This window comes from Streptomyces sp. TAA040 (assembly GCF_000424845.1).
In genome coordinates, this window is record NZ_AUKR01000020.1 from 55975 (window position 1) to 106716 (window position 50742).

At 74.5% G+C, this 50742-nt stretch carries 33 protein-coding genes and 1 pseudogene; 20 read left to right on the plus strand and 14 right to left on the minus strand.

The features are described from left to right. The first annotated feature begins 274 nt into the window (after positions 1 to 274). From H300_RS0116960 to H300_RS0116970, 3 genes are all read left to right on the plus strand, one after another. Positions 275 to 1498: a TerD domain-containing protein gene (locus H300_RS0116960; protein WP_028428385.1), complete on the plus strand. Its 1224-nt coding sequence runs from the start codon at positions 275 to 277 to the stop codon at positions 1496 to 1498. A 78-nt stretch (positions 1499 to 1576) separates the two neighbouring features. Continuing rightward, entirely contained in the window at positions 1577 to 2386 is an 810-nt protein-coding gene (locus H300_RS27390; protein ID WP_037980768.1) for an aspartate/glutamate racemase family protein, read from the plus strand. Positions 2387 to 2579: 193 nt separating this feature from the next. Then, positions 2580 to 3086: an NUDIX hydrolase gene (locus tag H300_RS0116970; protein ID WP_028428386.1), complete on the plus strand. Its 507-nt coding sequence runs from the start codon at positions 2580 to 2582 to the stop codon at positions 3084 to 3086. A 68-nt stretch (positions 3087 to 3154) separates the two neighbouring features. On the opposite strand, the gene H300_RS0116975 is transcribed toward H300_RS0116970, so the two are convergent. Genes H300_RS0116975 through dhaK form a run of 3 tightly spaced genes read right to left on the minus strand, consistent with a single transcriptional unit; the run spans position 3155 to position 5176 of the window. Continuing rightward, a complete protein-coding gene (locus tag H300_RS0116975) occupies positions 3155 to 3571 on the minus strand; it encodes a PTS sugar transporter subunit IIA domain-containing protein (protein WP_028428387.1) in 417 nt (138 codons plus the stop codon). Continuing rightward, positions 3564 to 4163: a dihydroxyacetone kinase subunit DhaL gene (gene dhaL, locus H300_RS0116980; RefSeq protein ID WP_028428388.1), complete on the minus strand. Its 600-nt coding sequence runs from the start codon at positions 4161 to 4163 to the stop codon at positions 3564 to 3566. Before dhaL ends, H300_RS0116975 begins: the two co-directional genes overlap by 8 nt. Before the next feature lie 20 nt (positions 4164 to 4183). After that, positions 4184 to 5176 (minus strand): dihydroxyacetone kinase subunit DhaK, encoded by a 993-nt coding sequence (gene dhaK, locus H300_RS0116985; protein WP_028428389.1) that lies wholly within the window; start codon positions 5174 to 5176, stop codon positions 4184 to 4186. Between the two features lie 209 nt (positions 5177 to 5385). On the opposite strand from dhaK, the gene H300_RS27395 reads away from it, so the two are divergent. Further along, a complete protein-coding gene (locus H300_RS27395) occupies positions 5386 to 7098 on the plus strand; it encodes a serine/threonine-protein kinase (RefSeq protein WP_051270124.1) in 1713 nt (570 codons plus the stop codon). A 46-nt stretch (positions 7099 to 7144) separates the two neighbouring features. After that, positions 7145 to 7852 (plus strand): alpha/beta fold hydrolase, encoded by a 708-nt coding sequence (locus H300_RS0116995; RefSeq protein WP_028428390.1) that lies wholly within the window; start codon positions 7145 to 7147, stop codon positions 7850 to 7852. Between the two features lie 88 nt (positions 7853 to 7940). On the opposite strand, the gene H300_RS0117000 is transcribed toward H300_RS0116995, so the two are convergent. Both H300_RS0117000 and H300_RS0117005 read right to left on the minus strand, forming a co-directional pair. Continuing rightward, positions 7941 to 9371 carry a WGR domain-containing protein gene (locus H300_RS0117000; protein ID WP_028428391.1) on the minus strand — a complete coding sequence of 477 codons (1431 nt, stop codon included), beginning with the start codon at positions 9369 to 9371 and terminating at the stop codon, positions 7941 to 7943. Between the two features lie 155 nt (positions 9372 to 9526). After that, positions 9527 to 10102: a DUF1360 domain-containing protein gene (locus tag H300_RS0117005; RefSeq protein ID WP_486583918.1), complete on the minus strand. Its 576-nt coding sequence runs from the start codon at positions 10100 to 10102 to the stop codon at positions 9527 to 9529. Positions 10103 to 10395: 293 nt separating this feature from the next. On the opposite strand from H300_RS0117005, the gene H300_RS0117010 reads away from it, so the two are divergent. Further along, the gene (locus tag H300_RS0117010) at positions 10396 to 10896 is read left to right on the plus strand and encodes a hypothetical protein (protein WP_028428393.1); all 501 of its coding nucleotides are present in this window, start codon (positions 10396 to 10398) and stop codon (positions 10894 to 10896) included. A gap of 556 nt (positions 10897 to 11452) precedes the next feature. Here the strand turns inward: H300_RS0117010 and H300_RS0117015 are convergent. Continuing rightward, positions 11453 to 12553, minus strand: a complete 1101-nt coding sequence (locus H300_RS0117015; RefSeq protein WP_028428394.1) for an aminoglycoside phosphotransferase family protein — start codon at positions 12551 to 12553, stop codon at positions 11453 to 11455. 258 nt (positions 12554 to 12811) lie between these two features. On the opposite strand from H300_RS0117015, the gene H300_RS0117020 reads away from it, so the two are divergent. Beyond that, positions 12812 to 14302, plus strand: coding sequence for a DNA-binding protein NsdB (locus tag H300_RS0117020; RefSeq protein WP_028428395.1), 1491 nt, complete (start codon positions 12812 to 12814; stop codon positions 14300 to 14302). Between the two features lie 23 nt (positions 14303 to 14325). On the opposite strand, the gene H300_RS0117025 is transcribed toward H300_RS0117020, so the two are convergent. Then, on the minus strand, positions 14326 to 15780 hold the full coding sequence (locus tag H300_RS0117025; protein WP_028428396.1) for a SpoIIE family protein phosphatase: 1455 nt from the start codon (positions 15778 to 15780) through the stop codon (positions 14326 to 14328). A 256-nt stretch (positions 15781 to 16036) separates the two neighbouring features. Here H300_RS0117025 and H300_RS0117030 point away from each other — a divergent pair, with 256 nt between their 5' ends. The 8 genes from H300_RS0117030 to H300_RS0117065 all read left to right on the plus strand — a co-directional run bounded on the left by H300_RS0117030 (position 16037) and on the right by H300_RS0117065 (position 34442). Continuing rightward, positions 16037 to 17500 (plus strand): hypothetical protein, encoded by a 1464-nt coding sequence (locus H300_RS0117030; RefSeq protein WP_028428397.1) that lies wholly within the window; start codon positions 16037 to 16039, stop codon positions 17498 to 17500. Between the two features lie 116 nt (positions 17501 to 17616). Continuing rightward, the gene (locus H300_RS0117035) at positions 17617 to 18750 is read left to right on the plus strand and encodes a glycosyltransferase family 4 protein (RefSeq protein WP_028428398.1); all 1134 of its coding nucleotides are present in this window, start codon (positions 17617 to 17619) and stop codon (positions 18748 to 18750) included. A 112-nt stretch (positions 18751 to 18862) separates the two neighbouring features. Next, on the plus strand, positions 18863 to 22567 hold the full coding sequence (locus H300_RS0117040) for a hydantoinase B/oxoprolinase family protein (protein WP_028428399.1): 3705 nt from the start codon (positions 18863 to 18865) through the stop codon (positions 22565 to 22567). Between the two features lie 184 nt (positions 22568 to 22751). After that, positions 22752 to 25139, plus strand: a complete 2388-nt coding sequence (locus H300_RS27400) for a SpoIIE family protein phosphatase (protein WP_051270125.1) — start codon at positions 22752 to 22754, stop codon at positions 25137 to 25139. After that, positions 25132 to 27237 (plus strand): SpoIIE family protein phosphatase, encoded by a 2106-nt coding sequence (locus H300_RS0117050; RefSeq protein ID WP_051270131.1) that lies wholly within the window; start codon positions 25132 to 25134, stop codon positions 27235 to 27237. Before H300_RS27400 ends, H300_RS0117050 begins: the two co-directional genes overlap by 8 nt. Before the next feature lie 100 nt (positions 27238 to 27337). Continuing rightward, positions 27338 to 28873 carry a hypothetical protein gene (locus H300_RS0117055; protein WP_028428401.1) on the plus strand — a complete coding sequence of 512 codons (1536 nt, stop codon included), beginning with the start codon at positions 27338 to 27340 and terminating at the stop codon, positions 28871 to 28873. Further along, complete coding sequence (locus tag H300_RS0117060; protein ID WP_106966860.1) at positions 28870 to 29778, plus strand: hypothetical protein; 909 nt, start codon at positions 28870 to 28872, stop codon at positions 29776 to 29778. Before H300_RS0117055 ends, H300_RS0117060 begins: the two co-directional genes overlap by 4 nt. Before the next feature lie 104 nt (positions 29779 to 29882). Next, the gene (locus tag H300_RS0117065) at positions 29883 to 34442 is read left to right on the plus strand and encodes a hypothetical protein (protein WP_028428403.1); all 4560 of its coding nucleotides are present in this window, start codon (positions 29883 to 29885) and stop codon (positions 34440 to 34442) included. Between the two features lie 47 nt (positions 34443 to 34489). Here H300_RS0117065 and H300_RS27405 read toward each other — a convergent pair. After that, positions 34490 to 34765 (minus strand): annotated as a pseudogene (locus H300_RS27405) (hypothetical protein); the annotation flags it as partial. Positions 34766 to 35082: 317 nt separating this feature from the next. Between H300_RS27405 and H300_RS0117075 the strand changes: the two are divergent. The 4 genes from H300_RS0117075 to H300_RS0117090 are packed head-to-tail and all read left to right on the plus strand — an operon-like array spanning position 35083 to position 39126. Then, positions 35083 to 37695 carry a nitrate- and nitrite sensing domain-containing protein gene (locus H300_RS0117075; RefSeq protein ID WP_037980771.1) on the plus strand — a complete coding sequence of 871 codons (2613 nt, stop codon included), beginning with the start codon at positions 35083 to 35085 and terminating at the stop codon, positions 37693 to 37695. Next, positions 37692 to 38123: a roadblock/LC7 domain-containing protein gene (locus tag H300_RS0117080; RefSeq protein ID WP_028428405.1), complete on the plus strand. Its 432-nt coding sequence runs from the start codon at positions 37692 to 37694 to the stop codon at positions 38121 to 38123. The genes H300_RS0117075 and H300_RS0117080 overlap by 4 nt, the downstream gene beginning before the upstream one ends. A gap of 9 nt (positions 38124 to 38132) precedes the next feature. Then, a complete protein-coding gene (locus tag H300_RS0117085) occupies positions 38133 to 38537 on the plus strand; it encodes a DUF742 domain-containing protein (RefSeq protein WP_028428406.1) in 405 nt (134 codons plus the stop codon). After that, positions 38518 to 39126 carry an ATP/GTP-binding protein gene (locus H300_RS0117090; protein WP_028428407.1) on the plus strand — a complete coding sequence of 203 codons (609 nt, stop codon included), beginning with the start codon at positions 38518 to 38520 and terminating at the stop codon, positions 39124 to 39126. The genes H300_RS0117085 and H300_RS0117090 overlap by 20 nt, the downstream gene beginning before the upstream one ends. Positions 39127 to 39146: 20 nt before the next feature. Here H300_RS0117090 and glpK read toward each other — a convergent pair whose 3' ends face one another. From glpK to H300_RS0117110, 4 genes are all read right to left on the minus strand, one after another. Next, entirely contained in the window at positions 39147 to 40679 is a 1533-nt protein-coding gene (gene glpK, locus H300_RS0117095; RefSeq protein ID WP_028428408.1) for a glycerol kinase GlpK, read from the minus strand. Positions 40680 to 40778: 99 nt separating this feature from the next. Beyond that, positions 40779 to 41510, minus strand: coding sequence for an MIP/aquaporin family protein (locus H300_RS0117100; protein ID WP_028428409.1), 732 nt, complete (start codon positions 41508 to 41510; stop codon positions 40779 to 40781). A gap of 562 nt (positions 41511 to 42072) precedes the next feature. After that, positions 42073 to 42918, minus strand: coding sequence for a M15 family metallopeptidase (locus H300_RS0117105; RefSeq protein WP_078516080.1), 846 nt, complete (start codon positions 42916 to 42918; stop codon positions 42073 to 42075). Between the two features lie 99 nt (positions 42919 to 43017). Next, positions 43018 to 45408 carry a glycoside hydrolase family 31 protein gene (locus H300_RS0117110; protein WP_028428411.1) on the minus strand — a complete coding sequence of 797 codons (2391 nt, stop codon included), beginning with the start codon at positions 45406 to 45408 and terminating at the stop codon, positions 43018 to 43020. A gap of 230 nt (positions 45409 to 45638) precedes the next feature. On the opposite strand from H300_RS0117110, the gene H300_RS0117115 reads away from it, so the two are divergent. Further along, a complete protein-coding gene (locus H300_RS0117115; RefSeq protein ID WP_028428412.1) occupies positions 45639 to 47657 on the plus strand; it encodes an acetoacetate--CoA ligase in 2019 nt (672 codons plus the stop codon). A 104-nt stretch (positions 47658 to 47761) separates the two neighbouring features. Here the strand turns inward: H300_RS0117115 and ptsP are convergent, their stop codons facing one another. Together ptsP and H300_RS0117125 are read right to left on the minus strand one after the other, a co-directional pair. Continuing rightward, a complete protein-coding gene (ptsP, locus tag H300_RS0117120; RefSeq protein ID WP_028428413.1) occupies positions 47762 to 49432 on the minus strand; it encodes a phosphoenolpyruvate--protein phosphotransferase in 1671 nt (556 codons plus the stop codon). A gap of 254 nt (positions 49433 to 49686) precedes the next feature. Continuing rightward, complete coding sequence (locus H300_RS0117125; RefSeq protein WP_028428414.1) at positions 49687 to 50136, minus strand: PTS glucose transporter subunit IIA; 450 nt, start codon at positions 50134 to 50136, stop codon at positions 49687 to 49689. Positions 50137 to 50742 lie beyond the last annotated feature (606 nt).

Consider the following 50742-nt stretch of genomic DNA (forward strand, 5'->3'; position numbering starts at 1 on the left):
GTATGGGGGTCATTTTGCGGGTTCCGGACGAGTACGTGTCCCCAATACGAGCGAATCTGTCAAAAACGGTCGCACCAGACGCCTTCCGTAGGGTAAAAACTGCGTCCGTCCTCGCCGCAGACCGGGGCTGCGGCCCGATCCGCGGTCGGGGCGTGACCGGCGGCGGGGAGGCGGGCCAGCGGCGTCCGCGGGGGCGGTGGCATAGGTTGGAGGGCAGCCGAGCAGGAAGTGCGGCACGATCCACGAGCCGTCCCGAGGGGGAGCACCGATGACGATGCGCAAGGGAACCAACGTGCCGCTGGCGGCGGCCGGGGTCAGGGTCGAGACGGTCTGGCGCTCCGGCCCGGGGGTCCCCGACGTGGACGCCTCCGCGCTGCTGCTCACCGCAGGAAAGGTCCGTTCGGACGCGGACTTCGTCTTCTACAACCAGCCCGCCCACGCCTCCGGCGCGGTCCGCCACGAGGGCAAGCGTCCGGAAACCGGCGCCGTCACCGACACGCTCTCGGTGGATCTGGGCGGGGTGGAGCCGGGCGTCGAGACGGTCGTCATCGCCGCCTCCGCGGACGGGGGCAGCTTCGGCCGGGTCCCCGGGTTGCACGTGCGGGTCCTCGACGCGGCGAACGGAACCGAACTCGCCCGCTTCGACAGCGAGGACGCCGGTACGGAGACCGCCTTCGTGCTCGGCGAGCTCTACCGCCGCCAGGGCGCCTGGAAGTTCCGTGCTGTCGGTCAGGGGTACGACACCGGTCTCGCCGGGCTGGCGGGCGACTTCGGCATCTCCGTGGACGAACCCGCCCCCGCCGCGCCACCCGCCGCCCCCGCTCCCCGGACCCCGGTGGCTCCGCAGGCTCCGGCACCGGTACGTCCCAGGAAGGTGACGCTCACCAAGGAGGCACCCTCCGTCTCGCTGCGGAAGCAGGGCGGCGGCTCCGGTACGATGCGGGTCAACCTCAACTGGGAGGTGCACAAGCAGTTCAAGGGCTGGGGCCAGAAACTGGGCCGGGCGATGGCGATGCACCACGACCTCGACCTCGACCTGTGCGCACTCTACGAAATGGCCGACGGCCGCAAGGGCGTCGTGCAGGCGCTCGGCAACGCCTTCGGCTCCCTGCACCAGCCGCCCTACGTGCTGCTGGACGGCGACGACCGCACCGGCGCCGTCGACACCGGCGAGAACCTCACCGTGAACCTCGATCACGCCGCGGACCTCCGACGGGTGCTGATCTTCGTCACCATCTACGAGGGCGCCCGCAGTTTCGCCAACCTGAACGCCACCGTCACGCTCACCCCCCAGCACGGTGCCCCGATCGACTTCTCGCTGGACGAGTGCACCGTCCCCTCCACGGTCTGCGCGCTCGCCCTGATCACCAATCGCGGCGGGGACCTGGTCGTCGACCGGGAGGCGCGCTACCTCGTCCCGGAGCGGGGCGTCAGCCCGCAGCGCACGGTGGACGCCGCGTACAGCTGGGGCATGCAGTGGGCCCCCGGCCGCAAGTGACCTTGCCGTCCAGCCCCGGGGGCCGGACGGCGCCGCCGCTGCGACCGGCGCCCGCCCCTCGCCGCGTACTCTTGCCGCGTGAAGATTGCGCTGATCGACTCGGGAATCGGGCTGCTCGCCGCGGCCGCCGCGGTGCGCCGGCTGCGACCGGACGCTGAGCTGGTCCTCTCCTCCGACCCGGACGGCATGCCCTGGGGCCCCCGGACTGCCGGCTCTATCACCGAGCGCGCGCTCGCCTGCGCCCGCGCCGCGGTTCAGCACCGGCCGGACGCGCTGATCATCGCCTGCAACACCGCCTCGGTGCACGCACTGGAGGTGCTGCGCCGGGAGTGGGAGCCGGCGCTGCCGGTGGTCGGTACCGTCCCGGCGGTGAAACCCGCTGCCGCTTCCGGGGGGCCGATGACCGTCTGGGCCACCCCGGCCACTACCGGAAGCCCGTACCAGCGGCGCCTGATCCAGGAGTTCGCCGCCGGTGTCGAGGTGGCTCCGGTGCCCTGCCACGGGCTGGCCGACGCCATCGAACGGGGCGACGCGCCCGCGGTGGCGGCGGCGGTCGCCGCAGCGGCCGCTCTCACTCCGGCCGGGGTCCGCGCCGTCGTCCTCGGGTGCACCCACTACGAACTGGTCGCCGAGGACATCCGTTCTGCCCTGCGCGCGCCGGACCAGCCGCCACCGGCGCTGTACGGCTCCGCCGGGGCCGTCGCGGCCCAGGTGCTGCGCCGGCTCGGGGAGTCGGCCGCCCCCGGAGCCGCCCCCGCCGGTGCCGGCGGCCTGACGGTGCTGCACGCGGGCCGAGAGGTGCTGCTGCCGCCGGCCGCTCGTGCCTGTCGTGAGGGCGCGCTGCTCGCCGCGGAAGGCTCCGTGCTCGCGCAGCAGCCCACCGGCTGATCCGCCGCGCCCACCGGCCGACCGCGGCTCCACGGCGGGCCACCGCGGCCGCGTCCGGCTCCCGCGGGTGCGCGGGACCGGCGCAGCGGTTTCCGGAGCCTCGGCCGGGAAGCGGGGTTTCGCTTGCCGTCGGCAGGGCCGCCGGTCGGCCCACCGTCGGCCCCACCGCTTCCGGGGTCGTTAGGCTCGCGCCATGGCGACACCAGACTTCATCCGCGAACTCCGTGCCGACATCGGTCACCGGCTCCTCTTCCTGCCGGGCGTGACCGCCCTGGTCTTCGACGACGAGGGACGGCTGCTGCTCGGCCGCCGCAGCGACACCGGACGCTGGGCGGCCATCGGAGGGATTCCGGAGCCCGGCGAGCAGCCGGCGGAGACCGCGGTGCGCGAGGTCCTGGAGGAGACCGCGGTCGAGTGCGTTCCCGAGCGGGTGGTACTCGTCGAGACCAGGGAGCCCATCGTCTACGGCAACGGGGACCACTGCCAGTTCATGGACGTCGCTCTGCGGTGCCGCGCGGTCGGCGGCGAGGCACGGGTCAACGACGAGGAGTCGCTCGAAGTGGCCTGGTTCGCCCTCGACTCGCTGCCCGAGCTGGACCGCTCCACGCTGAGCCGCATCGAGCTGGCCACCGCGGCGGGACCCACGGTGTTCCTGCCCGGAAAGGCCGTGCCCGGAGCGGTCGAGCCCGGCACCGGCTGAGCGCGGCCGCCGGTGCCGCGGCTCACCCGCCCCGCCGGTCCCGACGGGGTCCGGTGCCGGGACGGCCGTCAGCCCTTGCGGTACTCGTAGGCCTCCTCGGCGGCCGCCACCACCGCGTCCGCGGCGGCTCCGGCGGCGGACGTCACCACGGAGGCGACCGCTCCCTCCACGAAGGGCGCGTCGGCCAGCCGGGTACCGGCGGGCAGTTCGTCCCCCTCGGCGAGGAGCGCCCGCACGGTGAGCACCGCACTGCCCAGGTCCGCCAGCACGACGACCCCGGCACCCCGGTCCACCCGCTGCGCGGCCGCGGCGATCAGCTCGGCGCTCGTGCCGAGGCCGCCGTCCCCGGTGCCGCCGGCCGCAGCCACCGGCGGCTCCGCGCCGCCGCCCGCCAGCCCCAGCGTGAGCCGCGCGACCGACTCCGCCACCTCGCGGCTGTGCGAGACCAGCACCACGCCGACCTGCCAGGCCGCCGCGTCACTCATCGGCGGACACCTCCGCGAGCGCCGCCATCAGCAGCGCCGAGGACGCCGCGCCCGGATCCCGGTGCCCGACGCTGCGCTCACCGAGATAGCTGGCCCGCCCCTTGCGCGCCTGCATCGGCGCCGTGGCCTCGGCTCCCCGCAGCGCGGCGTCCGCCGCGGCACGCGGCCCGTCGGCCAGCGCCTCGACCGCCGGCTCCAGCGCGTCCAGCATCGTCTTGTCGCCCGCGGCGGAGCCACCCAACTGGGCCACCGCTGCCACCCCCTCGGCCAGCGCGGCCCGCAACTGCTCCGGGGTCGCACGCGGCGCGTTCCCCAGCGCCTTGCCGGTACGGCGCAGCAGCGTTCCGTACAGCGGCCCCGAGGCGCCGCCGACGGTGGAGACCAGGGTCCGGCCCGCGAGCATCAGCACCGCGCCCGGCGTCTCCGGGGTCTCCTGCCCCAGGGCGCTGCGCACCGAGGTGAAGCCGCGTTGCAGATTGCTCCCGTGGTCCGCGTCCCCGATCGGCGAGTCCAGCTCGGTCAGCCGGGCGGCCTCCTCGCCGACGGAGTCGGCCACGGCCTCCAGCCACCTGCGGAAGAAGTCGGCGTCCATGTCCACTCCCGTCGCTCCTCTCAGCTTCCCCAGCGCAATCCTGCGGTGCGTACCGGCGCGTCCCACAGTCGCAGCAGCTCGTCGTCCACCTCGCACAGGGTGACCGAGCAACCGGCCATGTCCAGCGCAGTGACGTGGTTTCCGACGAGAGTACGGGCCACCGCCACACCGCGCCCGCTCAGCGCCCGCTGGACCTCGGCGTTGAAGCCGTACAGCTCCAACAGCGGCGTGGCGCCCATGCCGTTCACCAGCGCCAGCACCGGACGGCTCGGGCGGAGGTCGTCCAGCAGCGCCTCGACCGTGGCGTCGGCGATCTCCCCGGCCGTCATCATGCCCCGGCGCTCCCTGCCGGGTTCACCGTGGATGCCGATGCCCAGCTCCAGCTCCCCGGCGGGCAGATCGAAGGTGGGGGACCCCTTGGCAGGCGTGGTGCACGCACTGAGCGCCACTCCGAAGCTGCGGCAGGAGTCGGCGACCCGCCGCGCCACCGCGGCCACCTCCTCCAGTGTGGCGCCCGCCTCGGCGGCCGCGCCCGCCAGCTTCTCCACGAACAGCGTGCCGCCGGTGCCGCGCCTGCCCGCGGTGAACAGGCTGTCCCTGACGGCCACGTCGTCCTGCACCAGCACCTTGGCCACCGACACGCCCTCGTCCTCGGCGAGCTCCGCGGCCATGTCGAAGTTCAGCACGTCGCCGGTGTAGTTCTTCACCACGAACAGCACGCCACGGCCGCTGTCCACGGCCGCCGCGGCCCGCACCATCTGGTCCGGCACCGGAGAGGTGAAGACCTCGCCCGGACAGGCCGCGTCGAGCATCCCCGGGCCGACGAAACCCGCGTGCAGCGGCTCGTGGCCGGAGCCGCCACCCGAGACCAGGCCCACCTTGTCCGCCACCGGGGCGTCCCGGCGGACCACGACCCGCCGTTCCACGTCCACCGCGAGTTCCGGATGGGCCGCGGCCATTCCGCGGAGCGCGTCGGCCACCACGCTCTCCGGCACGTTGATCAGCTGCTTCATGGTCGGCTCCTCTTCCTCGCGTTCACCGCCCGTCTGCTGCCACTGTCGCAGCTCACGGGCCCGGGCGGAACGTCCGCGCGGCCGTTCCGGGCCGCTTCGGGGCGGCCCGGACGCGGAGACCGTCCGCGCACCGCATCCCGCGGGCGGTGCCGAGCCCGCCATACTGGGGGCAGCAGGGGAGAACGGAGCCATGACGGGGGCGGCGCTCGATGGGGGACACCGAACTGATTCACGGCAGGTACCGGCTGCAGGAGGTGATCGGCCGCGGGGGCATGGGAGTGGTCTGGCGGGCCACCGACGAGTCGCTGGGACGCCCCGTCGCGGTGAAGTGCCTCAAACCACCAGGCCCCCAGGCCGACCACGCCAGACTGCTGCGGGTGCGGTTCCGCCGGGAGGCCCGGGTGGCGGCGGGGCTCCAGCACCGGGGCATCACCGTGGTCCACGACTTCGGCGAGCACGAGGGCCTGCTCTACCTCGTGATGGAACTCCTGGACGGCCGGGACCTCAGCCGCCTGCTGAACGACGGGGAGCGCCGTCCGCTGCCGGTGCCCGAGGTGCTCGACATCGCCCACCAGATCGCCCGTGCCCTCGACTACACCCACGACCGCGGCATCGTGCACCGGGACCTCAAACCGGCCAACGTGGTGCGCCTTGCGGACGGGACGGTGAAGCTGTGCGACTTCGGCATCGCCAGCCCCGGCCACGAGGGCGGACTCAGCACCGAGCTCACCGGGACCGGCGTGCCCATGGGCACGCCGCACTACATGTCGCCCGAGCAGATCGCCGGCACCGGGGTGGACCGTCGCAGCGACCTGTACTCGCTGGGCTGCGTGCTGTACGAGATCGCCACCGGATCGCCGCCGTTCGACCTGGAGGACGCCTGGTCGGTCCTCGTCGGCCACCGGGACACGGTCCCACGGCCGCTGCGCGAGCTGCGTCCCGAACTCCCCGAGGCCCTCGACCGGGTGGTGCTGGAACTCCTCGCCAAGTCGCCGGACGACCGCCCCCAGCACGCGGCCGAACTCGCGGGACGGCTGGCGTCGGTCCCGTCCGGGGGCGCTCCCCGTCCGGTCCGCCCCGGGCCGCTGCCCGGATGGGCCGGCGGGGTCCGCCCCGGCGCCCCGGCGAGGGCCTCGGGCAGTCGGACGGCGCCGCCTCCCGCCCCGCTCAACCGCCGGTGGACCCACGCCCCCGCGGGGCGCGCCCGGCGCGTGCGCCCGCCCGGCCGGCCTGCGGCCGCCCCCACCGCACCGGAGGTTCTCGGCGCTCTCGCCGACCGGCACCGCGAGGGCGCCGAGCTGTCCCGCCGGGGGTGGTGGGCGGAGGCGCTCGCCGTCCACCTCCAGGTCGCCGCCGGCCGGGCCCGGGTGCTCGGCGCCGAGCACCCGGAGACCCTGGCCGCCCGCTACGAGACGGGCGTCGCCCTGGGACGGCTCGGCCGGTGGGCGGAGGCCCTGGAGACCTACCGCGAACTCGCCGCGGTGCGCGGCGGCGTCCTCGGCGCACACGCGCCCGAGACACTGCTTGCCCGCCACGGTGTGGGTGTCAACCTCGGGCGCCTCGGAAACTGGGCCGAGGCGCTGGCGGAGGCCCGGGAGGTCTGCGCCGCCCGGGAGCACGTGCTCGGGCCCGAGCACCCCGACACCCTGGTCAGCCGGCGGGAGACCGCAGTCGCCCTGGGGCGCCTCGGACACTGGGCCGAGGCGCACGCCGTCCACCGAGAGGTCGCCGCGGCCCGCGGGCGGGTGCTCGGCGCCGAGCACCCGGACACCGCCACCAGCCGCAACGACGCCGCCTACTGCCGCGTGCGGCGGGAGCGCGGGGACGGCCCCGCCCGGGGCAGTGCCGCTCCCGAGCGGACGGCCGGGACGGCGGAGCGGCCGGATCGCCGACCGGGGCTGGCCGTCGCCCGGGAGGAGTGAACCCCGCCCCGGGCCGGGCGGGCGGCCCTGGACTACGGTGGGGGGAATGACGGGTGAGCTACGGAGTGTGAACGCCGGGGGTATCCGGCAGGCGTACCGGGAGTGGGGGGACGGCGCCCGGCCGCCGGTGGTCCTGCTGCACTGCCTCGGAGCGGACGGGGAGGACTGGCGGGGACCGCTGGTCGCGCAACTGGCGGGGGAGCACCGGGTGGTGGCTCCGGACCTCCGCGGCCACGGCGGTAGCGACCGCCCGGGCGGCTACCAGGTCGCGCGGTACCGGGAGGACCTGCTGACCCTGCTGGACGCGCTGGGCATCGAGCGGACGGTACTCGTCGGCCACTCGCTCGGCGCGCTCGTCGCCTGCGCCTTCGCCCAGGACCACCGGCGCCGCGTGGACCGGCTGGTCCTGGAGGAGCCGGCGCCGATGCGCCCGCTGGACCCGCCGCTGCCCGCGCCGGAACCCCCGGTCGTGCCCGCCGACCACGACTGGCAGGCGCAGGTCCAGTTCACCGAGGAGCGCAACCGCCCCGATCCGCGCTGGTGGGACGGGCTGACGGGTATCACCGCGCCCACGCTCCTGGTGACGGGCGGCTCCAGCGGCGGACTGCCGCAGCGGGAGCCGGCGGACATCGCCGCGCGTATCCCGGACTGCCGGCTGGTCGCCATCGAGGGGGCCGGTCACCGCGTCCACGAGGAGCGGCCCCGGGAGTTCAGCACGGCGGTGCTGGACTTCCTGGCCAAGACCGCGGCCTGAATCCCGCCGCGCCCGGGTGGCGTGGGGCCGTTCGCCGGGCAGTTCGCCGGGTGCGCCGGAGCGCGGCACCGCACCGGGAGGGCCTGCGTCACAGCAGCCGCTGGATGTCTCCCCTCACCCGGTAGAAGCCGCCCGCCGAGGGGTGGAGGGTCTGCACCACGTAACGGGCGCCCGCCTCCCGCAGGGCGCGCGGGAACTGTACATTCCAGTCCGGCTCGTAGCCCTCCGAGACGACCTGGACGCGCAGCCGGTCGCCGCGCCGGACGCACTCCAGCACCACACCGTCGGCCGGGGCCGCGGTCACCGTCGCGACCGAGCGGGTCGGGGCGTAGGTCGGAACGGCGGCCGCGAGCTTCACGTCCTTCGCGTCCGGCACCGATCCCCGCTCCGCGGCAGAGATCGCCGACTCGCTCGCGTCGACGCAGACCAGGGAGCCGTCGGTGGTCACGAGGTAGAGCTTCTCGTCCAGGTACTGCATCGACAGGGCCGAGCCCCCACCGGTGCCCAGCTTCCACAACCGGGTGCCGAACTCGTCGAAGCAGTAGACGGAGGAGGACGAGTCCCCGGCGAAGACGTAGCGGCCGCCCGAGGACGTCGCGCAGGAGTAGACCACGTCGTCGCAGCGGTAGTCGGCCTCGATGGCGCCGGTGGACTTGGCGAACCGCTGCACCAGCCGGTGCGTCGTCCCCGCGTACACCGACTCGGCCTCCTGCCAGCCGAACAGCACCGAGCCGGAGGTCCGGGTGTGCCACAGTTCGCCGCTGCCGTCGGAGAGGTAGGCGCTCACCCCCGCGGCGTGGCCGTGGTAGACGGCGTCCTGGTCGGCGCGCACCATCCAGGCGTGCCGGCCGGTGCTCTGCCGTGACCACTGGTGCTCGTCCTCGTGGTCGATGACCGTCAACCGCCCCGCCCGGTCGGCGACGTGCAGCACGCCCTCGTCGATGTCGAGCCAGAAGATGTCCACGTCGTCGGCGATGTCGTAGGCCGCGAAGGGCAGTTTCGAGGAGAGGTCGTACACCGTGCCGTCGTCGCAACCGGCGTAGATCCAGAAGTCGTCCGCGACCAGGCACTTGACGCCGTCGGGCAGCGAGTAGTGCGCCAGCACCTCGCCGCCGTGGCTCACGGTGTAGACGTCACCGGCCTGATTGCCCACCCAGCAGCGCTCGGAGTCGATGTGGATGCCGAATGCCGCCTGGCCCGTCCGCAGCCGCCACAGCACGGGAGCCGTGCGGCGGGCCGTGGAGGGCGCGGAGGACGCCTGCCTGCGGGTCACCGGCCGGGGCGGACGTCCGCCCCGCACCGCGGGTGCGTACCCCCTGCGGGTCTTCTCCGCTATCTTCCGGTGCGCGGCCTGCTGGGCCTTCTCAGCGGTCGGGAAGCTGCTCGTGTGGGCCTGGCCCTCGGCCCCGATCCGCCCGTAGCGCACCGACACGGTGGCTCCGTGCACCGTCACCTCGTAGAACTTGTGCGCCCCACCGCCGTCCTGCGACAGCTCCAGATAGGTGCTCGTGCCGGCCATGGCACACCCCTCCCCACGACGTTCCCCCGCTGCGCGGCGTGCCGCGGGGATCATGGCGACGACACTACGAGCGAGGTCTGACAGTGAGGAGGCACCCAGCACGCGCGGGCCCGGACCGGGTCCCGGCCCGCGGACTGCACCGGCAGCTGACCGCGTCAGCCGGACTCGACCTTCTCGACGAGGGCGCTGTAGGCGAGCTGGAGGGCGTCCGCTCCCGCCAGAGCGGTGAGGGCCCCGGTGACGGTCCCGGTGGCGCGCGGCCACAGCAGCCGGGAGGCGGTCAGGCCCGACACCACCCAGACACCCACACAGAACGGGCAGGTGAGCAGCTCGCCCACCGTGTGGCTGCTGCTGTCCTCGGGTACCTCCTCGCTCAGCTCCGAGGCGCCCTCGGGGCCCTCGAACCGGGTGAAGGGCGCCCGCAGCGGACTGGTCACCGCGCTCTTGCTCAGCAGCCTGCTGAGACGGAAGGTGGCCACCGCGGTCAGCAGGACGTCCGACGACTCGGGGCGCTCGGGAAGCGGCTCCTTGCGCCCCACGCGGACCGCCGTCCCCAGCGCCGCCGCATAGGCCCCGAACCCGGCCATGGCGGTCAGGTAGCCGCCCAGCGGCCGGTCCGCGCCGTCGGCGTAGGAGCGGTGCGCCTGCCGCCACACCCTGGTGAGGCGTGCGGCGCCGAGGCCCGGGCCGTGCGGCCTCCTGCGGTTGCCACCACCGGATGTCGTCGCCACGTCGATCCCTCCTCTCTCTCGCTCTCCCGAACGGCGGACGGTGTCCGTCGTTCGGTTCCGCGCTCCTGCCGGTGAGGCCCCGCCCGGGCCGCCGCCGGGACCTGCGGACCTGGCCGCTCACGGGGTGCCCCCGGGCGTCCCCTTCCACACCCGAGGCGCAGGACGGGCCCTCTCGGGCGGCCGATCACCGACTCCACGCACGAGCGGAGCGTACGGGCGGGCGCAGGCAGCGCTCGCGCTTCCCCGGGACCTGGCGGACCGGCCCGCCCGACGGTCCGCGTACCATGGCAGGCATGTCCTTCCTCCGCCGCCGCAGCGCCGCCACGCCCGCCGGGCCGGACTTCGACGTCCTCGCGATGGACCCGGGCGACTGGCCGGGCAACCTGGGCGCGGGGCTGCTTCCCGCTCCCGACGGCAGTTGCCAGGGGGTGTTCCTTCGGTACGACCTCTTCGGCGGCCGGGGACCGGCGATGATCATCGGGAACCTCCCGGAGGGATCGGTCGCCCGCGAGGTGGACGGCGACGAGATCCCGTTCGAGGTGGCCCAGTTGCTGGAGGCGCTGGAGAACGACGAGCCGGTCACCATCACCGGGACCGAGGACAACCCGGTCATGCACGACGGCAACCTGCTCATCGTCCGCCGGGTGACCTGCTCCGAGAGCCGGATCTCCTGCGTGCAGTTCGACCGCAGCGACGGCGTGCTGGTGACGATCGCCAGCTGGGACCGTCCGATCACCGACGACCTGTACCAGTTGCTGAAGCCCCTCCCCCCGGAACTCTTCCAGCAGCGCTGACCCTTCCGCGCCCGCGCACCAGGTGCGCGCCGCTGCCGTCGGAGCGGCACGCTGGTCCGATGTTCGGGGGTTTCGAGGAACAACGTGTCCGGGTCGGTCCGGCGACGGTCTTCCTCCGGTCCGGTGGTGAGGGCCCGCCCGTGCTCCTGCTGTACGGCCATCCGCGCACTTCCGCGACCTGGCACCGCTGCTCGCCGCCCGAGGTGTCACGGTCGTCTGCGCCGACCTGCGCGGTTACCGGCGCTCCCGCGGTCCGGCAACGGCCGCGGACCACTCCGCGCTCGCGAAGCGCGCGGCCGCCGGCGACCTGGTGGCCGCCATGCGGGAGAGGGGGCACGACCGGTCACGGCGATCCGCTGCCCATCTGGAGCGGCTGGGCGGCGGATCTGCGCGGCCACGGGATCGATTCGGGCCACCACGTGGCAGAGGAGGCCCCGGAGCGGCTCGCCGCGGCCCTGGGCGGTTTCTTCGCCGGTTGCCCCGCCCACTCCCCGTCGGCAGCGCGCAGGCCCTCCGAGTGGGGCCGCACCCGGAGGGCGCGGGCGGTCACCGTCCATCACCGGGTCCCGACGGCCGCCCTCACCGCCCGCCGCGCCAGACCACAGTCGTCGTGCAGCCGGCGCAGCAGCAGGCGCTGCTCCTCGCCGGCGGCAGCGTGTGCCTGCGGCCCGGTGTGCTCGGCGACGGGATCGTGCATGCTGCGCTGGACCGCCGTCTCGCCACGGCGGATCTCCCGGGTGAGAACCAGCATCAGGTTGACCAGGAAGGCGTCGCGCGCGCCGGTGCCGGCCAGTTGTGCGAGCTGGCTCAACTGCCGGCGGGCCATGGGGGAGTCGCCGAGCAGCGTCCACAGGGTCGCAAGGTCGTAACCCGGGAGGTACCAGCCAGCGTGCTCCCAGTCCACCATGACCGGGCCGGTGGGTGAGAGCAGCACGTTGGCCAGGAGGGCGTCCCCGTGGCAGAACTGCCAGCCGGAAGGCCCGGCGGACCGGACGGCACTGTGCAGGAGTTTCTGGAGGTCGTCGATGTCCCGGTCGGTCAACATGCCCAGCTCGTGGTACTGGGCGAGCCGGGTGCCGTAGTCGAGTGGGCGGTCGAACATGTGGGCGGGAGGGTGCCAGGTGTTCAGCCGGGACACGGCGCCCAGCACGGCTCGCAGGTCGGCGCGCTGCGGCGGCTGGGCGGGGTAGCGGTACAGCGCGGCCGGGCGGCCCGGAACCCGCTCGATGACGAGGGTGCAGTGGTCCGGATCGGCGGCGACCAGCCGGGGCGCGCGCACCGGGGGCCGGTGGCGGACGAAGGAGCGGTAGACCGCTATTTCGTGCCGGAACCGTTCGGCCCAGGCGGGGGAGGGGTCCGTTAAGCACTTGGCCACCGCGGGAGTGCGGCCGATGGAGCCCGACAGCAGCACGGAGCGTCCGCTGCGCCGCAGCACCTGGACCGCGTGGAAGTCCGGGCAGATGCGGTGCACCGAGTTCAGCGCGGCCCGCAGCCGGGCGCCCTGGGCCCCGGAGAGGTCCAGCCGACCGCTGACGGGCGGCTGCGTGCCGGGGGCCGGTACGCGCGCCCGCCGGGCCCGGTCCTGCGGCGCCGGCCCCGCGGAGTGCTGGTACCGGGGCCGGGGAGGGGCGGACACGGGGGACGTTGCGTGATACATGACGAGCCGGATCCCTTCGTGCGCCGACAGAGGACGCGCCTCCCCGGACCGGCCGACGGCCCTCGAGCTGCACCCTGGGGAATGCCGCTGACCGCTCGGTTGGACAACCTGGCGGCCGGGCCGGGGTGGCGCGTTCCTACACGACACCCCCGTACGGGTGGCACACCATCTGGCGGACCCTGGCGAACCCTGGCGAATGCTCGCAGGCCCCTGGTGCGGCGGCTACTGTCAACTCAGCCGAGATCCTGGGGGCTTGACGTGAACAAAGGACCCAACACCCGCCTGTCGGACCTGTTCGGCCTTGCCGGCTGGTCCAAGGGCGAACTCGCCCGGCTGGTCAACCGGCATGCGGCGGCCATGGGCCATCCGCAGTTGGCGACCGACACCTCGCGAGTGCGGCGGTGGATCGACATGGGGGAGACCCCGCGCGATCCGGTACCGAAGGTGCTGGCCTCCCTGTTCACCGAGCAACTCGGTCGTGTCGTGACCATCGAGGATCTCGGGTTCGGCCGGCCGGGCCCAGCGGGTAGGCGCCAGTCCGTCGACGGCCTTCCCTGGGCGCCCGAGCAGACCGCCGCGGTCCTCACCGAATTCACGGGAATGGACCTCATGCTCAACCGACGCGGCTTGGTGGGCGCGAGTGCCGCGCTCGCCGCGGGCTCCGCCCTGCACAGCTCACTGGACGACTGGCTCCGAACCGACCCCGTCCCCGCCCCCCATGATGCCCCGCACCAGGCCGATCCGGCCGCTTTCGACCGCTACGAGGCGGCTCCCGTCGGAGCCCAGGAGATCGAGGCGCTGGAGCACTCGGTCGAGGTGTTCCGGGCCTGGGACGCCAACCGCGGTGGCGGCCTCCAGCGCAAGGCCGTGGTGGGCCAGCTCAACGAGGTGGGGGGGATGCTGGGCTACCGCCACCCCGAGAACCTCCAGAAGCGGCTCTGGGGGGTCGCCGCCAACCTGGCGGTGCTCGCCGGCTGGATGTCGCACGACGTGGGTCTGGAGCCCACCGCCCAGAAGTACTTCGTCATCGCGGCGCACGCCGCCCGCGAGGGGGGCGACCGCCCGCGGGCCGGTGAGGCGCTCTCCCGGGCGGCGCGGCAGATGGTCCACCTCGGCCGGCCGGACGACGCCCTGGACCTCATGAAGCTGGCCCGGTCCGGCTCCGGCGAGGAGAACCTGCCGCGCACCCGGGCCATGCTGCACACCATCGAGGCCTGGGCGCAGGCCTCCCTGGGCCAGGGGCAGGCGATGCGGCGCACCCTCGGAGAGGCCGAGGAACTCTTCGTGTCCGACGGCGGGGACGTGCCTCCGCCCAGTTGGATGCAGCTCTTCGACGAGGCGGACCTGCACGGTATGCAGGCCCTGGCCTTCCGGACGCTGGCGGAGTACGAGCCCGGCGCGGCACCGACTGCCGAGATGCACGCCAAGCAGGCGCTGCGACTGCGGGAGGACGGCCGGCAGCGGTCGAACATCTTCGACTACATCTCGCTGGCGTCGGCCTGCTTCCTCAAAGACGACCCGGAACAGGCCGACCGCTACGCCCGGTTGGCGCTCGTGTCGATCGGGGAGAACTCCTCGATGCGCACCTGGGACCGGCTGCGAGAGATGTACCGGCTCACCGGCCAGTACGCGGGGCACGCCAGGATCGAGGACCTGCGGGAGGAGATCAAGTCGGCACTGCCGAAGGCGCCCCGGGGCGGTCCCGGCGCCGCGGCGGGGGTCAAGCCGCCGAGCAGGCTGCGGGTGTGAGGAGGCGGTGGACGAGGGGTCCGTCAGGCACAGACCCGGGCCACCAGGGCGCAGGCGTCGTCCTCCCGTTCAGCCCGGCTGAACTCCTCCACCACCACCCGGACGCATTCGCGTGCCGAACGGGCCGCCGCCAGGCGCGGTGCGAGGGAGAGCAGACGGGCGGAGCCGGTGGAGTCCTCGCCGTCGGGGAGCAGGCTGCTGCGGGGGGCCGGCCCGTCGGTGTGCAGGACGAGCAGGTCTCCCGGGGCCAGGTGCTCGCGGTGCTCGCCGTAGACAGCGCCGCTGGTCGCGCCGAGCAGGACCCCTTCCGGAGGCACCAGGGTCCGGCCCCGGCCCTCCCGGAACACCAGCGGTGCGGGGTGGCCGGCCTGGGCCCAGCTCAGCTCCCCGGTCCGCGGGTCGTAGCGGCAGCACAGGGCGCTGCCGAGGGCCGGCTGCGCCGCGGCGTCGAGCAACTGGTTGAGGTGGCCCATCAGCGGGCCGGGTCCGAGGCCCGCGAGGGCCATCCCGCGCATCGCGCCCAGCAGCATCGCCATGCCGGTGGTCGCCTCCACGCCGTGCCCGGTCAGGTCGCCCACGGTCAGCAGCGTGCTGCCGTCCGGGAGTTCGAGTGCGTCGTACCAGTCGCCGCCGATCAGCGCGCTGGTCGGCGAGGGCAGGTAGTGGGCGGCGAGGTCCAGCGCCGCACCGCGGGGGGCGTTCCCGGGCGGCAGCCGCAACGAGCCGCGCCACGGCGGCAGCACCGCTTCCTGGAGTTCGACCGCGAGGCGGTGCTCGACGTGCGCGACCTGCTGCTCCGTCCGCAGCGACTCGTGCGATTCCCGGGCCGTGCGCTCGTTCTCCCGGAGTTCGCTGACGTCGCGCAGGACGGCCCACATGCAGACGGTGCCGCCCTCGCGGTCCAGTACGGGTTCACCGGCGACGTGGAGGGTGCGCCGGGAGCCGTCCCGCCGGACGATCCGGAACTCGCCGTCCACCGGCTTGCCGTCCACCAAGCAGTCGGTGACCGCCTCCATCATCCAGGGCTGGTCCTCGGGGAGCACCCACGCGGGGAGTTCGTCCAGCGACAGCGGGCCGTCCTGGGGGGCGCGGTCGAAGATGGCGTACAGCTCGTCGGACCACTGCACCTCGTCGGTGAGCAGGTTCCACTCGGCGCTTCCGGCCCGCGTGGCGGCCGTTGCCCGTTCGGGCGTCTCGGTCGCTGCGGCAGGGGCGGAACAGGCATGGCCGGGTCGCTCGGAGGGTGGCCCGTCGCGGAGCTGGTCCAGCTGGCGGCCGACGTCGTCGAGGTGGTTGACGGCCAGGGTGCACAGCGCCCGCTGCCAGCGAAGCCGCGCGTCCCCGCCCTCCTCGCCGGTGACCTGGAGGACTGCGTCCACTCCGCCGCGGAGTCTGCGGGCCTGACTGATCAGGGAGTCGAGGGTGCCGCGCTCGGCCGCGGGCGCGGCCGAGTGGTCCGCGGGCAGATGGGAGGGCATCGCTACTCCATACGGGCGTTCCCCGGCGGTTGCCGGGCGAGCGGGTCGATTGCCGGGTAATGACTCTTACACAGCCCGCGACGGTCTGTAAGGGGTTTGGCAACACCCGATCCGGTGGTGCTTGCGGCATATGCCGGCGGCCCCCGTCCGCAGTCCTCGGGCAGTTCTGCGGAAGGCGGGATTCCCGGTAGGCTGCCGCGGCTGCCCGGGGAAATCCCGTTGCCAGCCGAATACCCCGCACCGGATGCTGACTCCTATGTTCGACGAATACGCCGATTCAGACATAGCGCCCAGCGGTACGCTGCTCGGCCTCCTGCAGCGAGGCCGCGGCGACGGCACGCTGCACGCGCTGGCGGCGCCCCGCACCGAAGCCCTGGCCGCGTTGCGCCGGTGCGTGCTGCACGACCCCCGACAGGACTGGCAGCTGGAGCATCGCTCCCTCTACTACGCGCGGCTGCACACCGAACTGGGCGCGGGGCCGGAGATGATCGAGCAGCACCTGTTCGCGTCCGAGGACCGCACCGACGACCGCGAGGAGCGGACCGGGCTCGCCCTGTCGGTGCTCGGCCACCTCGCCTCCTACGGCGACGAGGCCGCGCTGCTGCTGCTCCGCCGCTACGCGGCGCACGGAGCCAACTGGCAGTGGGCCCTGGACGAACTCGCCGTCCGGGACGACGACGCGGGCCTGCGTCCGCTCGGACCGGCGGTGCTCGACCGGTTTCCGCGGACCTCGGAGGGCGACGCCGAGCTCGCCGAGGCCATGCGCGGTGCCTTCGAGCCCCGGCCGTGGCGGCTCTGGTCCGAGGACGCCGAGCAGCCCGGGCAGCGCGCCCGGCTCGCCGAGGTCCGTGAGCTGCACTCCTTCGACCGCTGGTCCCGGCAGTTGCGGTCCGCCGGCCCCCGGCCCGGCTGGAGCGTACGCGAGGTGCTGACCTGGGCCGAGGAGGCGGCCCCCGCGGACCCGGTCGGAACCGCCGACCTGCCCGGCCGCCGTCGCCGCGAAGCGGCGGCCGCCCGCTGTCTTGCCGCCGTCGCCGGTCCGGAGGACCGGCCGGAACTGCTCGCCGCCGCACGGGGGGCCGCCGACGCCGCACGCTCGGCAGCCCTGCGCCACCTGGCCGAACGCGGTGACCGGGAGGCGCTGGACCTCATCGAGGAGGCGGCGGCCACCGGTCCGCCCTCCGTCGTCGAGGCCGCCTGCGCGTCCTACGCCCGCATGCGCGGCGTCGAGGCACTGCATCGGGCCCGTCTCTGGGTCACCCGTCCCGACCGCCTGGGCGCCGAGGCCGCCGCGGCGCTCGGCACCCGCGGCGGCGCGGGCGACGCCCCCGCCGTGCTCGGCGCCCTCCGGCGTACCGTCCGGGCCGAGGGGGCCGACTCCGACACGCTGTGGCCGTTGGTGGAGGGGTGCGGCCGGCTCGGCATCGCCTGCGCGGCGCCCGTGCTGCGCCACGTCTACCGGGAGACCGGTTCGTCCCGGCTGCGCGGCATCACGGCCCGGGCTCTTGCGGAGGCCGACCCGTCCTTCGCGGCGGGCTTCGCGATCGAGTGCCTGTGGGACTGCGAGGAGTCCACCCGCGAACTGGCGGCCCGGTACGCCGCCACCGCCGACAGCCGGGTGGTGGAGCAACTGCGCCGGCTGGCGCTCGACCCGGCCGAAGAGGCCGGGGTGCAGAGTGCCGTCCGCGGCCGGCTGCGCCCCGAGCGCCCCCGGGGCTGAGCCCGCAGGGGGGCCGCGGGGGCGCCGCCCGCCGCGAGCGAACCGCTCACGGGGTGTTCGCCGCGACGACACGCCGACGTGGCCGCGACACCCCGCGCAGCGGCGAGAACCGGGGCATGAGAGTCGTCATCGTCACCGAGTCCTACCCTCCCGACGTCAACGGCGTGGCGCACAGCGCCCTGCAGACCGCCCGCCACCTCGTCCGCCGCGGGCACGAGCCGCTGGTGGTCGCCCCGATGCCTCCGCCGGGCGCCCGCCTCCCGCACGACGGCCCGTGCCCGGTGGTGCGGGTGCCCTCGCTGCCGTTGCCGGGGTACCCCCAGGTCCGTGTCGCGCTGCCCAGCCGACGGCTCGCCGCCGCCATCGCCGGCCACCACCCCGACCTGGTGCACCTGGCCGCACCGTTCGTGCTCGGAGCCCGGGCCGTCGCCGTGGCCGGAAGGATGGGGCTGCCCACGGTCGCCGTCTACCAGACCGACCTTGCCGGTTATGCGCGCACGTACCTCGGAGCGGGCGAGTCGGCGGCCTGGCGCCGCATCCGGGCGGTCCACGGTGCCGCGGACCTGACGCTCGCCCCCTCCTCCGCGGCCGCCGCACTGCTCACCGGCCACGGGGTGCCGAGGGTCGCGCTGTGGCCGCGCGGAGTCGACAGCGAACGCTTCCGCCCCGCCCTGCGGGACGAACGGTTACGCCGCGACCTGGCCGGGCCCGGCCTCGGCGACGGCCTCCTGGTGGGGTACGTCGGCCGGCTGGCCCCGGAGAAACGGGTCGACCTGCTGGCCGCCACCGGCGCGCTGCCCGGCGTACGTCTGGTGGTGGTCGGCGACGGGCCGAGCGAACCGGCTCTGCGGGCCGCGTTGCCGGGCGCCCGCTTCACCGGACAGTGCACCGGCGACGAACTGGCCCGGATGTACGCGGCGTTCGACGTCTTCGCGCATACCGGCCCGTTCGAGACCTTCTGCCAGGCGGTCCAGGAGGCGCAGGCATCCGGCGTGGCGGCCGTGGCGCCTGGGGTCGGCGGCCCGCTGGACCTCATCGACCACCGCCGCACCGGCCTGCTCTTCCCCGCGAACGACCCCGTCGCGCTGAGCCGCGCGGTCGGCGCCCTGCGCGACGACCCCGGGTTGCGGTGCCGGCTCGCCGGAGCAGGCCGCGCGGCGGTGCGGGAGCGGACCTGGGAAGCGGTCGGGGACCGGCTCCTCGACCACTTCGACCGGGTACTCCGCTCCCGCGCGCCGGCCCTGCCCTGACCTTCCCGCCGTCCTCCGCACCCCCGATTGCTCCGCGCCGGGCCCCGCCCCCGAGCGGCCCGGCGCGGCTGGAACCGCGGTGCCGCCGTACCGCTCCTGGCACGATGGCGGCATGAGCGGACGCTGGGAGTTCTGGATCGACCGTGGCGGCACGTTCACCGACGTGGTGGGCCGGGATCCGAACGGGGCGCTGACCACGGCCAAGCTGCTCTCGCACGACCCGGACCGCTACCGGGACGCCGCGGTGGAGGGCATCCGGCGGATGCTCGGCCTCCCGCAGGGCACGGCCGTCGACCCGGCGCAGGTGGCGGTCGTGAAGATGGGCACCACCGTCGCGACCAACGCCCTGCTGGAGCGGACGGGGGAACCGACGGTCCTGGTGACCACGGCCGGCTTCCGGGACGCGCTGCGCATCGCCTACCAGAACCGGCCGCGCATCTTCGACCGGAACATCGTCCTGCCCGGGCCTCTCCACCAACGCGTGATCGAGGTGCCGGAGCGGATCGGCGCGCACGGCGAACGGGTGCGGCCCCTGGACGGGGACGCGGCCGTGCGGTCGCTGCGTGCCGCACGGCGAGACGGGTTCCGCGCTGCGGCCGTGGTGCTGATGCACGGCTACCGGTACCCGGCGCACGAGGAGCGGCTTGCCCGCCTCGCCCGGGAGGCGGGGTTCACCCAGGTGAGCTGCTCGCACGAGGTGAGCCCGCTGATCAAACTGGTTCCGCGTGGGGACACCACGGTGGTGGACGCGTACCTCTCGCCGGTGCTGAAGCGCTACGTCGATCTGGTCGCGGGCGAACTCAGGGGAGTGCGGCTGATGTTCATGCAGTCCGGTGGCGGACTGCGGGAGGCCGGGCACTTCCGCGGCAAGGACGCCGTGCTCTCCGGCCCGGCGGGCGGTGTCGTGGGGGTGGCGCGCAGGTGCGCGGAGATCGGCCGGCACCGGGTGATCGGCTTCGACATGGGCGGCACCTCCACCGACGTCTCCCACTACGCGGGCGAGCTGGAGCGGAGCCTCGACACCCGGGTCGCCGGGGTGCGTTTGCGCGCACCGATGATGGACATCCACACCGTGGCCGCGGGCGGCGGCTCGGTGCTGCACTTCGACGGCGCCCGCTACCGGGTCGGCCCCGACTCGGCCGGTGCCGACCCCGGGCCCGCGTGCTACCGCCGCGGTGGGCCGCTGACCGTCACCGATGCCAACGTGATGCTCGGGCGGGTGCTGCCCGAGCGGTTCCCCCGTGTCTTCGGGCCGGACGGGGACGAGCCGCTGGACGCCTCGGCGGTACGGGCGGGCTTCGCCGCGCTGGCCGAGCGCTCCGCGGCGGAGGCGGGCGACGACCGGACGCCCGAGCAGGTGGCCGCCGGGTTCCTGGAGATCGCCGTGCGGAACATGGCAAACGCGGTGAAGCGGATCTCCGTCCAGCGCGGCCACGACCTCTCCCGCTACGCGCTCGCCGCCTTCGGCGGGGCCGGCGGCCAGCACGCCTGCGCGGTCGCGGACGTGCTCGGCATGGACACCGTCGTCGTACCGCCGCTGGCCGGGGTGCTGTCCGCCTACGGGATCGGCGTCGCGGACGCGAGCGCGCAGCGGGAGCAGTCGGTGGAGTGCGAACTCGGCACGGCCGACGCGCTCGACGCCCCGGACGAGCGCGTGATGGCCCGCCTGCGCGCCCTGCGGGACGAACTGTCGGCCCGTACGGCCGCCGAACTGCGCGAGGACGGGGTGCCCGCCGCCTCGGTGCGTACCCACGCGCGGCTCCAGCTGCGGTACGCGGGGACGGACGCGGCCCTGCCGGTGGCCTTCGGCCCGGCCGCCGCGATGGCCGAGGAGTTCACCCGCGCCCACCGGGCCCGCTACGGCTTCGCCATGGACAAACCACTGGTCGCGGCGACCCTCGTGGTGGAGTCGGTGGGGCGGGCCGAAGGCCACCGGCAGGGCCGCGTCCGTCCCGGGCCCCCCGGCGCCCGTGCCGAAGACTTTCCGCCCCGCCGCGCCGACCCGCCGGACCCGGCGCTCCGCGGCGCCGCCCCCGCCGGGGCGGCGCCGCACACGGGCGCCGCCCCGGCCCGCACCCGGATGTACGCGTCCGGGCGCTGGCGGGACGCCGCCCTGCACGACCGTGCCTCGCTCGCGCCGGGCACGGCGGTGGACGGCCCCGCGCTGCTCACCGAACCAGACGCCACCACCGTCCTGGAACCGGGGTGGCGGGCGGTGGCCGACGAGCGCGGGCACCTGCTGCTGAGCCGGGTCGAGGAGCCCGCGCATCCCGTCGCAGGCACCGGCGCCGATCCGGTGCGGCTGGAGGTGTTCAACAACCTGTTCATGTCCGTCGCCGAGCAGATGGGCGTACGGCTGGAGAGCACGGCCCACTCCGTCAACATCAAGGAGCGCCTCGACTTCTCCTGCGCGATGTTCGACGCGCGCGGCGAGCTCGTCGCGAACGCGCCGCACATCCCCGTGCACCTCGGCTCGATGGGGGACACCGTCAAGGAGGTGCTGCGCCGCGCCCCCGGCGGCCTGAGTCCCGGCGACGTCCACGCGGTCAACGACCCGTTCCACGGCGGCACCCATCTGCCCGACGTCACGGTGGTCACCCCGGTCTTCGACGAGGAGGGGGACGAGCTGCTCTTCCTGGTGGCCTCGCGCGGACACCACGCCGAGATCGGCGGCATCACCCCGGGATCGATGCCCGCCTTCAGCCGGACGGTCGAGGAGGAGGGCGTCCTGTTCGACAACTGGCCACTGGTGCGCGACGGGAGGCTCCGCGAGCGGGAGACCCGCGCGCTCCTGGCCTCCGGCCCGCACCCCTCGCGCAATCCGGACGCCAACCTCGCCGACCTGCGCGCCCAGATCGCCGCCAACGAGAAAGGCATCTCCGAACTCCGCGCGCTGATCGACGAGTTCGGCATCGAGACGGTACGGGCCCAGATGCGGCACGTGCAGGACAACGCCGAGGAGTCCGTCCGCCGCATCGTCGCCGGGCTCCGGGACGGATCCTGCCGCTACGAGACCGACAGCGGCGCGGTCATCCGGGTCTCCGTCACCGTGGACCGCCGGGCGCGCGAAGCACGGATCGACTTCACCGGAACCTCCCCGCAGCGCGAGGACAACTTCAACGCGCCCCGCTCGGTCGTCACCGCCGCCGTCCTCTACGTGTTCCGCACGCTCGTCTCGGAGGACATCCCGCTGAACGGCGGCTGCCTCACCCCGCTCCGGATCCACATCCCGCCGGGCACCATGCTCTCCCCCGAGCACCCCGCCGCGACCGTCGCGGGGAACGTGGAGACCTCGCAGGCCGTCACGGGCGCGCTGTACGCGGCGCTCGGAGTGCAGGCCGAGGGCTCGGGGACGATGAACAACGTCACCTTCGGCAACGACCGGGTCCAGTACTACGAGACGCTGGCATCCGGCTCGGGCGCCGGACCCGGTTTCGACGGCACGGACGCCGTCCAGACCCATATGACCAACTCCCGGCTCACCGACCCGGAGGTACTCGAGTGGCGGTTGCCGGTGCGGGTGGAGGAGTTCGCGGTCCGGCACGGCAGCGGTGGCGCCGGCCGCCGGCGCGGTGGCGCCGGAGTCCTGCGGCGGCTGCGGTTCCTTGAGCCGATGACGGTCGCCCTGCTGACCGGGCACCGGCGCGTCCCGCCGTACGGCATGGCGGGCGGCGGGCCCGGCGCCCTCGGCCGCAACGCCGTGGAGCGCGCGGACGGCCGGACGACCGAACTGGACGGGGTCGCGAGCGCCGAGGCCACGGCCGGGGACGTGCTGCGGATCGAGACGCCGGGCGGCGGCGGGTTCGGGAAGCCCTGACCGGCCGCTGCTCCGGCTCCTCCGACCGGCCTACGGGGAAGCGTTCCACCGAGCGTCCTGCCCGGAGCCGCGGTTGAATGGAGAAGCCCCACCACCGCGAGTCGAACCACCGCGCGCCGGGAGCCGCGAGCCGCACCGCCGCGAGTCACACGCCGTCGTGACGTCCCCGAGCCGAGGGAGAGGCATGAGCGCGACCAGGGCCGCCCCGGAACCCGATGGTCCCACGGACGGACAGCAGGTCTGCCTGGTGCTCGACCGTGCGGACGCAGTGCTGGCCTGCACGCCCGCGCTGGCCCTGCTGACCGGCAGGCCGGCGGCGGAGATCTGCGGCACCCACGCCTCCCACCTGCTCACCGACCCCACGGCGTGGGAACCGCTCGCCGCCGGGAGGGGCGAGGCCCGGCCCGCCGTGCTGCGCCACCGGGAGGGGCGCACGGTGCCGGTCTGCCTGACGTTCACCCCTCTGGCGGACGGCCGGGGCGGGAGCACCCTGGTCACCGTCGTCCCCGCGGAGGCGGCCGCCCGGGAGCAGGAGAACGGGGCGCTGGTGCGGGCCCTGTTCGCCCAGCAGCAGGTGGGACTCACCCTTCTGGACCCGGAGCTGCGCCTCGTCCGGCAGAACCAGCGCCCCGGTGCGCTGCTGCCCGACGACGAGGAGGCGCTCGCCGCCGGCCTGCGCGAGGTCCTCGACAGCGGCCGGCCGCTCAACGGCTGGGAGCACTCGGCCCGGCTGCGTCAGGAGCCCTCCCGCCCCCGCCACCTGTCCGTCTCGGCGTTCCGGCTCCAGGACTCCGCCGACCGGGTGCTCGGTGTCGCCTCCGTGCACACCGACGTCACCGACGTGCGGGCCGTACGGGACCGGCTGGCCCTGCTGCACTCCGCCTCGGAGCGCATCGGCCGGACGCTCGATGTCGAGGGCAACGCCGCCGAGCTCGCCCGGGTCCTCGTTCCGGAGTTCGCCGACCTGGCGGCGGTGGACCTGACCGAGCCGGTCCTGCACGGGGAGGAGCCCGACGAGTTCCGCGGCGGCGGACCGATGCGCCGGGTCGCCGTGGCCCCCGACGGCCGCTGGCCGCCCGAGCTCTGCCAGGCGGGGGAGACCTTCCGTGTGCGGCACCTGGAGAGCGACCGCCTGCGCGCCGGGGTGCCGGTCTTCACGGACGACATGGCGGGACTGCGCGCCCGCCTCGCCGGCGATCCCGAGCACCGCCGGCTGGTGGTGGCCAGGGCCGCCGCGTCGCTGATGGTCGTGCCGCTCCGGGCCCGCGGCCTCGTACTCGGGGCGCTCGCCCTGTGGCGGACGGTCGGCCGGTCCCCCTTCACCCCGACCGATGCCGCGCTCGCCGAGGAGATCGTCTCCAGGGCGGCGCTGAGCGTCGACAACGCCCGCCGCTACACCCGCGAGCACCGTTCGGTGGAGGCGCTCCAGCGCAGCCTGCTGCCCAACCCGGTCGTGGACATCAGCGCCGCGGAGACGTCGGGCAGCTACCGGGCCGCCGGCACGGCCGCCGGAACCGGCGGCACCTGGTACGACGTGATCGCCCTCTCCTCGACACAGGTCGCCTTCGTGGTCGGGGACGCGGCCGGCCACGGCCTCGGGGCCACCGCGACCATGGGACGGCTGCGCACCGCGGTGCAGACCCTCGCCGACCTCGACCTTCCGCCGGACGAACTGCTCACGCACCTGAACGACGTCGCCTCCCGGCTGACGCCCCGGGGGGACCCGGGCGGTGCGGAGGCCGCTCCCGACAGCGACGGCGCCGGTGTCACCGGGGCCACCTGCCTCTACTGCGTCTACGACCCGGTCACCGGCCGATGCGCGATGGCCGGCGCGGGCTGCCCCGCCCCCGTGCTCGTCGCGCCGGACGGCGCCGCCTCGACCGTCCCGCTGCGTCCGGGGCCCGCGCTCGGCACGTCGGGCGAACCGTTCGAGGCGCTGGAGATGCGGCTGAAGCCCGGGACCCTGCTCGCCTTCGGCAGCGCGGCGCTCGTCGGACCGGCCGGCGGACCCCGCGCCGCGGACTTCGCCGCGCAGGTCGCCGGGGCCGCGGGAGCCGCGGCGACACCGGCCGAGGTGGGCGGGGAGGTCCTGCACGGGATGCTCAGCGAGGAACCGCCCGCCGACGAGGTCGGCCTGCTGATCGCCCGGGTCCGGACCCTGCCCGGTGACCGCACGGTGCGCTGGGAGTTCCCCGCCGAGCCCGCCGCGGTACGCCGGGCCCGGCACGTGGCCCTCGCCCAGCTCGCCCACTGGGGCCTGGACGAGCTGTCCTTCGTCACCGAACTCCTCGTCAGCGAACTCGTCACCAACGCCGTCCGCTACGCGGGCGGGCCGATCGGGATGCGGCTCATCCGGGACCGGACGCTCGTCTGCGAGGTCTCCGACCCCAGCCAGTCCCAACCCCACCTGCGCCGTGCGAAGTCCACCGACGAGGGCGGCCGCGGGCTCTTCCTCGTCGCGCAGCTTGCCCACCGGTGGGGCAGCCGGTACACCTCGTTCGGCAAGACCATGTGGACCGAGCAGCTCCTCGAAGACCCAGCGGCGGCAGAGGGGAGTGGCCCGGATGGATGAGCCGGTGCCCTCGACGCTGCACGGCGGTGCCGACGGGGAGGACGTCGGCGCCGCTCCGGGCGGGTTGCTGGACCTGCTCCGGGTCGCGGCCTTCGTCCTGGACGGCTCCGGCCGCATCGTGCTGTGGAGCCCCGAGGCGGAACGGCTCTTCGGGTACCACGCGCGGGAGGCGCTCGGCGGGTACGCCGGCCGGCTCCTGGTCGCACCCGAGCATCTGCCCGTGGTCGAGGACCTGTTCCGCCGTGTCGTCGCCGAAGGGGCGAGCTGGGCGGGGGTCTTCCCGGTGCGGGGACGCGACGGCACGGACCGGGACGTCGAGTTCCGCAACATCCGGCTGCGCGACGTGCACGGCGACGCGCACGCCCTGGGACTGGCCGCGGACGCGAGCACCGTGCGCCGGCTGGAGACCGATCTCGCCCTGTCCAACAGCCTCGTCAACCAGTCGCCCGTCGGCATGAGCCTCTTCGACACCTCCCGGCGCTGGCTGCGCGTCAACCCGGCGCTGTCCGGAGCCGCGGGGCTGTCCGCCGAGGAGATGGTCGGCCGGCGCGTCGAGGAGGCCCTCCCGCACCTGGACGCCGCCGTCGTGAACGCGGCACTGAGCGAGGTACTGGAGACCGGGCGGCCGCTGCTCGACCAGCTCGTGGGCGGCAGCACCGCGGCCCGCACCGCCCGGGGCCGGGTCTGGTCGGTCTCCTACTACCGGCTCGACGACAGCGCCGGGCAGCCGCTGGGAGTGGCGACCTCCGCCATCGACGTGACCGAACGCCACCGTGCGGCCATCGGAGTCGCCGAGGCGAGGGAGCGGCTGGCGGTCATCGCCGACGCCGGGGCCCGGATCGGCACCACCCTGGACCTGGCCAGGACCGCGCGCGAACTCGCCTGCGTCGCGGTGCCGCGGATCGCGGACTTCGCCGCCGTCGACGTGCTCGACTCGGTGCTGAACGGCGAGGCCACCGGAGCCATCCGCCCGGACGGCTCCGCCCGCTTCCGCGCGGTGGCCGTCGCCGCGGGGGACGACGGGCTCGGGGACGACTGGGCCGACCCCGAGCCGTTCGGCGCCACCGACCCGGTCGGCGAACTCGCTTCGTACGGCCCGTCCCGCCTGATCACCCGCTGCGTACGGGACGCGGAACCGGTGCTGCTGCCCGAGGTGAGCCCGTCGATGCTGCGCAGGATCGCCAAGGACGAGGCGTCCTCGGAGCTGCTCCGGCAGGCCGGGGTGCACTCGTACCTCGCCGCACCGCTCATCGCCCGGGGCGAGGTGCTGGGGACCGTCAGCCTCTATCGCACCCGCAAGCAGACTCCCTTCGACGACCAGGACCTGACGCTCGCCGCCGAACTGGCGGCCCGCGCCGCGATCTGCGTGGACAACGCCCGCCTCTACAGCCGGGAGCGCAGCGCCGCCCTGACCCTCCAGCGCAGCCTGCTCCCGGATGCCCCGCCCCCGCACCCGGAGATCGAGATCGCCACCCGCTACCTGCCGGCGCAGAGCGGGGTCGGCGGCGACTGGTTCGACGTGCTGCCGCTCAGCGGCGGACGGCTCGGACTGATGGTCGGCGACGTCATGGGCAAGGGTCTGCACGCGGCGGCCATCATGGGTCAACTGCGCACGGCCACGAGGGCCTTCGCCCGGCTGGACCTGCCGCCCGCCCGACTGCTCGCGCAGCTGGACCACCTACTCGCCTCGCTCGGGGAGTCCATCGCCACCTGCGTCTACGCGGTGTGCGACCCGGCGCGCAACCGGTGCGAGCTGTCCAGCGCCGGACACCTGCCGCCGATCATGGTGGACCCGGCGGGCAGCGCCCGCCTCGTCGACCTGCCGAACGCGGCGCCGCTCGGGGTCGGAGGAGTGCCCTTCCTCACCGAGGGACGCGCGCTGCCCCGGGGCGCCACCCTGGTGCTCTACACCGACGGACTGGTCGAGGACCGCCGTGTTCCCATCGACGTCGGCCTCCGCGCGCTGCGCGGAGTGCTGGACGGTCCGCCGCTGCCTCTGGAGGACACCTGCCGGACCGTGCTCGACGCCCTGCACCGCACGCCCGACGACGACGTCGCGCTGCTCATGGCCCGGCTGCGCAGGAAACCGCCGGGCTGAACTGGTCGCCCTCCCGGTCGCCACCGTGTTCGCACCGGCACCCGTCCGGGCGTCCGCGCCGGTTGGGCCGTTGTCGGTGCGAACGCCTAACCTGTGCCACGTGACGCCACCAGCCCCCAGCCTCCTCCCGGCCCAGCGCGGTGCCGGCCCGCGCCCGGCGCCGGGACCGGCTGCGGACGAGGGCCTGGCCCGCCGCCTGCGGGCACTGGCCTGCACGGCCCCGCTGCACGACCTCGACACCCGCAAGGCCAACCTCGTCGGCGAGTACTCCGTCTACGCCATGGCCGAGGTCGCGCTCTCCGCGATCGACCTGGTCACCCTCCAGATGGACTTCGACACCGGGGCCGACCACGAGGACATCGTGGCCCGCCTGCTGCCCCGGATCGCGGCCCAGGCCCCCGAGCGCGGCGCCGCCGAGCACGAACGCGTCGCCCGCTGGGTTCTGGAGAACCTCCTCAACGTCGGCAGCGTCGACCGCGGTTTCCGCGCGGTGTACGGCACCTTCGGCGCCGACGGTGCCTACGTCCGCAGGGACTACGACTTCAAGCTCATCGAGGAGGTCCCCGGCCCCGGCGGGGGCGTCTACCTCCGCACCACCGACGAGGCGGTGAACGTCCTGGTGGGCGCGCTCGACACCGACGTCACCAGTGCGCAGATCGCCGCCGAGGTCAAGCTGGAGGTGCTCGTCAACCGCGGGCGCCTCGCGGACGCCCAGCTCGCGGCGGAACAGGCCCGCTACCGCACGGTCCAGTACGCCGAGACCCTGCGCCGCACCCTGGACGCCACCCGACGCGACGTCCGGGCCGTCGACTGGCTCGGTGCAGTGCCCGACATGATCGCCGAGGCGCTGGACCACGTCGCCGACCGCTACCGCCACGAGAACGCCATCCTCACCAACATCCGGCGCGTCCGCGACGAGACGGGCGACGAGAAGCACCCCGACCACAAGCTGCGCGCCGCCGAGCTCGTCGACATAGTCAAGGACTGCATCCGCCGTCACACTCAGCTGCAGTCCCGCCTGCTGGAGGCGGGCCCGCTGTTCCGCGCCGAGCAGGACCGGCAGGCGTTCGCGCCGCCCGCCGCCCGCGTCGGCATCGACCTCCACGGCCAGTTGCTGGCCCCGCTGCTGCCGGAACCCGTGCACCGGGCCGGGCGGGTGACGGACATATGGTTCGCCCGCGGCACGGGCCTGCGCAGCCCGGGCGCGGTGCGCGTCGGCGACCTCGTGGAACTGCTGCTGACCCCGCCGGTACCGCGCGAGCACCTCGGTGCCGAGATGCCCGAGCCTGACCTGGTCGCCACCCCGGACGACAGCCGCTTCGGCGAGGAGCAGTTGGCCGCCGCCCGGGAGCTGCTCGAACTCCCCGCGGACGCCCCGCGCCGGCTCTCCGGACTCCTCGACGAGGCGCGCCGACGCGACCCCGAGCTGCCCTACCTGGTGGCGCTGCTCTGCGTGCACGCCGCCAGCCCGCCGGTGGGCACCGCCTACCGGCAGGGCGAGCCGCGCCTGCTGTTCGCCGTGGACGACGGCACGGAGCTGGACGACCCCGAGTTCGGCGGCGCCGACCTCGTCGTCGGCACCGCGCTGCTGGACACCGCGGGCATGGCCGCCGGCCGCTCGGAGACACCGTCATGACCACCCCGCAGCAACGAGGAGCCCCCGCCGTGAGCGACTACGGCACCGACCCCGCCCCGGACGGCCCCGGCGCCCGCCCGTCCGTCCTCACCCCCGCGGACGCGGCCGACGCCGCCCGGCTCGTCTCCTTCGGCCTCCAGCCCAAGCTGCTGCCCTCCCGCGACGCCGAGTACGCCGAACTCCTCCGCCGACACCGCGAGGACCCGGCGTTCGCCCGGATCGCCGACGCCGTCGCCACCGGCCTCGGCCTGGTGGTGCTGGAGGTCTCCACCCGGGCCGGCATGGCCCTGGCCGCCGCCGAGGACTCCGTCTTCGCCGTCCGGATGGGCGACTACGCCCGCCGCGCGACCGCGGACTCCGGCGACCGCTTCCTGCACGGCCTGGCCCACCTGGCCGCCGCCGCGATGGCCTTCCCCCGTCCCGAGGACCTCGCCGACGACGGCTACATCGGGCGTCTGACCGTGAACGGCGTCGACTCCTTCGTCCGGCAGGCCTGCCGGAGGCTGGAGGAGCAGGCGGCGGAACAGGGCGAGAACACCGACCCCGCCACCGGCGCCCCCGACCTGGAGGCGTCCTGGCGGGTCTGGTCCCGGCGCAGTGCCACCGGCGCCACCAAGGACGCCCGCCGCCTGGCCGGCTCCACCACCGGCATCATCGGCAAGGCGCTGGCCTTCCTCGTCGACTCCGGTTTCCTCCAGCGCACCGGCGACGACGCGGGCGGCACCTACCGCACGACCCCCCGGTACCAGCTCCAGGTCCGTGACATGGCGGGCAGCGCCGCCATGGCCGAGTTGCTGGCGCTGGGCATTGTCCCCGTCAGCGACGGCAGCGCAAGCCTGCTCCCGCCCCCGGAGGGGGACGAGGCGGAACTCGCCGACGGCGCAGGTCTGCCCTTCCACTCCTGACACATCCCAGCGGCGTCCCGCCGCCGTGCCCCCGCCGACGAGACACCTGCCCCGCGGCACCCGCCGTCCCCGCAGCACCCGCCACGAACGAGAGCCCCGCCCCCATGTACGAGCTGTCCCGGATTCGCCTCTACTCCATCGGCCCGGCCGGTGCGCGGTACGCCGACACCGTGCTGGACCTGCGCGGAGTGGGCGCGGCAGTCCCGGACCCCGCGCCCACTCAGGCGGACTTCTTCGAGGACGAGCCGGCCGGCCCGCCGCGCCGGCCGGCACCCGCAGGAGTGCTCTTCCTGGAGAACGGCGGCGGCAAGTCGGTGCTGCTCAAACTGATCTTCTCGGTGATGCTGCCCGGCCATCGGAACACGCTGGGCGGCGCCAGCTCCGGCGTGCTGCGGAAGTTCCTCCTCGCGGACGACTGCGGCCACGTCGCCCTGGAGTGGCAGCACACCTTCACAGGAGAGGCCGTCGTGGTCGGCAAGGTCAGCGAATGGCGCGGCCGGCAGGTCTCCAGCGACCCCAGGCGCTTCGCCGAGGCCTGGTACTCCTTCCGCCCGGGTCCGGGCATGAGCCTCGACTCGCTGCCCGTCGCCGAGGCCGGCGCCCTGCGGCCCACCGCCGGGGGCACCTCCGGCGCCCGGGGCCGCCGCCGTACCATGAAGGGTTTCCGGGACGTCCTCACCGACACCGGCAAGGCGTACCCCAACCTCGACGTCGTCTGGGAGGAGGGGCACGACCGCTGGAAGGAGCACCTCGACGGCCTCGGCCTCGACCCGGAACTCTTCCGTTACCAGCGCGAGATGAACGCCGACGAGGGGGAGGCCGCCGGACTCTTCGCCGTCAAGAACGACTCCGACTTCACCGACCTGCTCCTGCGGGCGGTCACCGATACCAGGGACACCGACGGTCTCGCCGACCTGGTGCACGGTTTCGCGCACAAACTCGGGCGGCGGGCCGAACTCACCGCGGAGCGCGACTTCACCGCCGGCTCGCTCGACCTGCTGCGGCGCATCGACGAGACCGCGGGCCGCCGCGACCGGGCCCGTACGGTCCACGCCTCCGCCGAGCAGCGGACCAGGGAGCTCGCCGCCCGGCTGTCCGCGCGAGGGGCCCAGGAGCGTGCCCGCACCGCGGAGCTCGCCGCCCGGCGGGACCGGTCCGCGCAGCGGGTGGTGGATGCCGAGGCGGAGCGGCGCAGAATCGGTCTGATCGCCGCCGAACTCGCCTACCGCCACGCCTCACTGGCACTCACCGTCGGAGAACGCGCCGCCGCCGCCCAGCGCCGTGAACTCTCGGACGCCCGTACGCTCTTCGCGGCCTGGCAGGCCGCCGAGACGGTGCTCAGGCACCGTGCCGCGGCCGACCGGTCCGCCCGGGTCGCCGCCGCGATCCAGGAGGCCGAGCGGGATGCGGCACCGGCCCTGGCCGCCCGCACCGAGGCCGCCGCCGCCCTCGTCCGGGCCCTGCACCACGCCGCCCACGAGGGCGAGCGGACAGCGGCCGAGGAGGAGGAGCGCTCCGCGGCCCTCCAGACCGCCGGCGAGCGGCACCACCGCGAGGCCACCGAAGCGGCCACGGCCGCGCAACGGGTCCGCAGCGAGAGCGAGCACCTGCGCCAGCGGCTCGACGAGGTCGAGCGGGAGACCGCCGAGGCGGTCCGGGCGGGCTGGCTCGACGACTCGGCACCCGACGCCGACCCGGCCCGCGCCGCCCTCGCCGCGGGCGAGGCGGAGAAGACGGCGGCCGAAGCGCTCGACCTCGCGCAGCAGCGGGCGCAGCGCACCGAGGAGCAGGAACGGGAGACGGCGACGGAGATGGCCAGGACGGAACTGGCGGCCGCCCGGGCCGCCGACGCCGCCGTGGCCGCCGAGTCCGCGCACGCCGCCGAGCAGGACGCCGCCTCCGTACTCGGCGCGGAGCCGCGGCTGGGCGAGCTGCTCGGAAACGGCACCCCGCTCTCCGCGGCCGAACTGGACCGCGGCGCCGGGGAACTGCGGGAACTGCTCGACGAGCGGATCGGTGCCACCGAGCGCCGCCTGTTCGACCTGCGCACCGCGGACGCCGAGGACTCCCGGATGCTCGGCGCGCTCGGGGACGGCGGCCTGCTGCCGCCCGGCCCCGACGTGCTGGCCACCGTCGAGCACCTCGGCGAGCACGGCGTCCCGGCGCTTCCTGGCTGGCGCTACCTCGCGCAGGCGGTGGACCCGGCTGACCACACGGCCGTGCTGGCCGCCCGGCCGGAACTGGTCGACGGCGTGGTCATCACCGACAAGGACAGCCACGCCCGGGCCAGGCAGGTACTGGCCGAGGCCGCGCTGCTGCCGCGTTCCGCGGTCGCGGTGGGCACCGCCGCGGCACTCCTGGCCCCGGCACCGCCCGGCAGCGGGGAGGACTCCGCCGTCTTCCTGGTGCCGCCGAACCCGGCCATGCACGACGAGGACGCCGCCGACGGCGAGCGGCAGTCGCTCCGCCGCCGCTCCACTGCCAGGGACGAGGAGATCCGCGAGCTGGCGTCCCGGCTGAGCGGGGATCGTGGGCTTGCCGCCCGGCTGGACTCCTGGCGTGCGCACTGCCCGGTCGGTCGGCTCACCGAGTTGGCCCAGGCCCGGCAGTCCGCTGTGGACGCCGCCGACACCGCGGTCGATGCGCACACACACGCGGCGGCCGCGCACGACGCCGCCCGGCGGACGGCCGCCGAGGCGTCCGCCGCCCGGAGCGCCCGGCAGGACGAGGCGAACCGGGCCCGCCGTGCGGCGGACGCCCTCGCGGGGCTCGCGTTCCGGCTCCGTGAGCGGGCCGGCCGGCAGGCCCGGCTCCGCGCGATCGCTGACGAGGCCGCGGCAGCCGATGTCCGGGCCGCCGAGTGCCTGGAGCGCGCCCGGGCCGCCGACGAGGACCGTCGTGCCGCCCAGCGGACCGCCGACGACGCCCACCGGACGGCCCGCGTGCTGCGGGCGGAGCGGGCCGGTATCGCCGGCGTCCCCGACGACCTCCCCGGCACCGGGGCACCGTCGGAGGCGCTGCCGACCCTCCGGGAGGCCTACCGCAGCGCCTCCCAGCTCTACGAGCAGGTGGGTGTCGGAACCGATCTGCGGGCCGAGCAGGCCCGGGCAGAGGGAGACGAGAGCGCAGCCCGCGCCGAACTGGACCGCCTCACCAACAAGGTCCGCACCCGTGCGGCCCACCTGCTGGAAACCGCGGAAGCGGCGGACGGCCCGGCCCGGCAGGCGGCCGCAGGCCGGGCCGAGGCACTGGTGCAGAAGCTGGAGGGGCGTGCCTCCGCAGCCAGTGAGCAACTCGGACGCCTCCGCGGCGAGGCCGAACGCCTCTCCCCGGGCGACGTCGGCGCGCACACCGAACTCCCCGAGGACCGCGCTCCGGCCGACGTCGAGCAGGCCCAGGAGCTGCTCCGCACCGCCAACGCGGAAGCCGCCGCGGGCACGGACGCGCTGGAGTCGGCACGGACCGAGCACGAGGAACTCGCCCGCACCCACCGGACGGCCGAGGACGCTGCCGGCGGCTTCGACGAGAGCGCGGCACTGCTGCGGGACCTGCTGAGGGACGGCAGCCAGCCCGCCGGGCCCGCATCCGAGCCGGAACCGTACGCCGGGAGCCTGGCCGAGGCCCGGCAGTCCGCCGCGGAGGCCCGCCGCGGACTGCGCGGACTGGCCGGCGACCTGTCCGCCGCCGAGGCGGCGCTTCGCGAGACCTCCGACGTGCTCGTCCGGCACGCCAACTCCACCCGCTACGAGCAGGTCCGCACCCCTGCCCGGCAGCAGATCCGCGAGCTCCCCGCCGCGGCACTGCCGGAGCACGCCGTGGCCTGGGCGGACGCCTTCGCCCCGCGGCTGCGCATCCTCACCGACGAACTGGCGCAGTTGGAGCGCAACCGGGACAGCATCGTGGACCGGCTGCGCGGCCTGGTCGAGGCGGCGCTGGCCACCCTGCGCTCCGCCCAGCGGCTCTCCCGGCTCCCCGAGGGGCTGGGGGAGTGGTCCGGCCAGGAGTTCCTGCGAATCCGGTTCGAGGAGCCCGACCAGGCGGGGCTCACCGAGCGCCTCGGCGAGGTGATCGACGAGGCAACCAGGGCCGCCGTCCGCAAGAACTCGGACCTGCGCCGGGACGGCACCACCCTGCTGCTGCGCGCGGTGCACGCGGCGCTCCAGCCGCGCGGCGTGGCGGTGGAGATCCTCAAGCCGGACGCGGTGCTGCGTGCCGAGCGCGTCCCGGTCGGGCAGATGGGCGATGTCTTCTCCGGCGGACAACTGCTCACGGCGGCGATCGCCCTGTACTGCACGCTGGCGGCGCTGCGCAGCAACGACCGCGGACGCGACAAGCACCGCCACGCCGGCACGCTCTTCCTCGACAATCCCATCGGCCGGGCGAACGCCACCTATCTGCTGGAGCTGCAACGGGCAGTGGCTGACGCGCTGGGCGTCCAACTGCTTTACACGACCGGCCTCTTCGACACCACGGCTCTTGCCGAGTTCCCTCTGGTGGTCCGGTTGCGCAACGACGCGGACCTGCGTGCCGGGCTGAAGTACATCAGCGTCGAGGAGCACCTGCGGCCCGGACTGCCGCAGCCGCACGAGGACGCGGCCGTGCACGGCGAGATCACCGCCACCCGGATGTACCGGCGTCCCGAGGAGCCTGCGCCCCCGGGGTGACCGCCGGGGGCCGGGGGAGCGCTTGGGGCTCAGCCGGTTCCCGCGCTCCGCCGCAGGGCGCGGTCCCGGGCGGCGCTGCTGGGGGTCGACACCACTCCGTGCCGCTGGATCCACACCTGCCGGGTGACCCACACGTCGAGCACCGCCCAGGTGGCGACCACTGTGCTGGCCACGGTGCACAGGAGCGCGGGGAAGGCGACCCACACCCCGGCCAGTGAGCAGAGCACCGCCACCATCAACTGGATCAGGGTCACCGCGACGATGATCACGGCGCGCACTGCGGCCGTGCGTACCGGGTCCGGCAACCGTGTCGCTGTGTACATGTAACCTTCACTCCTCTCGCCCAAGTCCCCCGTGCGCCCGCGACGTGTGGTCGGACGCGGCGGCGTGCCGGATCCATTGTCCGGCATCGCCACAAACATCCCGATGAGCACCCCTCGTTCATTCGTTCCATGTCCCGGACGCATCTACGGTTCCGCGGGCGGGCAGTAGTAGGCTCACGCCGACTGCCGGGGGCCGACGAAGAGACGAACCGGCGCGACACCGCCTGCACCGGCGCATGCACCGCACCGAGGAAACCAGGTTCCGCCGAGACCAGTGAAACCCGCCCCGGCCGGGCGGAGCCGACGTAGGGGAGGCCATGCGCTTTCGCGGGAGAAGCATCCGCCGGAAGATCGTGGCGCTGCTGCTCGTGCCGTTACTCGCCCTTACCTGCATCTGGGCCTTCGCCGCCCATGTCACGAGCCGTGAGGTACGGCAGCTCATCTCCCTGGACCGGATCGTCTCGGACGTCGTCGAACCGGCCCGGGCCACCGTGCACGCCGTGCAGCAGGAACGCCGTCAGGCCCTGGTGCATCTCGCCGACCCCCGCCGCTCGGACGCGGCGGCCCGGCTCCGCAGCAGCCAGCGGGCCACCGACGAGGCCGCCGCCGCGACGAGGAAGGACGCCGCCGGTGCCAGGGGCGAACTCCCGGCGGAATCCCGCAAGGAACTCGACGCCGCCCTGGCCGCTCTCGGCGGACTCGAAGCGATCCGCTCCAAGGTGGCCGCCAACACCCTCTCCCGGGAGAACGCGTTCACCGCCTACAACGGCGTGATCGACCCCTGTTTCGCGCTCTACGCGTCCCTCCACGTGAGCGAGGACGTGCGGTTGGACAAAGAGGCCAGGGCGTTGACCTGGCTTTCCCGGGCACAGGAACTCGTGTCCCGTGAGGACGCGCTGATCGCCGCCGCGCTCGCCGCGGACCGTGTCACGGGAAAGGAGGTCCGCGCGTTCGGGGACCGCGTCGCGGAGCGGAACGCGACGTACGAGAACAGCCTTCCGCTGCTTCCCGACGCCGACCGCCGGGTCTTCGAGGAGTACTGGGAGGGTGCCGACGGACGGACCCTCACCGGACTCGAGGACGTCGTCGTCACGGCCGGCGCCTCCGACCCGATGCGCTCGGTCAACGCCGAGCGCTGGGAGTCCGCCGCGACCACGGTGCTGGACGACCTGCGCCGGATGAACGACGAGGCCGCGGCCCGCTACCTCGAACGCATCGAACCCGAGGCGCGGGCGGTCCTGGTCCGCGCCGGAGTGGCCGTGGCGCTCGGGCTCCTTGCCGTGTTGCTCTCGGTCGCGGTGTCGTTCCGCATCGGGCGGAGTCTCATCCGCGACCTCGGGACCCTCCGCAGGGAGGCGCGCGACGTTTCGGCGGTGCGGCTGCCCAGCGTGATGCGCCGTCTCGCGGCGGGCGAGCAGGTGGACGTGGAGACCGAGGCGCCGCGCCTGGAGTACGGCCCGGACGAGATGGGCCAGGTCGGGCAGGCGCTCAACACCCTCCAGCGGGCGGCCGTGGAGGCCGCGGTCAAGCAGGCGGACATGCGCCGCGGGGTGTCCGAGGTGTTCGTGAATCTCGCCCGCCGCAACCAGGTGCTGCTGCACCGGCAACTCGCCCTGCTCGACGCCATGGAGCGACGCACCGAGGACGCCGACGAACTCGCGGACCTCTTCCGCCTGGACCACCTCACCACCCGGATGCGGCGGCACGCCGAGGGCCTGGTCATCCTGTCCGGCGCCACGCCGTCCCGGCAGTGGCGCAAACCGGTGCAGTTGATGGACGTCGTCCGGGCCGCGGTCGGCGAGGTCGAGGACTACGAACGCATCGAGGTCCGGCGGCTGCCCCGGCTGGCGGTCGAGGGACCGGCGGTGGCCGACCTGACCCACCTGATCGCCGAACTCCTGGAGAACGCCACCTCGTTCTCGCCACCGCACACCGCTGTCCAGGTCCTCGGCGAACGGGTCACGAACGGCTTTACCCTGGAAATCCACGACCGGGGCCTGGGCATGGCGCCCGACGCGATGCTCCAGGCGAACCTCCGCCTCGCCGAGACACCGGAGTTCGAGCTGTCCGACACCGACCGGCTCGGGCTGTTCGTCGTCTCCCGGCTCGCGCTGCGCCAGGGTGCACGGGTCTCCCTGCAGCCCTCGCCGTACGGCGGCACCACCGCGGTCGTCCTGATCCCCGGGTCGGTGCTGACCGAGTCCGAGACCACCGGACGGCACCCGACGCGCCACCGTGCGGACCGGGCCCCCGAGCGGCGGAGCGCCGCCGTGACGCAGCGCGTCCCGGAGGCGCTCGACCGCACCTCCGGGACGGCAGGCGTCCCGGAGGTGCACCGGCTCCCCGGTGGGCGGGGCCCGGTTGAGCTGGAGGGCCCGCTGGACGCCCTGGACGACTTCCTCCCGGCCTCCGACGGACCGGGAGGCATCCTCCACGAGCTGCGGGAGCGCGCGGACGGCGACGATCCCGCCGCCGTCCGGCACCAGCACGCCGAGGACGAGTCGACCCGCACCGCGGAGGACGGTTCCGCGGTGACCCCGCTGCCGCGCAGGCGCCCCCTGGGCCGCAGCGGCCCGGTGCTGGTCTCCGACCGCGGTCGGCCGGTGTCCGTTCCTTCGGAGCCCGGCGAATCGGACCCGGCCGACGCGGAGCACGAACCGGACGCCTCCTCCCGCAACGAGGCATCCGGAGCATCCGGACCCACCGTCGGCGGACTGCCCAGACGTGTGCGGCGGACAGCCCCCGCACCGCGACGCGGGGAAGGCGGGCCGACCGGGGCGGAAGGCGCGGCGGGGGGCGGTCGAGGCACCCCGGCGCCGGCGGACCGCGACGCCGACGAGGTGCGCAGTCGGATGGCTGCACTGCAACGGGGCTGGCAGCGCGGACGCCAGCAGAACGACGCAAGCGTCCCGGAAGGGGAAGACCGATGATCATTACTGCGGCAGCGGAGAACGGCACGGGAGGGCCCGGTGATCTCGATTGGCTGCTCGACGAGCTGGTCCAGCGGGTGGGCAGCATCCGCAAGGCGCTGATCCTGTCCGGTGACGGACTGCCCCGGGGCAGCTCCGCCGACCTGACGCGGGAGGACGGCGAGCACCTGGCCGCCGTCGCCTCCGGCTTCCACAACCTCGCCAGGGGGGTGGGCCGGCACTTCGAGGCGGGTGGCGTCCGGCAGACGGTGGTCGAGCTGGAGGACGCGTTCCTCTTCGTCACTGCCGCCGGTGACGGCAGCTGCCTCGCCGTGCTCTCCGAGGCGGACGCGGACGTCGGCCAGATCGCGTACGAGATGACCCTGCTGATCAAGCGGGTGGGTGCCCATCTGGCCACCGCGCCGCGCGACGACTCCGGCGGGGTGTGAGGCGGTGTTATGAAGGAGCGCTGGTTCGACGACGCAGCCGGGCCGGTGGTGCGGCCTTACACCATGACCCGCGGCCGGACCAGGGCGGCGTCCGGCGCGATGCTCGACCTCATCGCCCTGGTCGTCGCCGATCATCCCCCCGGGGCGGAGCCGGCCGGCGCTGAGGGAGAGGTGCTGCTCGACGACCGCCTGCTGGCCCCGGAGCACGTCGACATCGTCGCCCGCTGCCGGTACGCACCGCAGTCGGTCGCCGAGCTCGCCGCGGAGCTGGACCTGCCGGTCGGTGTCGTGCGGGTGCTCCTCGGTGACCTGGTCGATGCGGCGCTGGTGCGGGTCAGCCGTCCCGTACGCCCCGCGGAGCTGCCCGACGAGGGGATCCTGCGCGAGGTGATCGATGGCCTCCGTGCGCTCTGAGCACCACGGATCTGCCGGCCCGCCCGGTCCGACGGCACTGAAGGCCGTCGTCTCCGGCGGCTTCGGGGTCGGCAAGACCACCTTCGTCGCAGCGGTCAGCGAGGTCAGGCCGCTCCGCACGGAGGAGGCACTCACCGAGGCCGGCCGTCCGCACGACAGCGTCCGGGGGGTGTCCGGGAAGGAGATCACCACGGTCGCGATGGACTTCGGGCGGATCACCCTCGGCGCCGCGGTGGTGCTCTACCTCTTCGGCACTCCCGGGCAGGAGCGCTTCCGGCTGCTCCGGGAGGAGATGGCCGGAGGAGCGCTCTGCGCCGTCGTGCTGGTGGACACCAGGCGCCTGGCGGAGAGCTTCCCCGCGCTGGACTGCTTCGAGGCGCGCGGCGTCCCGTTCGTGGTCGCGGTGAACTGCTTCGACGGCGCGGAACGGCACCCGGTCGGGGCCGTGCGCACCGCCCTGGACCTCGCGCCGGAGGTGCCCGTCGTCCACTGCGACGCCCGGCGGCGCGACTCGGTGCGGGAGACGCTCGTCACCGCGGTGGAGCACGCCGGTCGTTCCACCGCCGGGCGCCGGTCCGCTCCCCGCTGACCGGCGCCCCCCCGGAGGGGTCAGCTCCCCTCCTCGTCCTCCTCCCAGGCGAGGCTGCGCTCCACGGCCTTGCGCCAGTTCCGGTACTCGCGCGCGCGGACGTCCTCGTCCATCTGCGGTGTCCACTCGCGGTCCTGCCGCCACTGGTCGCGGAGCTCGTCCAGGTCGGACCAGACGCCGGTGGCGAGCCCGGCAGCGTACGCAGCGCCCAGGCAGGTGGTCTCGGTGACCTTCGGGCGGATCACCGGCACGTCCAGCACATCGGCCTGGTGCTGCATCAGGAGACCGTTCACGGTCATGCCGCCGTCCACGCGGAGCGAGGTGAGCGCCACTCCGGAGTCCTGGTACATCGCGTCGACGACCTCACGCGTCTGCCAACTGGTCGCCTCCAGGACCGCCCTGGCCAGGTGCGCCTTGGTGACGTAGCGGGTGAGGCCCGTCACGACGCCGCGGGCGTCGGCGCGCCAGTGCGGGGCGAAGAGGCCGGAGAAGGCGGGAACGATGTAGGAGCCGCCGTTGTCCTCCACACTCGCCGCGAGCGCCTCGATCTCGTCCGCGCTGTCGATGATGCCGAGCTGGTCCCTGAACCACTGCACCAGGGAGCCGGTCACGGCGATCGAGCCCTCCAGACAGTAGACCGGGTCCTGCCCGCCGAGCTGGTAACCCATCGTGGTGAGCAGCCCGTTCTTCGACTGCACCGGCTCGGTGCCGGTGTTCAGGAGCAGGAAGGAACCGGTGCCGTAGGTGTTCTTGGCGTCGCCGACCTCGAAGCAGGTCTGGCCGAACACCGCGGCGTGCTGGTCTCCCAGCGCCGAGGCGACCGGAACGCCCTCCAGCGAGCCGACCGCGTGGCCGTACACCTCGGAGGACGAGCGGATCTCGGGCAGCACGCCCTCCGGGATCTCCATGGCGGACAGGATCGAGGAGTCCCACTGCAAGGTCCTGATGTCCATCAACATGGTCCGTCCGGCGTTCGTGACGTCCGTGACGTGGACGCCGCCGTCCGGCCCGCCCGTCAGATTCCAGATCAGCCAGGAGTCCATGGTGCCGAAGGCGATCTCACCCTTCTCGGCCCGCTCCCGCAGCCCGGGGACGTTCCGCAGCAGCCAGAGCACCTTCGGCCCGGAGAAGTAGCTCGCGAGCGGGAGACCGGTCGTCTCGCGGAACCTCCCGGCCCCCTCCTCGCCGCCCAGCTCGGTGCAGAGCGCGTTCGTCCTGGTGTCCTGCCACACGATGGCGTGATGCACCGGCTCACCGGTGGCACGGTCCCACATCAGCGTCGTCTCGCGCTGGTTGGTGATGCCCAGCGCGCTCAGCTCGTCCTTGCCGATCCCGGCGTCGCGCAGCGCGCCCGCGACGACGTCCTGCACGGTGGACCAGATCTCGGCCGCGTCGTGCTCGACCCATCCGGGCTTGGGAAGTATCTGCCGGTGCTCGCGCCGGTCGGCGCCGACCGCGGTGCCGTTCCGGTCGAAGATGATGCAGCGGCTCGACGTGGTTCCCTGGTCGATCGCTGCCACGTACTGCTCGGCGGTTCCGGCGGCGTCGGTCATGTGTACGTCCCTCTCCCTGTGCGTGTCGTTCGGTGGTGCGGACGGTGGGCGTAGCGGGCGGCCCGGCGCGGTGGTGGCCCGGCGCCGAGCCGGGGCGGGTCAGAACGCGAGCTTGAAGATCCCCGCCGCGATCACCCCGCCGGCCAGCGGGCCGACGATCGGCACCCACGCGTACCCCCACTCGGAGGTCCCTTTCCTGGGGATCGGCAGCAGTTGGTGGACGATGCGCGGGCCGAGGTCGCGGGCCGGGTTGATGGAGTAGCCGGTGGGGCCGCCCAGCGCGAGGCCGATGCCGACCACCAGGAGCGCCACCATGAGGGTCTGGGTGCCGGAGGTGCCGAGCCCCTCGGTGAGTCCGAAGGCGAGGACCGGCAGCGCCAGGGCGATGGTCGCCACCACCTCCGTCGCGACGTTGGCCACCGGCTGCCGCACCTCGGGGATGGTCGCGAAGATGCCCAGCGTGGGCTGCGCCTTGGCGTCCTCGGCGTTCGCCCGGAACTGCCCGTAGTAGGCCGCCCAGGCCAGCGTCGCGCCCAGCATCGCGCCGATCAACTGGCCCAGCAGATAGAGCGGGACCTTGCTCCAGACCCCGCTCTCCGTTGCGATGGCGAAGGTCACGGCGGGGTTGATGTGGCCGCCGGAGAGGGGGCCCGCGGTGTAGGCGCCGGCCAGGACCCCGAAGCCCCAGCCGAAGGAGATGACAGTCCAGCCCCCTGCGCGCGCCTTGGAGTGGTGCAGGGTCACGCCCGCACAGACCCCGACGCCGAAAAGGAGCAGGATGGCGGTACCGATGATCTCGCCGACGAGGATGTCGACGTTGGAGTAGTCCACAGCAGCTCCTCCCGCGTGTCCGCGGCCGAGCCGCTCGACCCGCGTCGTCCGTGCAGGTAAACGCGTCCGTGCCGGGGCGTTCGGGTGGAGCGTCGCACCCGCGGGCCGCGGGTGCCGCCCGGCCTCGGCGACGGGCGGCCGACGACCGGCGGCCCGCTCGCCGCGCCCCCTGACGGTGGCGCCGGACGACCGTGCCGACGGTCCGCACCGAAAGTCTTCTCCGGTGCCGGTGGGCCGTCAAGCCGGGGGACGCCGACCGCGACGATGCGGTCCGCACGTCCCGGCGGCCGCTCCCCGGCGCTGGCTGCGCCGACGGCCCGAACGGCACCGGTTTGCCGGTGCTGACGGTGAACGGTCCGACCCGCCCGCCCGGTGGGAACGCTCCGGCCCCCACCACGACGGCACCGGTGCCCCGCGGACGGACCGGCCGGGCCCCGGCACCGGCGACGGGTGCCCCGCTCCGCCGTCCGCAAACGGACGGCGGTTCCGGCCGACGGGCTGCCGGCACCGCGAACGGCCGTCGTGCGGCCCGTCGTCCGGTCCGCGCCCCGCTGGGGAGCTGTCAGCGCGTCAGCGAGCCGCGGGCCACGGGGAAGTCGAAGTACCGCTCGGGGAAGGCCTCCGGCTGCCGCGTGAAGTGCCACCACTCGCTGGGCAGGTTCACGAAACCCTCCCGCCCCATCGCGTCCCGCAGCAGCAGCCGGTTCGCCCGCGCCGCGCCGTCCACCCGCGGGTCGAGCAGCGCCGACCGGGGATCGAAGCAGTCGTAACCCGTCCCCATGTCGAGGGAGTTGTCGGGGGCCCGCTGCTCCTGCGGCGCGTAGCAGGGAGCGGGCGCACCCGTCGGCCTCCCGCCCGCGGTCGGGGGCCGTGCCGGCAGACCGACGAGGGTGAGGTCGACGGTGGACCCCCGGCTGTGCCCGGAACGGCGGGCGATCCACCCCTGCGCGAACAGCCGGTCCTTGCGGACCTCCGGGTGGTACGCCTGCCGCGTCCACGGGTCCTCGGGCTCCGTGGCCCAGTCCGCGAACCGGTCCACCGCCCGCTGCGGCCGGTAGCAGTCGTACACCTTCAGGCTCAGGCCCCGCGCCAGTACCGTCCGCTGCACGCGGCGCAGCGCCAGCGCCGTCCGCCGCTCCAGCAGGCACAGCGGTTCCCGGTAGCCGGGCACCGGAGCACCGGTGAAGTTGTCCGCCGTCCGGTACCGGATGTCGTGCAGCACGGACGGCGCGACCTCGTCGAGGGCCGTGAACCCGGCCGGCGCGCGCGGGTCCCGCGCGGCCCGCGGCTCCCCGGCCGCCCCGCCCGGCTGCGCGGGGACGGCGGGAGCGGCAGCCGCGGCACCGAGCGCGAGCACGAGGACCAGCAGGACGGCGCGCCCGGACCGGCGAAGGAGCGAAGCGGACATGTCGGCTCTTCTACTGCAAAACGCCCCGGGAAGCGAAGCGACCTGCCGGGACCGATGCGACGCGACCTGCCGAGACCGCCACGACGCGACCCACGGGACTCAGGCGCCGGTGCCGCGCACCCGCACCGGATACCCCACGGGCGCGCCGCGCTCACCCGCCACGACTGGAGCACCGTCCACCAGGCGGACGGTGAACCGCCGCAACCCGCCCGGCCCGGGGCCGTCGCCCGGCTCCGCGCACCACCCGCCACCGGTCCGCCACGCGCCGGGCGCCCACACGTCCAGTTCCACCCGCCCGTCCCGACCGGTCACCGGCACCACCGCTCCCGCCCGGGCGAGCACCGGAACCCGCGACAGCGGCGCCGCGAGCGTCACGCAGCCGGGCCCCTCGTGCACCCGGCCGTCGGCCGTGTCGTACCAGCGCCCCCGGGGCAGCCGCACCCGGCGGCTCACCGCCCCCCGCTCCAGCACCGGCGCCACCAGCAGCGCGTCACCCAGCAGAAAGGCGTCCTCGCAGTCCCGCAGCGCGCGATCGCCCGGGTGGTGCCACCACAGCGGACGCACGTAAGGCGCCCCCGTCCGGTGGGCCAGGACCGCCAAGGTCTCGAAGTACGGAAGCAGCCGCTCCCGCTCCCGCATCGCGGCCGCCGCGGCGGCGAGGACGTCCGGGCCGAACTCCCACGGCTCCCGCCGCCCGGCGAAGACCGCCGAGTGCGTCCGGAAGAGCGGCAGCCACGCGCCGAGCTGCATCCAGCGCAGGTACAGCTCGTCCGACGGGTGCCCGGTGAACCCGCCCACATCGCACCCGGAGTACGGCACCCCGCACAGCCCCAGCCCGAGCGCCAGCGCCAGCGACGCGCGCAGCCCCTCCCACTCCGTCGCCACGTCCCCCGACCACGTCCCGCCGTAGCGCTGCATACCGGCCCAGCCCGACCGGGAGAACAGGTACGGCCGTTCCCGCGGACGCAGCGCACGGAGCGCCTCGTGGCCCGCGGCGGCCATCGTCAGCGCGTACACGTTGTGCGCCTCCCGGTGGTCGCCGCCCCGCCCCTCCAGCGAGTGCCTCGCCGAGAGCGGCAGCGTCCGGGACGCCGCCGGCCCGAAGGCGGCGAACGAGACCGGTTCGTTCATGTCGTGCCACACCCCGGCGAACCCCTGCGCCAACCGCTCGGCGTAGTGCCCGCCCCACCACGTGCGCGCGGCCGGGTCGGTGAAGTCGGGGTAGACCGCCTCACCCGGCCACACCACCCCCCGCACCGGTCTGCCGTCCCGGCCGCGCACGAACGCCCCGGCGGCAAGTCCGCCGTCGTACACCGGGTCCCCCGGCTCGGCCTTCACCGCCGGATCGACGATCGACACCAGCCGCACGCCCTCGTCAGCCAACGCGGCGGACAACCGCGGCAGATCGGGAAACCGCTCCCGGTCCACCGTGAACACCCGGTGGCCGCGGTAGTGGTCGATGTCGAGATGCAGGCCGCGCAGCGGCAGCCCGCGCGAGCGGTAGCCCGCCACCACCCGCCGCACCTCGTGCTCGCTGCCGAACCCCCACCGCGCGTGCTGGTGCCCGAGGGCCCACCGCGGCGGGACCGCCGGAGCCCCCGTCAGCTCCGTCCACGTGGCCAGCGCCCGTGCAGGCGGCCCCGGCAGCACCCAGCAGCGCGTCGGCCCGCCGCTCATCCGCACCTCGCAACGCCCCGGGACGTCGTGCCCGGAACCCGCCCCCTCCGTCCCCTCCCGCAGGACGTACCGGCCGTCCCAGGAGTTGTCGTGGAAGACCAGGTGGGTGCCCGCGTCCGCCACCACCAGGGCCAGCGGCATGGTGATGTACAGCGGGTCGGTGTCCGGCCCGAAGGCGCCCGGGTCGGTGTTCCACAGCCGGTAGCCGCCGCTCCGCAGACGCGGCCCGCGCGCCCGGCCGCCCAGCCCGAAGAACCGGGCGTCGGTCGCCACCTCGGAACGCTGCTCCCAAGAGACCGCGACCGCTCCCGCCTGCCGGCCCCCGGCCCCCGCCCCGTCCGGTCGCGGCGCCGCCGGCTCCCACCAGCGAGGCGGCCGGTCGCGCCGCAGCAGCAACCCGCCGGGCGTGCGCACCTCGACCGTGCCGTTGCGCCCCACCGCCACCAGCAGCCGCTCCGAGACCAACTGCCAGCCGCCCGCCTTGCCCGGCTCCAGCAGCACCCGCTCGTCCGCCGGCGGACACGGCCCCGCCAGCGCGTACGACGGCGCCGGCTCCGCCCCGTCCCAGCCGAGGAAGACCGCGCCGCCCACCACCACCCGGACCCGCAGCTCCGCCCCCGCGAACCGCAGCACCCCGCCCCCGGGCTCCGCACGCACCTCCAGCAGCGGTCCGGGCACCCTCACCCGCCGCGGGACACGCCGGGGGAAGGCCGCCGCGTCCGCCCGCCGCCTGCGCCACGCCGAGCGCACGGTCCGCAGCCCGTGCGTCGTCCCCGCCAACCGCATCGACCGGCCCAGCCCCCGTGCGTCCATGCTGATCAGCCTCCCACCGCGGGCCGGACGCCGCGGGGAGGTTCAACTCCCGTTCACCCGGCGGACCCGCAGCGTTGCCGCGGCCCCGCCCCATCCGGCCGCGGCCCGCGTGCGGCGGGTCCGCCCTGGTGCGGAGCCCGCCCGCATGGCATCGTCCCTGGAGCCGCGCCCCGCGCACACCCCGCACGTGGGCGTGGGCACGCACACGACGCGTACCTCCGGGAGCCGCCATGACCGCAGCGCACAGCGCCGCACCGCCGTCCGAACCACCGCAGCCGCTGTGGCAGCCGTCCGCCGCCCGGGTGGCCGGGGCACGGCTCACCCGCTTCCACGCCTGGGCCGCCACCCGGCACGGCGCCCCGGCGCCCGGCCGCTCCGATCCGGCCGGCGACTACGCCGCCCTGCACCGGTGGTCGGTGGAGCAGCTGCCCGCCTTCTGGCAGGCGGTCGCGGAGTGGTTCGACGTGCGCTTCGACTCGCCCCCCGCGTCCGTGCTGGCCGACCGGAGCATGCCGGGAGCGCGCTGGTTCCCCGGCGCGACGGTGAACTACGCCGAGCACGCCCTGCGGACAGCCCTGGACCCGCAGCGCGCGGACACCCCGGCGTTGCTGCACGTCGACGAGGAGCAGGAGCCGCAGCGGGTGAGCTGGGCCGAGCTGCGCCGCCAGGTCGGCGCTCTCGCGGCCGAGCTGCGCCGGACGGGGGTGCGCCCCGGCGATCGGGTGAGCGCCTACCTCCCCAACATCCCGCAGGCCGCGGTCGCGCTGCTGGCCTCCGCCGCCGTGGGTGCCGTCTGGACCTCCTGCGCCCCGGACTTCGGCGCCCGCGGCGTCCTTGACCGCTTCCAGCAGGTCGAACCGGTGGTGCTGTTCACCGTCGACGGGTACCGCTACGGGGGCAAGGTGCACGACCGCGCCGCCACCGTCGCCGAGATCCGCCGCGAACTGCCCACCCTCAGGGCGGTGGTGCACGTGCCGCTGCTCGGCACCCCCGCCCCCGAGGGCGCCGGGGAGTGGGCGGACGCCACCCGCGGGGACGCCGAACCCGTCTTCGAGCAGCTCCCGTTCGACCACCCGCTGTGGGTGCTGTACTCCTCGGGGACCACCGGTCTGCCCAAGGCCCTCGTGCAGTCCCAGGGCGGCATCCTCCTGGAGCACCTCAAGCAGCTCGGACTCCACTGCGACCTCGGGCCGGACGACCGCTTCTTCTGGTACACCTCCACCGGCTGGATGATGTGGAACTTCCTCGTCTCAGGGCTGCTCACCGGAACCACCGTCGTCACGTACGACGGCAGTCCCGGACACCCGGCGGTGGACGCCCAGTGGCAGGTCGCCGAACGCACCCGCGCCACGCTGTACGGAACCTCCGCCGCTTACGTCATGGCCTGCCGCAAGGCCGGCGTCCGCCCCGGACGGGACCACGACCTCTCCGCGCTGGAGTGCGTCGCCACCACCGGCTCGCCGCTGCCCCCGGACGGGTTCCGCTGGCTGCACGAGGCCGTCGCCGAGGATCTGTGGATCGCCTCCGTCAGCGGCGGTACCGACGTCTGCAGTTGCTTCGCCGGCGCCGTTCCCGTCCTCCCTGTCCACACCGGGGAACTCCAGGCGCCGTGCCTGGGCACCGACCTCCAGGCCTGGGACCCGTCGGGGCGGCCCCTCGTCGGGGAGGTCGGTGAACTCGTCGTCACCAACCCGATGCCCTCGATGCCCGTCGAGTTCTGGAACGACCCGGACGGCACGCGCTACCGGGAGAGCTACTTCGACACCTACCCCGGCGTCTGGCGGCACGGCGACTGGATCACGGTCACCGCACGGGGCTCGGTCGTCATCCACGGACGCTCGGACAGCACCCTCAATCGGCAGGGCGTGCGGATGGGCTCGGCCGACATCTACGAGGTGGTCGAGCGACTGCCCGAGATCAGGGAGTCCCTCGTGGTCGGAGTGGAGCAGGCCGACGGGGGCTACTGGATGCCGCTCTTCGTCCACCTCGCCGAAGGAGCCGTCCTCGACGACGCGCTGCGCACATCCGTCGCGCGGTCGCTGCGGGCCGGACTCTCGCCGCGGCACGTGCCCGACGAGATCATCGCTGTCGAGGCCGTTCCGCACACGCTCACGGGCAAGCGCCTGGAGGTGCCGGTCAAGCGGCTGCTCCAGGGCGTCCCGGTGGGGAAGGCCGTCAACGCCGGCTCCGTCGACCGCCCCGAACTCCTTGGGTTCTACGCGGAACTCGGCCGCGTCCGGCACGGCTGACCGGGGGGACTTCCCGCCGGCGCCGGGAGCAGGACACCCGCCGAACGCTGTGACGGCCGGTCCCGCCCTGCGGGACCGCCGTCACAGCGCACCGGAGCGGGGGCTCACTCCCCGGAGAGCACCGCCTGCGCGGCGGCGCGCGCCTCCTCGGCGCTCCCCGCCGCGCGCGCCGCCGCCGCCGCGCGCTCGCACTGCGCCAGAGTGTGCTGCGCCAGAGCGGCCCGCACGTAGGGCAGCGAGGCGGCGCCCATCGACAGGCTGGTGACCCCCAGCCCGGTCAGCACGCATGCCAGCAGCGGGTCGGCGGCGGCCTCGCCGCACACCCCGCAGCTCTTGCCCTCGGCGCTCGCGGCCTCCGCGGAGAACGCGACCAGGTCCAGCAGCGCCGGCTGCCACGGGTCCTGGAGCCGGGACACGGCTCCCACCTGGCGGTCCGCGGCGAAGGTGTACTGCGCCAGGTCGTTCGTGCCCAGGGACAGGAACTCGACCTCCTGGAGCACCGAGCGGGCCCGCAGGGCGGCGGACGGGATCTCCACCATCGCCCCGAACTTCGCCCGCAGGCCGGCTTCCCGGCACGCGTCGGCGAACGCCCGGGCGTCCGCCCGGTCGGCGACCATCGGGGCCATGACCTCCAGGGAGACCGGAAGCCCCTCCGAAGCCTTCGCCAGCGCGGTGAGCTGGGTGCGCAGCACCTCCGGGTGGTCGAGCAGCGTCCGCAGCCCGCGCACTCCGAGCGCCGGGTTCGGCTCCTCACCGGGGCTGAGGAAGTCCAGCGGCTTGTCCGCCCCCGCGTCCAGTACCCGCACGACGACCCGCCCCTCCGGGAACGCCTCCAGCACCTGCCGGTACGCGGCGACCTGCTTCTCCTCGGACGGAGCCTGCGTGCTGTCGTCCAGGAAGAGGAACTCGGTACGGAAGAGGCCGACGCCCTCGGCTCCCGCCTCGACCGCGGCGGGCACGTCCGCCGGGCCGCCGACGTTGGCCAGGAGCGGGACCTTGTGCCCGTCCGCCGTGGCCCCCGGACCGGTGCTCGCGGCCAGCGCGGCCCTGCGCTCGGCGGCGGCCTTCTCCAGGACTGCACGCTCGTCCGCGTCCGGGTTGACGACGACCTCGCCCGAACTGCCGTCCACGGCGACGACGACCCCCTCGGCCAACTCGCCCGCACCCGGCAGCGCGACCACGGCGGGCACCCCCAGCGCCCGCGCCAGGATGGCGCTGTGGCTGGTCGGCCCGCCCTCCTCCGTCACGAAGCCCAGGACCAGCGAGGGGTCGAGCAGCGCGGTGTCCGCCGGCGCCAGGTCCCGGGCGATGAGGACGTACGGCTTGTCGCTGTCGGGAACGCCGGGCATCGGCACGCCCAGGAGCCGCGCCACGATGCGGTTCCGCACGTCGTCGAGGTCCGCGACCCGTCCGGCCAGGTACTCGCCGGCGTTCGCCAGCAGCGCCCGGTACGCCGCGAAGGCGTCGTAGACGGCGCGCTCGGCGGTGCTGCCGACGGTCACCCGCCGCTCTACGTCCGACATCAGCTCCGGGTCCTGTGCCATCAGGGCCTGGGCCTCCAGGACCGCCTGCGCCTCGCCGCCGGCGAGGTGGCCGCGGGCGTTGAGGTCCGCGGCCACCGCCTCGACGGCCTGCCGCGCCCGCTGCTGCTCCCTGGGCGCGTCCTCTTCGGCGATCTGCTTGGCCGGGGGCTCCAGCACGGCGGTGCCCATGTGCCGGACCTCGCCGATCGCCACCCCGTGGCTGACTCCGACGCCTCGCAGTTTGGTGTCCATCTGTCTACTCTCCGGTCGGTGCGGCGGAGCTGCCACCGCGGTCGGTCACGTCTTGTCTGCCCGGTTGCGGCCCCGGGCCGCCTTCGCGTGGTGGGAGGCGCCCGGCCCGCCGCTCCGTGTCCAGTGCCTGTCCGGGAGCACGGCGGCCCCGGCGGCCCGCCAGGACGGGGAGGCGTGCGTCGGTCGGCACCCGTTCGCCGTCCGGACGCGAAAAACCGTCGGTAGCTCCCCGCCCGCGGGCCGGCCCCCGCGGATCAGTTCCAGTGGAAGAGCGTCGCGCCCGTGCGGACGTCGGCGTCCTCGGCCATCTCGGCGAGGGAGTCGGCGGTGGCCTCCAGCGCGACCACGGGGCAGATCGGCGACTTGCCGGCGGCCTCGACGGCCGAGGGGTCCCAGCGCACGACGGCGTCTCCGCGCTTCACGCTGTCGCCCTTGGCGACGAGCAGGCCGAACCCCTCGCCGTTGAGCTGCACGGTGTCGATGCCGAGGTGGGTGAGCACCCCGTGCCCCTCGGCGTCCACCACCACGAAGGCGTGCGGGTGCAGGGAGACGATGACGCCGTCCACCGGCGCGACGGCCTCGGCCGGCTCGCGTGCCGGATCGATGGCGGTACCGGGCCCCACCATCGATCCGGAGAACACCGGGTCGGGTACTGCCGACAGTCCGATGACACGTCCGGTGAGCGGGGACGACACGGTGGTCATGGGAGGCCTCCCAGGGCGGTGATCGTGCGGCCGCCGTCGCTTCCTGTTCCGGACGGCGTACCGCCCAGAAGCGTAAGTCATGGGAACCGGCCATTCCGTTCGCGCGTGCGGTGCGCCCCGCGGTGAGGCGATCGGGGGCAGCACAGCGGGGATTTGCCTCGCCCGTCACCGGCCTGTAACGTCGACCCCCTGCTGCGGCCCCCAGGGTCCGGCAGCACTCCCGATCAATCACCGCGCTCAGCCGTATGCGGCGTGCGTTGTGATCCGCGTTCTCTGGAAATGGAGGATTCGGAGCACCGAAAAAGGTTTGATAGAGTCGGGGACACACCGAAGGGAAGCGCCCGGAGGAGCCTGGGAGGGTTTCGAAGGAAGCGTCCGTTCTTTGAGAACTCAACAGCGTGCCAAAAGTCAACGCCAGATATGTTGATACCCCGTCCGGGGGTGGGTGATTGTGGTTGTCATGGTTGCCTGCCTGTGGATGTGGTTTCTTTGAGTATTGATGAACACAGCGAGGACGCAGTGGATGCGGGGCTTATTCCGGCTTCGTGTTCCGCTCCCTGTGGTGTCTTCATTTTGAAGCATTCATGGAGAGTTTGATCCTGGCTC

Excerpts from the sequence above, each read along its gene's own strand:
- dhaK (WP_028428389.1), bottom strand. The coding sequence starts at position 5,176 with ATGAAGCAGCTGATCAACGTGCCGGAGAGCGTGGTGGCCGACGCGCTC.
- H300_RS0117050 (WP_051270131.1), top strand. The coding sequence starts at position 25,132 with ATGGATGAGCCGGTGCCCTCGACGCTGCACGGCGGTGCCGACGGGGAG.
- ptsP (WP_028428413.1), bottom strand. The coding sequence starts at position 49,432 with ATGGACACCAAACTGCGAGGCGTCGGAGTCAGCCACGGGGTGGCGATC.
- H300_RS0117085 (WP_028428406.1), top strand. The coding sequence starts at position 38,133 with ATGAAGGAGCGCTGGTTCGACGACGCAGCCGGGCCGGTGGTGCGGCCT.
- H300_RS0117035 (WP_028428398.1), top strand. The coding sequence starts at position 17,617 with ATGAGAGTCGTCATCGTCACCGAGTCCTACCCTCCCGACGTCAACGGC.
- H300_RS0117090 (WP_028428407.1), top strand. The coding sequence starts at position 38,518 with ATGGCCTCCGTGCGCTCTGAGCACCACGGATCTGCCGGCCCGCCCGGT.
- H300_RS0117115 (WP_028428412.1), top strand. The coding sequence starts at position 45,639 with ATGACCGCAGCGCACAGCGCCGCACCGCCGTCCGAACCACCGCAGCCG.
- H300_RS0117065 (WP_028428403.1), top strand. The coding sequence starts at position 29,883 with ATGTACGAGCTGTCCCGGATTCGCCTCTACTCCATCGGCCCGGCCGGT.
- H300_RS0117075 (WP_037980771.1), top strand. The coding sequence starts at position 35,083 with ATGCGCTTTCGCGGGAGAAGCATCCGCCGGAAGATCGTGGCGCTGCTG.
- H300_RS0117040 (WP_028428399.1), top strand. The coding sequence starts at position 18,863 with ATGAGCGGACGCTGGGAGTTCTGGATCGACCGTGGCGGCACGTTCACC.
- H300_RS0117025 (WP_028428396.1), bottom strand. The coding sequence starts at position 15,780 with ATGCCCTCCCATCTGCCCGCGGACCACTCGGCCGCGCCCGCGGCCGAG.
- H300_RS0116960 (WP_028428385.1), top strand. The coding sequence starts at position 275 with ATGCGCAAGGGAACCAACGTGCCGCTGGCGGCGGCCGGGGTCAGGGTC.
- H300_RS0117125 (WP_028428414.1), bottom strand. The coding sequence starts at position 50,136 with ATGACCACCGTGTCGTCCCCGCTCACCGGACGTGTCATCGGACTGTCG.
- H300_RS0117015 (WP_028428394.1), bottom strand. The coding sequence starts at position 12,553 with ATGTATCACGCAACGTCCCCCGTGTCCGCCCCTCCCCGGCCCCGGTAC.
- H300_RS0117010 (WP_028428393.1), top strand. The coding sequence starts at position 10,396 with ATGTCCTTCCTCCGCCGCCGCAGCGCCGCCACGCCCGCCGGGCCGGAC.
- H300_RS0116970 (WP_028428386.1), top strand. The coding sequence starts at position 2,580 with ATGGCGACACCAGACTTCATCCGCGAACTCCGTGCCGACATCGGTCAC.
- glpK (WP_028428408.1), bottom strand. The coding sequence starts at position 40,679 with ATGACCGACGCCGCCGGAACCGCCGAGCAGTACGTGGCAGCGATCGAC.
- H300_RS0116995 (WP_028428390.1), top strand. The coding sequence starts at position 7,145 with ATGACGGGTGAGCTACGGAGTGTGAACGCCGGGGGTATCCGGCAGGCG.
- H300_RS27395 (WP_051270124.1), top strand. The coding sequence starts at position 5,386 with ATGGGGGACACCGAACTGATTCACGGCAGGTACCGGCTGCAGGAGGTG.
- H300_RS0116975 (WP_028428387.1), bottom strand. The coding sequence starts at position 3,571 with ATGAGTGACGCGGCGGCCTGGCAGGTCGGCGTGGTGCTGGTCTCGCAC.
- dhaL (WP_028428388.1), bottom strand. The coding sequence starts at position 4,163 with ATGGACGCCGACTTCTTCCGCAGGTGGCTGGAGGCCGTGGCCGACTCC.
- H300_RS0117060 (WP_106966860.1), top strand. The coding sequence starts at position 28,870 with ATGACCACCCCGCAGCAACGAGGAGCCCCCGCCGTGAGCGACTACGGC.
- H300_RS0117030 (WP_028428397.1), top strand. The coding sequence starts at position 16,037 with ATGTTCGACGAATACGCCGATTCAGACATAGCGCCCAGCGGTACGCTG.
- H300_RS0117105 (WP_078516080.1), bottom strand. The coding sequence starts at position 42,918 with ATGTCCGCTTCGCTCCTTCGCCGGTCCGGGCGCGCCGTCCTGCTGGTC.
- H300_RS0117080 (WP_028428405.1), top strand. The coding sequence starts at position 37,692 with ATGATCATTACTGCGGCAGCGGAGAACGGCACGGGAGGGCCCGGTGAT.
- H300_RS0117000 (WP_028428391.1), bottom strand. The coding sequence starts at position 9,371 with ATGGCCGGCACGAGCACCTATCTGGAGCTGTCGCAGGACGGCGGTGGG.
- H300_RS0117110 (WP_028428411.1), bottom strand. The coding sequence starts at position 45,408 with ATGGACGCACGGGGGCTGGGCCGGTCGATGCGGTTGGCGGGGACGACG.
- H300_RS27400 (WP_051270125.1), top strand. The coding sequence starts at position 22,752 with ATGAGCGCGACCAGGGCCGCCCCGGAACCCGATGGTCCCACGGACGGA.